Source organism: Flavisolibacter ginsengiterrae DSM 18136 (assembly GCF_059568575.1).
This window is the reverse complement of record NZ_JCANTR010000002.1, coordinates 230,686-288,356: the sequence shown is the minus strand read 5'-3', so window position 1 is coordinate 288,356 and position 57,671 is coordinate 230,686. Positions and strand designations below refer to the sequence as shown.

The 57,671-nt window shown below is 41.4% G+C and carries 59 protein-coding genes (2 of these 59 only partly in view); 24 read left to right on the top strand and 35 right to left on the bottom strand.

Annotated features, from left to right (window positions below):
- The 4 genes from BP74_RS03175 to BP74_RS03160 form a co-directional block, all read left to right on the top strand.
- A protein-coding gene (locus tag BP74_RS03175) for a PKD domain-containing protein (protein WP_496371000.1) crosses the window boundary here: on the top strand, positions 1–571 show its 3' portion. It extends 410 nt beyond the left edge of the window; only the last 571 of its 981 coding nucleotides appear in the window; the start codon falls outside the window, past its left edge; its stop codon occupies positions 569–571.
- Between the two features lie 157 nt (positions 572–728).
- Complete coding sequence (locus BP74_RS03170; RefSeq protein WP_496370998.1) at positions 729–1,103, top strand: response regulator; 375 nt, start codon at positions 729–731, stop codon at positions 1,101–1,103.
- 130 nt (positions 1,104–1,233) lie between these two features.
- Entirely contained in the window at positions 1,234–1,995 is a 762-nt protein-coding gene (locus BP74_RS03165) for a ZIP family metal transporter (RefSeq protein ID WP_496370996.1), read from the top strand.
- A 57-nt stretch (positions 1,996–2,052) separates the two neighbouring features.
- A complete protein-coding gene (locus tag BP74_RS03160) occupies positions 2,053–2,298 on the top strand; it encodes a hypothetical protein (RefSeq protein WP_496370994.1) in 246 nt (81 codons plus the stop codon).
- 30 nt (positions 2,299–2,328) lie between these two features.
- Here BP74_RS03160 and BP74_RS03155 read toward each other — a convergent pair whose 3' ends face one another.
- Positions 2,329–3,525, bottom strand: coding sequence for an NAD(P)-dependent malic enzyme (locus BP74_RS03155; RefSeq protein ID WP_496370992.1), 1,197 nt, complete (start codon positions 3,523–3,525; stop codon positions 2,329–2,331).
- Between the two features lie 145 nt (positions 3,526–3,670).
- Complete coding sequence (locus tag BP74_RS03150; protein WP_496370990.1) at positions 3,671–4,366, bottom strand: DUF4397 domain-containing protein; 696 nt, start codon at positions 4,364–4,366, stop codon at positions 3,671–3,673.
- 275 nt (positions 4,367–4,641) lie between these two features.
- On the opposite strand from BP74_RS03150, the gene BP74_RS03145 reads away from it, so the two are divergent.
- Positions 4,642–5,112 (top strand): TspO/MBR family protein, encoded by a 471-nt coding sequence (locus BP74_RS03145; RefSeq protein WP_496370988.1) that lies wholly within the window; start codon positions 4,642–4,644, stop codon positions 5,110–5,112.
- Positions 5,113–5,123: 11 nt separating this feature from the next.
- On the opposite strand, the gene BP74_RS03140 is transcribed toward BP74_RS03145, so the two are convergent.
- The 4 genes from BP74_RS03140 to BP74_RS03125 form a co-directional block, all read right to left on the bottom strand.
- Complete coding sequence (locus BP74_RS03140; RefSeq protein ID WP_496370986.1) at positions 5,124–5,834, bottom strand: DUF8737 domain-containing protein; 711 nt, start codon at positions 5,832–5,834, stop codon at positions 5,124–5,126.
- A gap of 102 nt (positions 5,835–5,936) precedes the next feature.
- The gene (locus BP74_RS03135; RefSeq protein ID WP_496370984.1) at positions 5,937–6,533 is read right to left on the bottom strand and encodes a Crp/Fnr family transcriptional regulator; all 597 of its coding nucleotides are present in this window, start codon (positions 6,531–6,533) and stop codon (positions 5,937–5,939) included.
- Positions 6,534–6,585: 52 nt separating this feature from the next.
- The gene (locus BP74_RS03130) at positions 6,586–7,830 is read right to left on the bottom strand and encodes an MFS transporter (protein ID WP_496370982.1); all 1,245 of its coding nucleotides are present in this window, start codon (positions 7,828–7,830) and stop codon (positions 6,586–6,588) included.
- 94 nt (positions 7,831–7,924) lie between these two features.
- Positions 7,925–9,733 carry a M61 family metallopeptidase gene (locus tag BP74_RS03125; protein WP_496370980.1) on the bottom strand — a complete coding sequence of 603 codons (1,809 nt, stop codon included), beginning with the start codon at positions 9,731–9,733 and terminating at the stop codon, positions 7,925–7,927.
- A 384-nt stretch (positions 9,734–10,117) separates the two neighbouring features.
- Here BP74_RS03125 and BP74_RS03120 point away from each other — a divergent pair, with 384 nt between their 5' ends.
- The gene (locus BP74_RS03120; protein ID WP_496370978.1) at positions 10,118–10,483 is read left to right on the top strand and encodes a hypothetical protein; all 366 of its coding nucleotides are present in this window, start codon (positions 10,118–10,120) and stop codon (positions 10,481–10,483) included.
- A gap of 84 nt (positions 10,484–10,567) precedes the next feature.
- On the opposite strand, the gene BP74_RS03115 is transcribed toward BP74_RS03120, so the two are convergent.
- From BP74_RS03115 to BP74_RS03105, 3 genes are all read right to left on the bottom strand, one after another.
- Positions 10,568–10,993, bottom strand: coding sequence for an SRPBCC family protein (locus BP74_RS03115; protein WP_496370976.1), 426 nt, complete (start codon positions 10,991–10,993; stop codon positions 10,568–10,570).
- A gap of 151 nt (positions 10,994–11,144) precedes the next feature.
- On the bottom strand, positions 11,145–11,777 hold the full coding sequence (locus tag BP74_RS03110) for a DsrE family protein (protein ID WP_496370974.1): 633 nt from the start codon (positions 11,775–11,777) through the stop codon (positions 11,145–11,147).
- A 79-nt stretch (positions 11,778–11,856) separates the two neighbouring features.
- Entirely contained in the window at positions 11,857–12,327 is a 471-nt protein-coding gene (locus tag BP74_RS03105; protein ID WP_496370972.1) for a GNAT family N-acetyltransferase, read from the bottom strand.
- A 301-nt stretch (positions 12,328–12,628) separates the two neighbouring features.
- On the opposite strand from BP74_RS03105, the gene BP74_RS03100 reads away from it, so the two are divergent.
- From BP74_RS03100 to BP74_RS03085, 4 genes are all read left to right on the top strand, one after another.
- A complete protein-coding gene (locus BP74_RS03100) occupies positions 12,629–13,981 on the top strand; it encodes a M16 family metallopeptidase (RefSeq protein WP_496370970.1) in 1,353 nt (450 codons plus the stop codon).
- Positions 13,982–14,005: 24 nt separating this feature from the next.
- Positions 14,006–15,583 (top strand): M16 family metallopeptidase, encoded by a 1,578-nt coding sequence (locus BP74_RS03095; protein WP_496370968.1) that lies wholly within the window; start codon positions 14,006–14,008, stop codon positions 15,581–15,583.
- 92 nt (positions 15,584–15,675) lie between these two features.
- Positions 15,676–16,914 (top strand): PQQ-dependent sugar dehydrogenase, encoded by a 1,239-nt coding sequence (locus tag BP74_RS03090; protein ID WP_496370966.1) that lies wholly within the window; start codon positions 15,676–15,678, stop codon positions 16,912–16,914.
- A gap of 117 nt (positions 16,915–17,031) precedes the next feature.
- Positions 17,032–18,060, top strand: coding sequence for a PAS domain-containing sensor histidine kinase (locus BP74_RS03085; protein WP_496370964.1), 1,029 nt, complete (start codon positions 17,032–17,034; stop codon positions 18,058–18,060).
- A 26-nt stretch (positions 18,061–18,086) separates the two neighbouring features.
- Here BP74_RS03085 and BP74_RS03080 read toward each other — a convergent pair whose 3' ends face one another.
- Entirely contained in the window at positions 18,087–18,803 is a 717-nt protein-coding gene (locus BP74_RS03080) for an SDR family oxidoreductase (protein WP_496370962.1), read from the bottom strand.
- 248 nt (positions 18,804–19,051) lie between these two features.
- Here BP74_RS03080 and BP74_RS03075 point away from each other — a divergent pair, with 248 nt between their 5' ends.
- Both BP74_RS03075 and BP74_RS03070 read left to right on the top strand, forming a co-directional pair.
- Positions 19,052–19,504 (top strand): DUF1572 family protein, encoded by a 453-nt coding sequence (locus tag BP74_RS03075; protein WP_496370960.1) that lies wholly within the window; start codon positions 19,052–19,054, stop codon positions 19,502–19,504.
- Positions 19,505–19,669: 165 nt separating this feature from the next.
- Entirely contained in the window at positions 19,670–20,143 is a 474-nt protein-coding gene (locus BP74_RS03070) for a hypothetical protein (protein WP_496370958.1), read from the top strand.
- Between the two features lie 94 nt (positions 20,144–20,237).
- On the opposite strand, the gene BP74_RS03065 is transcribed toward BP74_RS03070, so the two are convergent.
- The gene (locus BP74_RS03065; RefSeq protein ID WP_496370956.1) at positions 20,238–20,783 is read right to left on the bottom strand and encodes a nuclear transport factor 2 family protein; all 546 of its coding nucleotides are present in this window, start codon (positions 20,781–20,783) and stop codon (positions 20,238–20,240) included.
- A 271-nt stretch (positions 20,784–21,054) separates the two neighbouring features.
- On the opposite strand from BP74_RS03065, the gene BP74_RS03060 reads away from it, so the two are divergent.
- Positions 21,055–21,444, top strand: coding sequence for a GerW family sporulation protein (locus BP74_RS03060; RefSeq protein WP_496370954.1), 390 nt, complete (start codon positions 21,055–21,057; stop codon positions 21,442–21,444).
- 167 nt (positions 21,445–21,611) lie between these two features.
- Here BP74_RS03060 and BP74_RS03055 read toward each other — a convergent pair whose 3' ends face one another.
- A complete protein-coding gene (locus tag BP74_RS03055) occupies positions 21,612–21,950 on the bottom strand; it encodes a hypothetical protein (protein WP_496370952.1) in 339 nt (112 codons plus the stop codon).
- Between the two features lie 182 nt (positions 21,951–22,132).
- A complete protein-coding gene (locus BP74_RS03050) occupies positions 22,133–22,624 on the bottom strand; it encodes a DUF6799 domain-containing protein (protein ID WP_496370950.1) in 492 nt (163 codons plus the stop codon).
- Positions 22,625–22,815: 191 nt separating this feature from the next.
- On the opposite strand from BP74_RS03050, the gene BP74_RS03045 reads away from it, so the two are divergent.
- A complete protein-coding gene (locus BP74_RS03045) occupies positions 22,816–23,796 on the top strand; it encodes a glycoside hydrolase family 43 protein (protein WP_496370948.1) in 981 nt (326 codons plus the stop codon).
- A 20-nt stretch (positions 23,797–23,816) separates the two neighbouring features.
- Here the strand turns inward: BP74_RS03045 and BP74_RS03040 are convergent, their stop codons facing one another.
- Positions 23,817–24,107: a hypothetical protein gene (locus BP74_RS03040; RefSeq protein ID WP_496370946.1), complete on the bottom strand. Its 291-nt coding sequence runs from the start codon at positions 24,105–24,107 to the stop codon at positions 23,817–23,819.
- A 166-nt stretch (positions 24,108–24,273) separates the two neighbouring features.
- On the opposite strand from BP74_RS03040, the gene BP74_RS03035 reads away from it, so the two are divergent.
- Entirely contained in the window at positions 24,274–24,858 is a 585-nt protein-coding gene (locus tag BP74_RS03035) for a PhnA domain-containing protein (protein ID WP_496370944.1), read from the top strand.
- Between the two features lie 63 nt (positions 24,859–24,921).
- Here BP74_RS03035 and BP74_RS03030 read toward each other — a convergent pair whose 3' ends face one another.
- Positions 24,922–25,677 (bottom strand): ThuA domain-containing protein, encoded by a 756-nt coding sequence (locus tag BP74_RS03030; protein ID WP_496370942.1) that lies wholly within the window; start codon positions 25,675–25,677, stop codon positions 24,922–24,924.
- Positions 25,678–25,888: 211 nt separating this feature from the next.
- Between BP74_RS03030 and BP74_RS03025 the strand changes: the two genes are divergently transcribed.
- Complete coding sequence (locus BP74_RS03025) at positions 25,889–26,386, top strand: plastocyanin/azurin family copper-binding protein (protein WP_496370940.1); 498 nt, start codon at positions 25,889–25,891, stop codon at positions 26,384–26,386.
- 80 nt (positions 26,387–26,466) lie between these two features.
- Here BP74_RS03025 and BP74_RS03020 read toward each other — a convergent pair whose 3' ends face one another.
- From BP74_RS03020 to ahcY, 15 genes are all read right to left on the bottom strand, one after another.
- Positions 26,467–27,012 carry a DsrE family protein gene (locus tag BP74_RS03020; protein ID WP_496370938.1) on the bottom strand — a complete coding sequence of 182 codons (546 nt, stop codon included), beginning with the start codon at positions 27,010–27,012 and terminating at the stop codon, positions 26,467–26,469.
- 237 nt (positions 27,013–27,249) lie between these two features.
- Positions 27,250–29,589, bottom strand: a complete 2,340-nt coding sequence (locus tag BP74_RS03015; protein ID WP_496370936.1) for a S9 family peptidase — start codon at positions 29,587–29,589, stop codon at positions 27,250–27,252.
- Between the two features lie 252 nt (positions 29,590–29,841).
- Positions 29,842–31,128, bottom strand: a complete 1,287-nt coding sequence (locus BP74_RS03010; RefSeq protein WP_496370934.1) for a hypothetical protein — start codon at positions 31,126–31,128, stop codon at positions 29,842–29,844.
- Between the two features lie 316 nt (positions 31,129–31,444).
- On the bottom strand, positions 31,445–32,266 hold the full coding sequence (locus tag BP74_RS03005) for an aldo/keto reductase (RefSeq protein ID WP_496370932.1): 822 nt from the start codon (positions 32,264–32,266) through the stop codon (positions 31,445–31,447).
- Positions 32,267–32,384: 118 nt separating this feature from the next.
- Positions 32,385–32,921 carry an anthrone oxygenase family protein gene (locus tag BP74_RS03000; protein ID WP_496370930.1) on the bottom strand — a complete coding sequence of 179 codons (537 nt, stop codon included), beginning with the start codon at positions 32,919–32,921 and terminating at the stop codon, positions 32,385–32,387.
- 57 nt (positions 32,922–32,978) lie between these two features.
- Positions 32,979–33,773, bottom strand: a complete 795-nt coding sequence (locus tag BP74_RS02995; protein WP_496370928.1) for an AraC family transcriptional regulator — start codon at positions 33,771–33,773, stop codon at positions 32,979–32,981.
- A gap of 120 nt (positions 33,774–33,893) precedes the next feature.
- Positions 33,894–34,391, bottom strand: a complete 498-nt coding sequence (locus BP74_RS02990) for a deoxycytidylate deaminase (RefSeq protein WP_496370926.1) — start codon at positions 34,389–34,391, stop codon at positions 33,894–33,896.
- Positions 34,392–34,484: 93 nt separating this feature from the next.
- On the bottom strand, positions 34,485–35,144 hold the full coding sequence (locus BP74_RS02985) for a hypothetical protein (protein WP_496370924.1): 660 nt from the start codon (positions 35,142–35,144) through the stop codon (positions 34,485–34,487).
- 88 nt (positions 35,145–35,232) lie between these two features.
- Positions 35,233–35,523: a VOC family protein gene (locus tag BP74_RS02980; RefSeq protein ID WP_496370922.1), complete on the bottom strand. Its 291-nt coding sequence runs from the start codon at positions 35,521–35,523 to the stop codon at positions 35,233–35,235.
- Between the two features lie 160 nt (positions 35,524–35,683).
- Positions 35,684–36,037: a hypothetical protein gene (locus BP74_RS02975; protein WP_496370920.1), complete on the bottom strand. Its 354-nt coding sequence runs from the start codon at positions 36,035–36,037 to the stop codon at positions 35,684–35,686.
- 28 nt (positions 36,038–36,065) lie between these two features.
- Entirely contained in the window at positions 36,066–36,509 is a 444-nt protein-coding gene (locus BP74_RS02970; RefSeq protein WP_496370918.1) for a VOC family protein, read from the bottom strand.
- A gap of 266 nt (positions 36,510–36,775) precedes the next feature.
- Positions 36,776–37,273: a CinA family protein gene (locus BP74_RS02965; RefSeq protein ID WP_496370916.1), complete on the bottom strand. Its 498-nt coding sequence runs from the start codon at positions 37,271–37,273 to the stop codon at positions 36,776–36,778.
- A gap of 227 nt (positions 37,274–37,500) precedes the next feature.
- Entirely contained in the window at positions 37,501–38,811 is a 1,311-nt protein-coding gene (locus BP74_RS02960; protein WP_496370914.1) for a hypothetical protein, read from the bottom strand.
- 420 nt (positions 38,812–39,231) lie between these two features.
- A complete protein-coding gene (locus tag BP74_RS02955) occupies positions 39,232–41,109 on the bottom strand; it encodes a M48 family metallopeptidase (RefSeq protein WP_496370912.1) in 1,878 nt (625 codons plus the stop codon).
- Positions 41,110–41,672: 563 nt separating this feature from the next.
- Positions 41,673–43,001 carry an adenosylhomocysteinase gene (ahcY, locus tag BP74_RS02950; RefSeq protein WP_496370910.1) on the bottom strand — a complete coding sequence of 443 codons (1,329 nt, stop codon included), beginning with the start codon at positions 42,999–43,001 and terminating at the stop codon, positions 41,673–41,675.
- A gap of 115 nt (positions 43,002–43,116) precedes the next feature.
- On the opposite strand from ahcY, the gene BP74_RS02945 reads away from it, so the two are divergent.
- The 7 genes from BP74_RS02945 to BP74_RS02915 all read left to right on the top strand — a co-directional run bounded on the left by BP74_RS02945 (position 43,117) and on the right by BP74_RS02915 (position 49,242).
- Positions 43,117–43,605, top strand: coding sequence for an Lrp/AsnC family transcriptional regulator (locus BP74_RS02945; RefSeq protein WP_496370908.1), 489 nt, complete (start codon positions 43,117–43,119; stop codon positions 43,603–43,605).
- A gap of 90 nt (positions 43,606–43,695) precedes the next feature.
- The gene (locus BP74_RS02940) at positions 43,696–44,253 is read left to right on the top strand and encodes an SIMPL domain-containing protein (protein WP_496370906.1); all 558 of its coding nucleotides are present in this window, start codon (positions 43,696–43,698) and stop codon (positions 44,251–44,253) included.
- 29 nt (positions 44,254–44,282) lie between these two features.
- Positions 44,283–44,423: a hypothetical protein gene (locus BP74_RS02935; protein WP_496370904.1), complete on the top strand. Its 141-nt coding sequence runs from the start codon at positions 44,283–44,285 to the stop codon at positions 44,421–44,423.
- 5 nt (positions 44,424–44,428) lie between these two features.
- Entirely contained in the window at positions 44,429–44,728 is a 300-nt protein-coding gene (locus BP74_RS02930) for a hypothetical protein (RefSeq protein ID WP_496370902.1), read from the top strand.
- Positions 44,729–44,832: 104 nt separating this feature from the next.
- On the top strand, positions 44,833–47,607 hold the full coding sequence (locus BP74_RS02925) for a hypothetical protein (protein WP_496370900.1): 2,775 nt from the start codon (positions 44,833–44,835) through the stop codon (positions 47,605–47,607).
- A 189-nt stretch (positions 47,608–47,796) separates the two neighbouring features.
- Positions 47,797–48,264, top strand: a complete 468-nt coding sequence (locus BP74_RS02920) for a VOC family protein (RefSeq protein WP_496370898.1) — start codon at positions 47,797–47,799, stop codon at positions 48,262–48,264.
- Between the two features lie 261 nt (positions 48,265–48,525).
- Entirely contained in the window at positions 48,526–49,242 is a 717-nt protein-coding gene (locus BP74_RS02915; protein WP_496370896.1) for an SGNH/GDSL hydrolase family protein, read from the top strand.
- Between the two features lie 42 nt (positions 49,243–49,284).
- Here the strand turns inward: BP74_RS02915 and BP74_RS02910 are convergent, their stop codons facing one another.
- From BP74_RS02910 to BP74_RS02900, 3 genes are all read right to left on the bottom strand, one after another.
- Entirely contained in the window at positions 49,285–51,984 is a 2,700-nt protein-coding gene (locus BP74_RS02910; protein WP_496370894.1) for a valine--tRNA ligase, read from the bottom strand.
- A gap of 108 nt (positions 51,985–52,092) precedes the next feature.
- Positions 52,093–52,740 (bottom strand): response regulator, encoded by a 648-nt coding sequence (locus BP74_RS02905; protein WP_072833400.1) that lies wholly within the window; start codon positions 52,738–52,740, stop codon positions 52,093–52,095.
- 6 nt (positions 52,741–52,746) lie between these two features.
- Positions 52,747–55,896 carry a PAS domain S-box protein gene (locus BP74_RS02900; RefSeq protein WP_496370892.1) on the bottom strand — a complete coding sequence of 1,050 codons (3,150 nt, stop codon included), beginning with the start codon at positions 55,894–55,896 and terminating at the stop codon, positions 52,747–52,749.
- A 170-nt stretch (positions 55,897–56,066) separates the two neighbouring features.
- On the opposite strand from BP74_RS02900, the gene BP74_RS02895 reads away from it, so the two are divergent.
- Complete coding sequence (locus tag BP74_RS02895; protein ID WP_496370890.1) at positions 56,067–56,798, top strand: esterase family protein; 732 nt, start codon at positions 56,067–56,069, stop codon at positions 56,796–56,798.
- Positions 56,799–56,810: 12 nt separating this feature from the next.
- Here the strand turns inward: BP74_RS02895 and BP74_RS02890 are convergent, their stop codons facing one another.
- Both BP74_RS02890 and BP74_RS02885 read right to left on the bottom strand, forming a co-directional pair.
- Positions 56,811–57,104 carry an ATP-dependent Clp protease adaptor ClpS gene (locus BP74_RS02890; protein ID WP_496370888.1) on the bottom strand — a complete coding sequence of 98 codons (294 nt, stop codon included), beginning with the start codon at positions 57,102–57,104 and terminating at the stop codon, positions 56,811–56,813.
- A gap of 132 nt (positions 57,105–57,236) precedes the next feature.
- Positions 57,237–57,671 carry the 3' portion of a nucleoside deaminase gene (locus BP74_RS02885; RefSeq protein ID WP_496370886.1) on the bottom strand. It continues 45 nt past the right edge of the window, so 435 of the gene's 480 nt are visible here — the last part of the coding sequence; its start codon lies beyond the right edge, outside the window; it ends in the stop codon at positions 57,237–57,239.

Here is a 57,671-nt window from a genome sequence, read left to right as displayed (position 1 = left end):
TGCCGGAAGCGACCAGAGTTTTTTATTGCCCGCAGATACCGCCATACTTGATGGTAGTTCTTCCTTTGACACTGATGGAAGGATCGTTTCCTATGAATGGAAACAACTGGATGGACCGGCACCGGCCCATATAGTAGACATCAATAATGTGCATACCCTTGTTACGAACCTGAAAGAAGGTACTTATCATTTCGTATTAATAGTGACGGATAATAGTGGACTGTCTGCGGCTGACACAGTTCAATGCACCTTGCTTCCACCTGTTGCTCCCAGCGGGGGCTTTACATTCAACCTGTTTTGGACCTGCAAAGACCGTTGTGATGACAATGATGTATTTGTCACCATCCTGCCGGGATTTAATCTTTTTACAGATCCTAACATTCCAATGGAAGTTGTTGTGCAGGATAACAATGTATGGGTGCCTGTTTTGCCCTATAAAAATCCATTGCCTTCCGGCTCAAAGTATTACTACCAGGTTAGTCAAAGAACATTATTTGTTTACAGGGCGCCCCTTACAGGTGCCAGCAGTTTTATAGGAAAACCCGTTCTTGTTAAAGTAAGATTTATTTGAACCTCATCGCACCTGTAAAGTCAATTCCCCAAAAAAATATTTGGAACGGTTTTTTATTATATACTGATAAGGCTGCTTATTTAAGTTGGAAATAGCCATAGCTTGCCACCCAATACTGCCTGTAAAACAATATTAATAATTAATAAAAAGTTAGATCATGTCAAAGACTGCTATTGCCAAAAAGAAGGTGCTTATTATTGAAGATGAGGGCGACATGTGCTTATTGTTGAATATTTTACTCAATGGAAAGGACATGGAGCTGGACCACGTACAAAATCTTTCCCGGGCTGAAGCATACCTGAAAGAAGAAAAACCTTCTGTTGTTATCCTTGATAATAAACTACCCGATGGTTTTGGAATTGATTTTATCAGCACCATTAAAAAGAATTATCCTGATATCAAGATCATTATGATCTCGGGGTTTGATTCTTCAGCTAAAGATGTAGCGATTGAAAATGGAGCTGACATCTTCCTTGAAAAGCCTTTTACAAGGGATCAACTCTATAAGTCTATTATGGAATTAACTAATTAAAAGTATTTCCGCACCCTTAACCATTATTTCTAGAAACCGGGCATAAATCCCGGTTTCTGCATTTATACCATAGCTTGATCATTTTAGCTTTTAAATAAGGCATTAGTATTGTTGCACCAACGTAAAAATTATGCTCCTGATGTTACCATTATGGCTAAAGGCGAGTTTGTGGGGATTCCTTTCTGGTTCCGCACTGGTCATTGGCGCTGCAACAGGGTACATGGCAGATTTGCCTAAAAAGATCATTGCTTATGTAATGGCTTTTGGAAGTGGAGTATTGATATCTGCTCTTGCTTTTGATCTGATGGATGAAGCGTTTCAAAGAGGAGGTTTTGCTGCAACTGCTATTGGTTTTATTTCAGGAGCATTAATTTATTCTATTGCCAATTACCTGGTTAATAAAAAAGGTGCAATGCACCGCAAACGCTCAGGAACACAACAGCCTGCGGAATCTACACATCCTGGTAGTGGACTGGCAATAGCAATAGGGGCTCTGATTGATGGGATACCTGAGTCCATCGCTATTGGTGTAAGTATGATAGCAGGTGGGGCTGTTAGTACAGCTGCTGTTATCGCTATATTTCTTTCCAATCTGCCTGAAGGAATGTCAAGTTCCGCAGGTATGAAAAAAGCAGGTAGATCAGGTAAATACATTTTTACAGTATGGATAGCTATCGCTATCATTTCCGGAATTGCCTCCCTGGTGGGTTATTCCGTATTCCGCTTATTTTCCAAAGAAGTAATTTCTGCCACTGTCGCTGTAGCTGCGGGGGCTATTTTGACCATGCTTTCCAATACCATGATGCCGGAAGCTTTTGAAGAAGGACATAATTTCGTAGGCTTCATAACAGTGCTGGGTTTCCTCGCTGCATTCTTGTTAACTAAAATGTGATGACCTAACTAACCCTTTACATGGCCTTAACTTTGTATCCCATATATTAAAGCGGTTATGATAGAAAAACAAACCATCAGGGACAGGGACGTGTGGCTAAAGGTAGATCCTTATAAAGTGCAGCGTTCCAACCCGGAAATCATACCAACAGAATATTTTACAGTGAGCTTTTTTATTAATGAACCTGCAGGGGAAGCCGACAGGGGAGAGTTTATCAAAGATGAAGAAGGCAATATCAAATTATTTGAATCGCCCGTTGCGGCTTTAAGCTATGCACGCAAATCAATTGAGCAACAGACTTAGCCCTTATTATTACTCAAAAACTATTTATACTCATACAACAAGCATCGCTTCCTGGTATTCTTTCCATGCGTCGCTGACTGCAACTGCCACCTTATCTGCTACCGTCAGATCGAGAATGCAGGGAATGATCTTGTCTTTTGTTGGGTTTTCCACGCATGCAGCAATAGCATAGGCTGCTGCCATTTTCATTCCCGGGGTAATTGAGGTTGCTTTTGCATTCAGTGCACCCCTGAACAGGCCAGGGAAGGCCAACACATTATTTACCTGGTTGGGGAGGTCGCTTCTGCCTGTACCGAAAATAGCAGCACCACCCTTAAAAGCTTCCTCAGGTGTTATTTCAGGAGTAGGGTTAGCGCAGGCAAAGATGATCGGATCCGTGGCCATCGTATGCACTTCGCTTTCATGAAGCATACCAGGTCCGCTAACACCTATAAATACGTCCGCATTTTCCAAAGCATCTTTCAGGGTTCCGGAAATATCATCATTATTAGTATAATCAAGCAGGCCAATCTTTACCTTATTAAGGTCCTTTCTTCCACTATGAATGATACCTTTTGTATCACAAACAATAACATCTCTTACAGGTGTGCATTCAATAGTGTCATCATATCCAATTCCCTTAAGCATCTTTGTGATGGCAATTCCAGCTGCGCCTGCTCCATTGATCACTACTTTCAGTTCCGATAAATTCTTACCAACAACTTTACACGCATTGATAAGTCCAGCCAATACAACGATGGCTGTTCCATGCTGGTCATCATGAAAAACAGGTATGCCCAGGTCCTGAAGCCGCTCTTCTATTTCAAAACAGCGCGGAGAAGAAATATCTTCCAGGTTGATGCCTCCAAAAACAGGAGCTATTCTTCTTATGGTTTCAATGATCTCTTCTGTGTCCTGTGTATCCAGGCAAATAGGGAATGCATTGACGCCCCCGAATTTCTTGAACAACATGGCCTTGCCTTCCATTACGGGAATAGCAGCCAAGGCCCCAAGGTTTCCAATTCCCAGGATGGCTGAACCGTCAGAGACTATGGCTATCGTATTGCCTTTAAGCGTATAATCATATACAGTGGAAGGATCTTTGGAGATCTCTATACAGGGCTGCGCTACACCCGGGGAATATAAAAGTGAAAGATCTTCTTTGGTTTCTATATCAATTTTAATGGCTGTTTCAATTTTACCTTCCAGGCGCTTATGAAGGGCCAGTGATTGTTTATAGTATTCCATATAGGGTGTAAAGGTAGTATGGGCAATACCGGCAATCTATGACTTTGGTTATATGGATGGCAGATGACGGTCAGTATATAAATAAATCTCATATAGTACTATGCCCCGAACAAGGCAGGGCATAGTAGCTGGATAACAAGATTAATTAGTTATTTACTATGATCTGCGCACCCAATGCCTGCATACCAGTTCCACCTGCAAACCCTTTGGCAAAAACAGTGTAGATCTTCCCTGCAGTTAACATTACATTGGGAAGTGCTAATACAACCGTATTGGTTCCTGCCAGCCTAACCTCAAGGTTATAGGTACCTGCATCCAGTGGAGTGAAATTGGATAAGGAAGCGTTTGTAGCCTGGTCATTGAACTTCCTGTTTGAAAAAACTACCGGTCCTCCGGTTACAGCAATATCAACTGCGGGGGCATTCGGACTGAAATGAAAGAAACGAACATGTGCTTTTCCAGCTGCCGGTACTGTCAGATCATCCATAACAACCGCCGGCTTGATCTTCGCAACTGAATCAATAGCAAACACTGAATAGTTCATATTGCTTTTCAAGTCTACTGTGGCATCTATGACATAATTTGTGGACCCGGTTGGCGACACTTTGAAATTGGTACTGCCGGCATTAATACTTGTATAGGTGCTATTGGCAGGATAGGCCACATTGGATAAAGCCACAGTGTTATTTACCCTTACATCCACAGCGGGTGCATTGGGGGAAGCATGCACCACCATCACGCGCGCCGTAGCAGGTGCCACTACATCATCTTCTTTTGAACAGGAGGTTATAAAACCTATTAATAATAGTAATGACAGGGAGTGCAACAGTATTCTTTTCATATGATTAATTTGTCAGGATAACAACACGGGACTAATAATTGTTGAAGGATTAGCGTGTTTTTTTTAATCAAAACAGAAGATTTAATTCCGTTTATATAATCTTGTTTATCGATTGATTTTATATTCCACGAAATGTATAAACAATCTACTTATGAAACATTTTGGGAGTAATTATCACTTGTTGAATCACGTAGTTTTGGTTCAGGTCTGCTCCATTAGCAGGCAGGACAGTGAACTATGCTTCATTTCCATTGCAATAAATTTATCGTCACGATATGAATAATACAGCCAAACTCATTATATCCATAGCCATTCCCCTGGTGGTGGCAGCAATTGCAGGTTATTTTACAGCCACAGGAACAGGTACCTGGTACAGGTCTATTAAAACACCATCATGGAACCCCCCAAATTGGGTTTTCGGCCCCGTATGGACTATACTGTATGTCCTTATGGGTATTGCGGTATTCCTGGTATGGAAAAATGGTAAGCCTGCAGATGAGAAAAGAATAGCATTGGTCTTCTTTGGATTACAATTATTTTTTAATTTCTGTTGGTCCTTTATTTTCTTCAACCAACACCAGATAGGACTGGCATTTATTGATATCGTATTACTTTGGATTTGTTTGCTGGCGACTATAATCCTCTTTTCCCCAATCAATAATACTGCTGCCTGGTTGCTGGTGCCCTATATATCATGGGTGAGTTTTGCCGGAATATTAAATTATACTATCTGGAAATTAAATTGATCGAGCTTGCTTTATGCGGCTAATGTTACCCTTGTTTGCTTTTTTAATTGTAATGACTTTACCAGTTGTCTAATTGCAGAAAGATGTGATAGAATAACAAGAGGAACTACTATCCCCGGCAACCATACAAATGGAAAATACAGAATGGCGATCAGTGGCTGATCAAAAGCCCATTGCTGCAAAGGAGTAGGTGCAGATAAAATAGCATTGATAACCGTAAATAGCAATATGGCCAGGCAAAGCAGGTTCCAGCCAAGAATGGCGGCTGAACTTAGCTTTGCTTTTTTATATCCAAAATAATAAACAAGGGGAGCGGAAAGGCCAGAAATAATATCCATATTCCTGCCATCAAAAGTCATTAACCCGGGGACTGCTTTATAAAGAAATAAGCCATATAATACTATTTCAACACCGATCCTGATTGTATGTAAAATGGTGAGTGTTGCTATGTCCAAACTATCAATAAAAGAACGGCCTTTTGGGGAAATGAACAGGGCCATAATGAGTAGAAGCGGAGGCAGGACCAGCAAAGCCAGTCTTGGAGGCATGCCAGCAGTTTTTGTAAAAAAGCCTGTGAGGCCGAGACCTGCTTCTACCAGGAGGAAACTTAGCATTATAACAAGAGCAATTGTTTGTTTGCCTGAAGTAAAATAGAATACACCGATAGTGCAAAATGTTATCAGTATAAAAAGGAGTGGCAGCAGGAAAGGTAAGTGTTGCATACATGAATATTTATACAACAAAGGAATTAAAACTCAAATTCAATTCTCTTGCCAAATGGCAAGATTTAACTGCTCCAATAAAAGTTAAAATAGTTATATACCCTAATTGATTTTTTTCATTCTTTCTTTCCGTATTCTGCTCAAGGAAGTATCGGTAACACCAAGATAGGAAGCAATATATTTCAGTGGGGCGTATTGAAATATCCCGGGTTTAGCAGTTAGTAATCCTGCATATCTTTCTTCTGCTGTTTCACTGATCATAGAGAGCATCCTGACTTTTAATCCGGCAAAGCCTTTTACCAGTATTGACCTTCCAAATTCCCTGAACTCAGGTATAGCATGAAAAATGTAATTTAATTTTTCATAGCTGATGCTCCATCCTTTGCAGCCTGTTAAGGCCTGGATATTTTCCCTTGAAGGTGTGCGGTTAAAATAAGAGGCAACTTCGAAGACAGGTTCTATGGCTTCATAAAATGCAGTAGTTACTTCCATTCCTGTAACATCATAAGTGTATGCGCGCATACACCCTTCCTCCAGTATAAGGTATTCATTATTTACCTGTCCTTCTTTTAACAATAGCTGGTTCTTATCAATTATTCTTTGGTTAAAAAATTCACCTATTTCTATTGCTTTTAAAGCATTGATGAATCCACTTTGTTCAAAGAATAGGTGCAGTTGCTTTTTGCCTTCGTCGCTCATGGTAAGATGCTTTTGCTAAAGTTAGAAAAGATAATAGCATCTTATTCCAGGTTCAGCTGTCCCTGTGAAGTTGTTTTTCCATGGACATTCTTTTAACTCTTTTTAAAGCGGGGATAAATAATAAGGCGATGACAACGCCTGCCAATCCTTCCAGGAAAACTGTTGCCTGGGCACTTCCCGCATGGGCTGACCAGCCTACCAATAAGCTTCCTATTGGCTGCATCCCCTGGAAAGCCATAACGTAATAACTGATAACTCTTCCGCGCATATGTTCATCCACATTCGTTTGCACATAGGTGTTGGTAGCAGCTATCTGGGCCAGCATGCCGCTCTCACCCACCAGTATAAAAAGGAGGGCAGCAAGCAGGGAATGACTATAGGCAAAAAACATCAGGGATACGGATAAAAGCATGCTTGATAAAACGATGATGCGCAACAGGCTTTTTCCAGGCTTTATTGTGGTCATATAAATAGCTCCCAAAAGAGCTCCCAAACCAGATATGCTGTTGAGCCAACTAAAGGTGGTGACGTTACCTTTAAAAATGGTTTGTGCAAACACCGGGAACAAATTGGAATAAGGCATTACGATGAGACTTGTCAACGCCATTAAACCAATTGCAGAACTGATGGCCCTATGTTTTTTCATGTAAATAAAACCTTCCACCAATCCTTTCCATATGGGTTCTGTGGGCTTTTTGCGTTCGCTCACCTTTATCTTCATCAAAAGGAGCGATAGAATGACGGCAATAAAGCTCAGGAAATTAACGAGGAAACAAACCCCTTCACCAAAGCTGCTCAGCAGGATACCTGCAAGTGCAGGTCCAATAAGCCGCGCCAGGGTCACCATAGAAGAATTCAGTGCAATGGCATTGGGGAGGTCGGTCTTATTTTCTACAAGCACAATCATGAGCGATTGCCGGGCAGGTGTATCAAAAGCGTTGATCACACCCAACAGCACACTCAAAAAAATAATGGCAGGAATATTATAAAAACCTGTCAATACGATAAGGGCTAGCAGGCCGGCCTGCACCATGGAGGTTATCTGTGTTACTAATAACGTACGATAACGGCTATGCCGGTCAACAAAGGCTCCGGCATAGGGTGATAATACCAACATCGGTATCTGCCCGGCAAAAGCAACAAGGCCGAGCATAAAAGCAGAATGCGTCACGGTATACACCAGCCAGTTCACAGCTATTCGTTGCATCCAGGTGCCTATCAATGAAATAGCCTGTCCTGAAAAATAAAGCCGGAAATTATAATAATGCAATGCTTTTAAGCCACCTGGTAATTTCATCTGAGACCTTTTAAAGCCTTTCTTTAAGTAACATGTCCGGCAAGAGTACTTATTTACAACAGGCACATTTGCCTATGCTATTTTATTTCTGTTCTTACCTGGCCCTTGAAGATTGCCAGTCTGATTTTACTTTTTCCTGCCCTGAAGTATTGAGCCTGTTAAGTGGGACAATATTCATAGCAGTATTGCCTTTCAATTTGATATTGGTCTCAATGAACGTATTACGATGTTTATAAACCAGTTTGAGCTGTTCACCCGCTTTGTGCTTGGCCAGGATATTTTTATAATCCTGTTCATTATGAAGTGCCTCACCATCCAATTCTGTTAATTCATCCCCTGCATCCACACCTGCATCATACAGCGGGGTACCACGAATGGTATTATCTGCCACAACCAGTTTCCCATTTTCGGTTTCCAAACGGGTATTGCCTGTAATGTCAGCTCCTGCACCTTCACTGGTGACTTCAAGGCCCGCTTTTGATAAAAGTTTTCCATAATCAATGGTCGAATGCCCGTATACATATTTTGTAAAAAATGCTTTTGCAAAATCAGTATTTGAATATGCCGCTAATGCATCCTGTAAACCATTCATAGTATAAGGCTTTTCGGTTTTGCCAAAGCGCTTCCAAAGTTCACGCATAAATCCATCCAGCGATCTGCCGGGCATATCCCGCAGCTGCATATCCAGTGCCAGCGCCAATGCGCCGCCATGGGAATAATATGAAGTGAACATATTTGGGTAATTGGTCCTGTCAATGGAAACACCAGCATCAACAAATACGGCACGCTGGCTGTTTTCAAGAGGTGTATAATATTTACCTCCTGGCGTATTTACCTTTGCATTGACCAGGGAAGCCATTTGCAGGTTGAAAATAGAGTCAGGCGTTAATCCCGCTCTTTTCATTAAGAGCCATCCGTAATATTGAGTAAATCCCTCAGCCACCCACAGGCCTTCACTCATATTACTCTTTTCAAAATTGAAAGGCTCAAGCGATTTGGGGCGTATGCGTTCCACATTCCAGCAGTGAAAAAATTCATGGGCAAAAGTGCCCAGGAAACTATTAGCTCCGGTGAATAACCGGCCACTGGTGATCATGGTTGAATTGCGGTGTTCCATGCCATCTCCGTGCACATACGGGTTTAAGCTGGCAATAAATGTATAGCTTCCATTATCATAGGCAGGCACCTCTCCAAATACGGCCTGTGCTTCCTTTACAATAAGCTGTAGTTTTTGGGTGAAGGAATCAACCAGCGATTCAGAAGCCTCAGCTTCCAGTGCCAGCCTGAAGGTGTACGTCTTATGATCAGGATTGGTCACCTTCCATTCCCTGGTATGCAGCTTCCCGATCTTGACAGGAGAATCCATGAAATATTGTAAGCCCGGGGCTGTAAAAGTATTTGCCTCTCCGGAAGGTTTTAGCTGTGTAGCGATCTTCCAGTTTTTATCAACATCGGAAAAATGAATGGTGATAGGCGCATTTTCCAACCCCTTCACCCACATAAAGCTGGCAGGCATATTCAGGTGGTAACCCGTTGGGTCAATGCTTGCATATGTGCCATCGGCATAATTTCCATAAAGGGTATAATGCAGCACTATATGACCCTTATGGTTGGGTACCGTATATACATCACCGTCAGTTTTTGTTAACGTTAATGTTTTTCCATTTCCATCCTCTGCGGAAACATTATAAACATTTTTCCCAAATTCATGCGTTGCATACCGGCCGGGAGAGGATCGACTCATGCGGAAGATTGCAGGGCCTTGCCTGATGCCAGAAATGGTGAGTGTGATCTCTGCCTCGTGGTGTGCTGCATGCGGTGCAGCGAAATCATAACGCACCTGTTGCGCCCAGGATATGGAATAACTAAGAGTGACGAATAGCAATAGAAATAATTTCCTCATGAAAATCAATTATTTGGATAAAAATAAGACTTCCATCATAAGTGATTTTATTAAGGAACACCATCTTTAAGTTCATTATAAACCTTCTTCCTGGCTTCTTGCTATTTACGCCATGGCTGCTTCCTGTTTTCTCCATAGTATCCCCGTACTATCCCCGTACTATCCCCGTACTTTCCCCGTATGGGAACGCCTAAAGAACGGGTTTATAACGGGTAACTAACGGCCATGTTTCGGATATGCTATACTGTTACCAGGATGGAGCTTGCAGGTTAACTACGCGTAACCCTTAAATAATTATAAACATGTGGAAAAATAATTGCTAAAAAAATTAGTAAATAATTCATGAGATTATATCTTAGTGATACAAATTAAAATCTATATTTTATGGCTAAACAAGTTGGCCCTGTAAAGATCGAGGGCACTATTGGGGGCATCACTTTCCTGACACAAAACGGAAAGTATATTGCTAAGGAAAAATCATCTCTGAAAGGGAGTACAGTTAAAAAGTCCTGGCGTTTTAAAAGATCAAGGATCAATTCTGACAAATTCGGCATGGCTTCTAAATTGGGATCGCAGTATTATCATAAACTACCTGTATTGGGTAGAAACAATGCTATGTACCAACGAATGATGGGAGATGCTCAAAAGTTGCTATGTGCCGGTAGCTCTCTGGAAGAAGTTAAATTGATGCTTGAAAAAATGGTGGCAGATCTTACCGCTAAAATGTATCGTAAAAAAAGAAGGCGGTAAGAATTTGGGAATGGGAATTGGTTGAATGCAACCCGGTAATAGAATTGGTGGACAGACTGTTACCGGGGCAAACAACTGGAAAGTTTACCTTGATTCTGCATACTTTTTAAAGTTGTCCATGATGGCTTGCCATCCGCCTCTTTGCATTTCTAACGAATTAGTATTTTCTGCTTCAAATGTTTCAATGACTTTCGTTGAATTTCCCTGGCTTGAAAAATTCACCTGAACCTTCCGTCCATCAGCGATGGTGTACTCCAGGTACTTATTATCCTGTACATCGTCATAGGTGCCTTCAAAATCAAATCCAAAACTTCCATCCTTTGCTTCCATTCGTGCCCGGAACTTGCCGCCAGCACGAAGATCATTTTCTGCCCATGGCGTGTGCCAGTCATCTGATGCTGCATTCCATTTCGTGATATGTTCTGGTTTTGTCCAGTAGTCCCAAACATTTTGAAGGGGGGCATTGACTGTAGTCTCAACAGTAATTTTGGTTTTGTTGGCTGTTTCCATGATTGATGTTTTTAATGCTGGTACAAACTTATGCCTGTTTCATAAAACAGCAATAGTGTGTAACCGGCTACTTTAGGAAGTATAAACGCAAATATTTCATTACCAGTGGATAGTATCTGCTTTACTTACACGAACATGAATTAATTAGTATTTATTTATCTTCTGATATTGTATTCAGTACATATCCCTTCAGTTGGTAAGCAGATAATACTGTTTGCGCAGTCAATGCAATACGTACACGGGGATCTATTTCTTCTTTTTTTACATCAAGAAAATTCATAGCCTGCCCGCAGGCTATGAAGCGCACGCCATTTTTTATTAATTCATCCATCATGGCAATATTGGGATTATCAGTGCCGTATTTTTTATGATAATTCTGGTTGTTATAGAGAGAAAATATGGCCGGTCCATGAACCACCACAACGATGTCTAATTTGTTTTGGGGAATGCCGGAAGCTATATGTAGGTTAATGATGCGTCCTACCTCAGCAAGCCCGCCATTGACCTCTTTTGCAGAAACTGAATCCTTTGTGGGATATACATCCTCCAGCAATAACTTATACCTCATCTTCGGATCAGGTATTTCGGTTATACCTTCAACCGGCATTACCCCGGACCATTTGCTACCCTTGATCAGGGGATAATAGGCCCTGGCAAAGATGGCAGCCATCTTCATTGAATCTTTTTGTGCCCGGGCGATGCTATCCTGTGAATTTTGAGCTGATGGTTGGGCTTTTGCATGATAACAAAAAATACAAAAGACTATAAACGCGAAACATTTCATAAGCAGTTATTTTGGAATAAAAGTGTATCATTAAATATACGGGATTTTAGGTTGAGCCCCCATTAGCTGGTCTAAAACCTCACAGTAAATGCTTTAATTGCTTTTTCATGCATACACTTTCCTGTAAACCTTCATAGGGAGGATAGTTGGGAATGATAATGTACCCGCTGGTTTCATATAACCTGCGTGCCGTAGCAAAATGGATACTTGTTTCCAAAATGGCATATACATAGCCTTTTTCTACTGCCCATTGTTCCAGGCCATTGAGCATTATCTTCGAGAGGCCTTTTCCTCTCCATTCTTTTTCAACGAACATCCTCTTTATCTCCACAGTACCAGGTACAATTTCCTTAAAGCATCCACATGCCACTGCTTGTTTACTTTTATATGCTATAATCACAGTGTTAAGGTCAGGAACTTTATTGTATTGATCATAAGTAGCCTGGTCTTCATTCAATTCATTCCAAAGTTCATGATCCAGGTGCGTGATCAACATTTGAAAATCTATATCTGCAGCATTTGTTCTTTTTAACAGGAACTCTTTTGTCATTTTGCAAAAATAGCTTCCGGGTATAGGGAATACAAAATGACTGACCTGGTTTAAAACAGCATTTTATGCCATGGAAAAGGAGTGGAGGTTAATAAAATGGCAAAACAACCTTCTTTAGTGGAAGCAACAGGAATAGCTTTCATTTGCAAACCCTCTGTTCCATTAAGTTTTTTGCCACCTATAATTTGGTTTCTATTGTAAATTATGGTGCAAAGTTCTGATTGATCAATTATTTCAATATCTTATAGAATTCTTTGATCTCAACCCGGGGTCGTTATTAATTTAATTTTCAATCAAACAAATGAAAAGAACATTACTGCTTTCGATGGTATTGCTACTGGTATGGGGTAATGGCCATGGCCGCAAACTGCCAGGTGATAAGATACTTCCTTACCCGATACTTCAAAAAAAATTATCCAACGGTTTGAATGTGGTTACTGTACCCTATAACAGTCCTGGTCTCGCTGCTTTTTATATTGTTATCCGTGCAGGATCCAGGGATGAAATCGAGCCGGGCAAAACTGGCTTTGCACATTTCTTTGAACATATGATGTTTCGGGGTACGGATAAGTTTCCATCTGATAAATACAGCGCTATTTTAAAAAGTACTGGTGCTTCTGCCAATGCCAATACATCTCTTGACAGGACCATCTACCATATGACAGGTAATGCGGAAAAACTGGAAACCATGTTTGAGATAGAAGGTGACAGGTTTCAGAATCTAAAGTATTCTGTGCAGGATTTTAAAACCGAGGCAGGTGCCGTAAAAGGCGAGTACACCAAGAATTCGGCAAGCCCTTTTGTGCAGTTGAATGAAGAAATAGCTGAAACAGCTTTTCAGTCACACACTTATGGTCATACCACCATGGGGTATTTCAAAGACGTAGTGGATATGCCTAACCAGTATGATTATTCCCTGGAATTCTTCAAGCGGTTTTACCGGCCTGAATATGCTACTATTATTGTGGTTGGAGATGTGACACAGCAGAAAGTAAATATGTTGGCCGAAAAATATTTTGGCAGCTGGAAAAAGGGTGATTATGTTTCTAAGATTCCATATGAGCCCACACAATCAGAAACCAGGTATACGCATATTCAAATGTCTGGTTTTCCACCCCTGTTGGCACTGAATTATAAGAGTCCTTCTTTTAACGACCAGCAAATTGATATGCCTGCCCTGGATGTACTATCCACCCTGTTGTTCTCTGAAAAAAGCGAACTCTATAAAAAGCTGGTATTGAATGAACAGAAGTTGCGCTTTATACAAGGGGGGGCCACTGATTCGAGAGATCCCAATTTATTCAATATCTATGCTTCGGTGGTTAAAGCTGCAGACATGCAATACGTAAAGGATGAAATAGTCAAAGCCCTGGAAAATGCCAAAACCAACAAGGTGGATGCACAATTGCTGGCTGAAACCAAGTCAAACCTGAAGTACAGCTTTGCTATGCGTATAGACAATCCGACGAGCATTGCAGAATCCTTATCGCACTACGTGTACCTTACCGGCGACCCCGAATCATTGAACAGGCTGTATGCGCTATATGATAAGGTCAGCGCGCAGGACCTGATCAATGTGGCGCAAAAGTATTTCGTTAACACCGGTCTTACTGTAGCTACTATTTCACCGGCTGAGTCGATTGATGTAAAGTAATTATTTCAAACTAAAAATCATTATATGCAATTGCGCATAAAAATCCTATTCATCTTACTGGCTGCTATTAGTACACAAATCGGTGCGCAGCAGGTGGTGGAATTAAAAATGCCTAAATCCAATAAGGTTGTTATCAAGCTAATGTTCCGGAATGGATCCATTACCGATCCGCAGGGTAAAGAAGGCATTACTCAATTGTTGGCATCCCTGGTCACTGAAGGCGGAACAAGAGAGTTAACCAAAGAACAGATCACTGATAAAATCTATCCATGGGCGGCAAATTATGGCAGTAGTGTAGATAAGGAGGTGAGTGTTTTTACATTCGAGGTGCCTGCTGTTTTCCTGGTCAAATTCTATCCTATTATAAAAGGATTACTTCTTAATCCTTCTTTCTCATCAAAAGATTTTGACAGGGTAAAATCTAATCAGCAAAACTATGTTGATGAGGTGATCAGAACTTCTTCTGATGAAGAATATAGCAAGAAAGCCCTGGAAGACTTTTTATTCAGGGGAACCAATTACCAGCACCTTACTGCCGGGACCAGCAGCAGTTTAAAAGATATCACCCTTGATGATGTGAAGAAACAATATAAAAAATATTTCTGCCGCAATAACCTTACTATAGGCATTGCAGGTAATTATACCGCTGCATTTCTTGCTACTTTACAGAAAGATATGCAGTTACTGCCAGCTTTACAGGGTGCCTTACCTGTACCCGGCAAGGCTCAAATGCCAGATGGCATCAATATAGAGATCATTGCAAAAAAGAACGCTTTGGGCTCTGCCATTTTTGGAGGTTTCCCCATGAACCTTACCCGAGCCAATGATGATTTTGCAGCTATGATGGTTGCCAATTCCTGGCTGGGTGAACATCGCAAAGAATATTCCCGGTTGTACCAGAAATTGAGAGAACAGCGGTCAATGAATTATGGTGATTACACTTATATTGAATGGTATGAGAACGGAGGTGGAAATATGTTACCGTCTCCAGGTGTGCCCAGGTCATCCAATTATTTTAGTTTTTGGATACGACCGGTTCAAACGGCTAAGGGCTTGAAAGGACAATATCCCGAATTGAATACGATCAATATAGGTCATGCACACTATGCCTTGCGGATGGTACTGAAGGAAATGGATAATATGATACAGAACGGCATGTCGCAACAGGAATTTGAGCTTACCAGGGATTTCCTGCGCAGCTATATCAAATTATATATACAAAGTCCTGAAAGGCAATTAGGCTTTTTAATGGATTCACGTTTCTATGGGCGCAAAGATTATATCTCAGAGATGGACAAACTGCTGGCGAAGCTTACTGTAGCTGATGTAAATATGGCTATTAAAAAATACTGGCAAACGAAGAACATGGACATAGCCATTGTTACAGACCAAACGGAAGCTGAGCCACTGGCTAAAAGCCTGCAGGAAAATGCCCCTTCCCCCATGTCTTATTCCAATAACCTGAAGTCAGCATTGCCTGCTTCTATCCTGGAAGAAGATAAGCTGGTAGAACAATATCCAATGAAGGTGAACAAAGTGACGATCATATCTTCTGACCTGCCTTTCACTGGTAAGGAACGATTGCCAAAGAAGACCATGTAATAACAAACCGCTTCAGTAATGAAGCGGTTTTTTTATTTAGTGGTAAAGTTATTGCTGCTGCTTTGTAATTAATTTTCATCCAAATCATTTATATGTTCAAGTTTAGAATGATAATGGCCATAACCTCTATATTATTTGCCGCCTGTAGCAGCTATTCCAATAATACAACTGCCGTTTCATTACCCGGAGATACAACTACAATGCCTCCCGTTGAAACCAGGAAACCCAATTCTGATTATAAACCTGCATTTCCAGGGCAAACAAGGGTAGGCGGTGTAAAGACCAATACGCCTTATTCAGTTTCCATACTGACTAATTCCCTTAAAAGACCATGGGGAATAGCTATGCTTCCTGATGGTCGTTTGCTGATAACTGAAAAAGGTGGGGTCATGCGTATTGTAACCACAAAAGGAGAGGTTGGCGAACCCATTACCGGCTTGCCGGAAGTGAATGCATCAGGACAGGGAGGATTGCTGGATGTTGCTGTGGATCCGCAGTTCAATCAAAACAGGATGATCTACTGGACTTTTTCAGAAAGGACCCCGGAGGGCAACCTAACGGCATTGGCTAAGGGCAGTTTGTCTTCAGATGAAAAGCAGGTGCAAAATGCAAAAGTTATATACCGTGCCACTCCAGCTTATAATGGAAACCTGCATTATGGCGGCCGCCTGCTTATTGATCCATCAGGAAACCTGGTGATCAGTACAGGCGAACGCTCAGACCTGGCCACGAGGCCACAGGCCCAGCAATTGAACTCCGCATTGGGCAAGATCATACGGGTAACAAAGGAGGGGCAGCCCGCTCCCGGCAATCCATTTATTGGAAAGGAAGGTGTGCGACCCGAACTTTATTCCTATGGACACAGGAATGTACAGGGCCTGGCCTTCCACCCCCAGACGGGAGATCTTTGGGAATCGGAGATGGGGCCAAGAGGAGGTGATGAGGTGAACAGGATAGAGCCTGGTCATAATTATGGATGGCCGGTCATAGGATATGGCCTCGAATACAGTGGACAGAAAGTGGGGGAGGGCATTACCCAGAAGGATGGCATGGAGCAACCTGTTTATTATTGGGATCCGGTGTTATCACCTAGTGGTATTACCTTTTACAGTGGAGATAAAATACCGGAATGGAAAAATAATTTATTTATTGCTGGTCTTAACAGCAATCATATTGCCCGCCTGGTGATCCAAAACAATAAAGTAACCGGTGAGGAGCGCTTGCTGGCCAATGAAGGACAGCGTTTTCGTGATGTAGCGGAGGGTAAAGATGGTGCTTTATATACTGTGACAGATGAAGGAAGACTGTACAGGATAGCTAAGAAAGAATGAGGCCATAAGACAGGTTCCCGGTAAGGGTTTATCAACCATATAGTTAAAATAGGTGTGTGCAGATATTTGAATCAAAGGAATACCTGTATTTATGTATTTTCATCATTCATGGACCCAATGAAACAAACTGATTATGAGGTATTCTCCTTTCTTGAACGTACGCCGGACCTTGTGTGCATAGCTGACAGGGAAGGGTTCTTTCAAAAAATAAACCAGTCAGTGATTGATACGCTGGAGTATTCCCGGGAGGAATTAATGGCAAGTCCGATTTCCAGCTTTATCCACCCGGAAGATAAAAAACTCACCAGCCGCAAACGGAATAAATTACTCGAAGGCGAGGCACTGGTGAATTTTGAGAACCGCTATGTGGCTAAATCCGGTAAAGTAATATGGCTGCACTGGACCTCAGTTTACTTGCCAGACAAGGAAGTGGTGCTGGCTATCGCTAAGAACATAACTGTTAAAAAGCAGGCAGAACTGGAGATAGAGGAAAAGTATAAAAAGTTTAAAGGTCTTGCCAGTCATTTTAAAGCCAGCCTGGAAAAGGACAGGAAATACCTGGCTATTGAACTGCACGAGGAACTGGCACAATTGGCTTCTGTTGTTAAAATAGATCTTGACTGGATCAGGGATCACACACCTGATCTTCCCTGGGCTACACAAAGCAGGATAGATCATGCCCTGGGAGTTTCTGAACTCCTGATCAATACTATGCGACGAATTTCTTTTTCCATTAGTCCCAATATGTTGGAAGACCTGGGCCTGCATGATACACTGGAATGGCTGTGTAAGGAATTTTCCATTCTGAATGGCATTCCCTGTGTCTATGAGAGCAGGTATAACGAAGAACTATTAACTTATGATACCCAATTGGACTTTTTCAGGATCTGCCAGGAAGCATTAAGTAATACCATGAACCATGCAGGAGCGTCGTCAGTTAAGATCTCTCTTGAAAAACTAAATCATGAAATATGCCTTACCATTCATGATGATGGACAAGGATTTGAATGGGGCCAGCAAAAGATTACTCCCGGCCTCACCAATATCAGGGAAAGAGTAGCCTCTATCAATGGCCGGCTAAAAGTGAAAACAGGAAAAGGAATGGGCACTTGTGTTTGTGTTACCATTGGCAGTGAGCTCCATTAATAATATTTCTACAGACAGTGCAGGAATTATCCCTTTCCCGGCATTGAGGGCCTAACCTCCACCTTGCTGGGTAATGTTCTTACCGGCATGTGCAAAAGGTCAGAAACGATCTGCCCAATATCCTCAGGTTGGATCTTCCAGGCATCAGCATCTGAAGGGGTATGGTCATTGAAATGTGTAGCCACGGATCCCGGCATAATAGTGGTCACCTTGATACCATATTTACGCAGGTCAAGCATGATGGCCTGGGTAAAGCCTACCAACCCAAATTTACTGGCATTATAAGCGGAGGCCGTTTCAAAGAAATTGGTACCTGCCAGGCTGGCGATGGTAATAATGTAGCCTTTGGTTTTTTTCAGTGCATCAATGCTTGCCTTTACACTATTAAATACCCCGGTAAGGTTGGTATCCATGGTTTCTTTCCATTCTGCTTCTGATATGGTATCTATAGGCGCAAAATGTCCAACCCCTGCATTCGCTACCAATACATCCAGTTTTCCAAAATGTTCCATAACAGATTGAATGGCTTTCACTTCCGAAGCCATGGAACTTACCTCTGATTCAATGGCCAAAATGCGTGTAGGGTCTTTGCTAAGTGATTCTGCAGCATTTCTAGCTGCAGATATATTGCGGCTTGTTATTGCCACCCGCATGCCTTCATTCAATAGTGTTTTGGCTATACCAAATCCTATTCCTTTACTGCCACCAGTGATATAGGCTACTTTATCTTTGAGGTCACTCATAAAATGGTTTTTGGGTTATATTTTAACGTTAATGCAAATACAAAGAAAAGCAATAACTGTTCATTCATCCGAAATTGAAAGTAAGCGCGCGTTTTATCCTGGTAAGTTGTAAAAAGCTTTCGGCAGAATGGTAATTTTTTGGAACTTCATCAACATGTAGTTTGGGAGGATCTTAAAGAACAGAGAAGAGTTTTTCCAGATGTTAAAGCACATTTTCTAATACAATTAATTATTTATTCCCTCTAAGTATGTTATTGGAAACACTGAAAACTTTGTTTAACAGGGACCTTAACAGGTTGAAAGCAGAAATAGAAAATTATACCAGAGAAGAAAAGATCTGGATTATAGACAAGTGTATTGCTAATTCTTCAGGAAATCTATGCCTGCACATTGCAGGCAATCTTAATACCTACATCGGGAAAGAATTGGGAGGAACAAATTACACCAGAAACAGGGACCTGGAATTCTCCCTTAAAAACGTTCCCAGGTCAGAACTGCTTAGTCAAATAACAGGCACAATGGCAATGGTTGAGCAAGTGCTCAGTCAACTTGATGAGGTGGAGCTAAAAAAGGAATATCCTATTCTTGTCCTGGATAGAAAAACATCTACAGAGTATTTGCTTATTCACCTGGCAACGCACCTGGCTTATCATTTAGGACAGGTTAATTATCACCGTAGGTTATTAGATGTTGAATTGTAACGTAAATAGAAGAGATGAAAATGTATTTTGTAAATTAATAACCGCGGCTATATTTTTACGCCGTAAAAAATATTAGCAACCAAAACAAATGCGGCTATCTTCTGATGGCCACTAAAATACAACTACTCCTTTCCGCTTAGCAATAAGCGCTTTTGACAATTCCCTATGACCCTAATTTTTTCTTTTAAAAAGACCTATTTGGTACAGGATTCTATTGAAAATGTACATGCTGAGATCAAATCTATTTTGAGGCTGCCCTGGTATGATTATTCCGAAAATATTACCGGAAAGCTTTACGATGATGGAAGTTTCCGGTTTTGGCCAAAATGGACATTTGCCAGTTTGAATGTTATTGGTTTCCCTAAAAACCTGGCTTACCTGACCTGCACATTAAAAGAAGTGGATAGCAAAACATTCATTCAAACCATTGCCAGGCCTAATTATGGCATGGTGAGTGCTTTTTATCTTATGATAATTTTGTTATTGGCAAAACTAACAGGGATCAATACATTTTTTGATGTCTCCTTTGAGAAAATGGCTGTTGTATTTCTTATCATGGGGATTGTCTTAGCCGCATTAATGGTTATGGGTGCAGTAAGTTTAAGAAACCGTTTCGAACGTCTCATGCAATTAAGGTAAGGCTGGAGTATAGGCAAATATCCTTCCTTTATGCTTTTAAGTCATCTTATTTTCTTACTTTCTCTTGCTGCACCCGTTTAATATGTAATGCAGTTTATTTCTTTGGTCTTTTGTATTGAGAATACCAGGAGATCTTCCCATCCTTTACCTCGTTGATATCATGATAACTGGCTGAATCCACCTTGCCGTTTTTGTAGGTATCTGTTTCGTCATACCAGGTAACGATATAACTGTCTTTCTTGTCTGTGGAGTGCATTTTGTTCCATGCATGCATGGTGATCTTAACAGAACTCAGGCTGTCCCTGTAGGTTGACCACATCTTTCCCAGGTCGGCATTTGTTTTTTTGGAATGCTCACCTGAAGACATATCCAGGACTACTGAATCCGCCATAGCTTTCAAAAGACCACTCATATTATTGTTTTCCCAGTCTTTATATGTAGTTAATACCATTTTAAGATCAGCATCTGATACATCATTATCCCATTGACTGGAATATAAAGCCTGGTAAGGGAGATCTGTGGCAGGTTTTGTTGTGCTACTGTCATTGGCAACTGAGGCCATTCCCTTGGTTTTAGTTTCATTGTCTTTGCAGGAGAATAAAAAAGAAGCCAGACAGAAACAAAAGAGCAATTGTTTCATATTGTTGTTTTGGTTTAAAAATCTAAATGCCGGAGAAAGGGAGTTATACTTAGGGGAAAGATTGCCATGATCTTGGAGATCAGTAAAGCCTATTGAAAGATAGCAATTGATTCTGTTACCAGGTAACATTTTCTTCTGAATTATTATAACCAGGTAAACAAAGCTGTTGATGAGTTCTTATTTAAGTGAAAAGGCGAGCTTTGTAAATGTCTTATCAGCCATTCCATGTTTGTATCATTCAACTTCTTCCAATTCTTTTAAATCAACCTATATGCCTGATCAAAATTTCATAGAAAAACTGGCATCCGGATTTCACGAATCTGCCTCGGTAAAAAATATTTTTGGAGAGCCTGTCAAAACAGGTGATAAAACCATTATTCCTGTTGCAAGGATAGCTTATGGATTAGGAGGCGGTTTCGGACAGGGAAAGAAAAATAAGAAGGATGGGGATAATAATGCAGTTACGCAGGATGATCAACCAATAGGAGAGGGAGAAGGAGCAGGCGGCGGTGGCGGTATGTATGCAAGGGCCAAAGGTGTTTACGAAATAACACCCACCTCCACAAGATTTATACCTGTTGACAATACCAGGGAAATAATTGCAGGTTTCTGCTTCGGCTTCCTTTTCCATGCATTATTTGTTTGCAGAAAAAGACATTAATTACAAGGTAGCGCTAACAATTTATTTATGTGGATGCTAAAAGCAATTGATAGTAATGCTGATTTCTTTTGATGAGATAATAGCTGTAGCTACAAAATAAAGATCATCATCCATTGCTCTAAAAACCAAAGCAAAAAGATGATGATCAATTAAAATGTTGAAACTGATTAGTCTTTATTCCTGGCTTTTAATGCTGCCTCACTTACATATATATGCTTGCCCTTGCCATTAACCCAGTAATAACGGTTATCATCTGAAACATAAATGGTTTGTCCTTCAGGGCCGATCCATGTATCCGATTTTTTGTCGCTAACACGGGCTTTCCCTTTGGATGCCACTTCCGCTGTTTTATTACCTACCGCCTTTGCACCTTTTTTAGTGCCATGCCAGGCCTTGGTTGCGCCTTTTTTAACAGCTTTTCCAGCTTTGTCTACTTTGTTTTGAGCAAATGCCGGGGCAGTTAAACCCAGGATGGCTACCAGTGCGATACCTATTATCTTTTTCATAGTTGTACTTTTTAGTGTAACTCTTATAAGCATACTAAAATGATGCCATTGCCTTTGTAATAGGAATCCCAGGGAAGTGTAAAAATCTTAATCATCTATAACCCAGTTCCTTATTCGTAAGTGCTTAGAAAAATAGGCCTGTTAAAACAACCGGCATGGGTGATAATAAAATGCGTACATTGTTATTTATCGTCCTTCTTATCATCTTTATCAAATACATCCTTAGCTTTTTCACCTACTTTGTTTGCCCCTTTTTCAATGGCTTTACCAGTTTTCTTAGCGCCTTCCTTGGTAGCATCCCATGCATTTTCTATAGCATTACCTGCCTTGTCGAAAAAATTTCCTGATTTGTTCACCACTTCTCCGTCATCCAGTACTACCACATTATGATCCTTTTCCACCTTACCATTTTTATGCACTACAACGCCATTTTCAAGCGTAACATCTTTATCTGTTTCCACCCAATCGTTGTTTTTCCAGACTACCACCTTCCCATTCCTGTAAGAAACGTCTCCATCTGAAGGAGTATAGGTAGTTGTAGTGGTTGTAGTATTAGTGGTTGCAGTTGTATTATTTAAAGTATCCTGCTCTACTGTTGTAGTGGTTTCTTTTGTTTCATTATTACAGGCACAAATTGTTGCTGCAAGGGCTGCTACCAAAAAAAATGTCTTCATACTGATAATTTTATTAATTAAATAAAAAACCGGGCTGATGTATTTAATTCTTTGATCAGCCGGAATTGTACTCCCTGCCAGTTAAAATTCCGTGCCATAAAAACTAATCATTCATTTATTGGATCGTATACAGGTCATTGTGAAAATTAATGTGATATGATCTACATTTATTGCCTAATCACATGATTCAAATGTTGAAACCAATTTCAGTAATTCTGTTTTTATTGTTTGTTTCCTTAGATATTCAAGCCCAGGGAAGGATATTTCATTCAGCTTCTAATCCTGTTATCCCGGGTTGGTATGCCGATCCTGAAGGTGCCATATTGCAACAACAATTATGGATCTATCCTACCTATTCAGCACCCTATGAACAACAGGTTTTCCTGAATGCTTTTTCTACAAAAGATGGACAAAACTGGGTCACGCACAGTCACATAGTTGATACTTCAGCAATAAAATGGGCCAAAAAAGCAATCTGGGCGCCCGCTATTGTTTCAAAAGAAGGAAGGTATTTTTTATTCTTCAGTGCCAATGATGTTCACCCGGGTGAAATAGGAGGCATTGGCGTTGCAGTATCCAAAGATCCCGAAGGACCATATACTGATTACCTTGGAAAGCCATTGATCGGTGAAGTACAAAATGGTGCCCAACCGATAGACCAGTTTGTGTTCCGTGATAAAGATGGTCAATATTACATGATCTACGGTGGATGGGGTCATTGTAATGTAGTAAGGTTGAAAGATGATTTTACAGGTTTGCAGCCTTTTGCAGATGGACAATTATATAAAGAAATTACGCCCAGGGATTATGTTGAAGGACCAGTATTGTTCACACGTAAAGGAAAATACTATTTTATGTGGTCTGAAGGTGGGTGGGGTGGTCCCAATTACAAGGTAGCCTATGCAATAGCTGATTCTCCATTCGGACCGTTTGAACGCATTGGAACAGTTTTAAAACAGGACCCTAAAGTGGCAACAGGGGCAGGACATCATTCAGTGGTGCAGGTACCCGGTAAAGATGAATGGTATATCATATATCACCGAAGGCCTTTGGGCGAGACAAGTGCCAACCACAGGGAGGTGTGTATAGATAGAATGAATTTCGATGAAAAAGGTTTTATTAAGCCTGTAAAAATTACCAAACAGGGTGTAGGCAAGATCAAATTGAAATAACAATATTTCAATGACCCATATTATAAAAAGTCTTTGACGATATTTTCCCATTCCTGCTGCAGCGGTATATCCGGCAGTGATTTACCTGCCCTTCTGTACCAGTAATCTGCATTGGCAATATCACCCTCCTTTCTGTGCAGGTACGCATGTATCCAGGATCCTTCTGCTGTTTCTATATCCTGTACCAGTTGGTGCGCTTGCTCCCAGTTTCCTTTAGCATCATACCACAAAGCCTGCAGGTAAACCGATATAGGTGAGGGAGGGTGATCGTTATCCAGGCTTTTAATATAGATATCCATAATCATGATCATCTAAATTGTAATTGTAAATTAAAAAGAATAAGAATTTCATGTCACAGTTATTTCTAAATAGGAACATTTATTAGAAATGGAATGGATCAGCTGATTACCTGGATCAGCAATTGGTTCACTTGACAATGCTGTGTAACAATTACCTTCGGCCCCTAATAAATAAAATATGAAGCTTGAAGAAGTGCTGCTTCAAAGAAGTGGTAACAAATGTGAGCTGTGCGGGTCAACTACAGCCTTGAAGTTGTATGAAGTGAAGCCACAGGACAGCAGGAGTGAAGAAAACTGTATCATGATATGCTCCAAATGTGAGGCCCAGGTGGAAAAGAAAGAAGAACTTGATGGTAATCACTGGAAGATTCTTTCTGAAACCATGTGGAGTGAAGTACCTGGTGTACAGGTGGTAGCCTGGAGAATGCTGAACCGCTTGCGGAATGAAAGTTGGGCTTCAGATAATCTTGACCTGTTATATCTTGATGAGGAGAAGTTAAACTGGGCTAAGGCTTCAGGTGATCACATAAATGATGGTAGCGTTGACCTGCATAAAGATGCCTATGGCGTTGTTTTGCATTCCGGCGATACTGTTGTTCTGACAAAATCACTGGATGTAAGAGGTTCATCACTGAATGCTAAATTGGGAACCGTAGTAAAAAATATCAGGCTGGTTGAAAATAATACCGAACAGATAGAAGGACGAATAGAAGGCCAGGTGATCGTAATCCTTACAAAATATGTAAGAAAACAAAATAGTTGACTGATTCACAGTTCGGCTTATTATTCATAGCAGATTTTATTTCCTTAGTAAAGCTTTCCATAATTATTTCTTTCCGGTTGCAGCCCACCGGATGCCTGCATATATATGGTCCAGGAAAACCGGATCAGAATAGACAGCAGGTAAATGTCCCAATGCCGTATAGAAGGAACGGCCACCATCGTAGTTGTGATACCAGGCTATAGGATGCAAGGGACCCATGCCTTCTCCTTTTTTATCACCCCATTGCACTTTGGCATTATAGCTGAATTCGTCTACTCCTAAAACATAGTTTAGACCCGGGATCTTTTCAGGACCAAACTCATACCATTCATCAGTCCAGAGTTTCCCATTGGCATAACCATTTAATCCGGGAAAAGCGCCATCCAATACCTTCAACCTGGCAGTTTGAATGACAGGATGTATGTGAAACATACGTCCAACTAATTTAGTATACCAGTCCCAGTCATATTCTGTATCCGAAGCGCTATGTATGCCAACGAATCCTTTCCCGGCCCGGATAAAGCGCTCCATTACTTTTTGTTGTGCAGAATCAAAAATGTCCCCGGTTGTATTCAGGAACATCACTACCTGGTATTGTTCCAGGTTCTTATCTGTGAAGCTGGCTGGATCTTCAAACAGTGTCAATCCAAAATTATGCTTGATGGCCAGCTGCTCCATAGCCACTACTCCATAGTGAACAGATCCATGATGCCAGCCCCTTGTTGTAGTGACGAGCAATACATTGAATTGTTTTTGTGCTGATAAGCCCGGCCCAAATGAGATCATTAACAGGATAAACAGACCCCAGGTTAGTTTCATAGTAACAGTTTAAGGGGAAGATAACGAATTTGCCAGACCTGGAGGGCTGAACAATCCCATCGGCTTATTGTTTATGATAATACACCCGTTGAACCAATAAGATCCCATACCATCTGGAAACATGATAAAAATCATGTTTCATTTTTCCGCATTTCAAAAGCCTGTTTTTTTAACCATGGTAACTTTGCGGCTTCAATACAAATTAAACGAAATGAAAAAACTACTCGTATTATCAGCCTTTGCTTTGCCCTTTTTCTTTGCTTCCTGTGGTAACAATGAACAGAAGAAAACTGAAGAGAGCACAACGACGTCGGCAAAGCCATCTGAAGCACCGGCTGCTACTATTTCCAACGTGATCGAAATTACTGCCAATGACCAATTGAAATTCAGTACCATTGAGCTTAATGTAAAAGCAGGAGAAAAAGTAACGCTGACCTTAAAGAACATTGGGACTATGCCTAAAGAGTCTATGGGTCATAACTTCATTTTATTGAAAGATGGCACTGACCTGGCTGCATTTGCCAAAGAGGCCATCTCTGCTCCTGATCATATTCCGGCTAATGATGCCAATATCCTGGCGCACACTAAATTATTAGGACCTGGTGAGTCTGATACAATTGAATTTACCGTGCCTGCAGGTACTTATACATTTATCTGTAGTTTCCCTGGTCACTACCAAAGCATGACCGGTGTTTTGACAGCGCAATAAATATTTTTAAGGTTAACTATGAATCTGGCCGGAGCGATCCGGCCTTTTTTATGGATTGGTTTTAGGATTTACTCAGGGTATCAAAAGCTCAGTAATGCATATCCATTATTTTGAAAAGTCATCAGGACAATAAGGGCATCGGAGGCAATATCAACATCCGGAGAAATAGAGGAAGGGTCAATCTTTTCGGATAACAGGTTCTGCCCGCAAACCAATAACTGTACCCCCGCAGCTTTTAATTCAGAAAGCACTTTTAAATTGGGGTTAGCAACTCCGTATTTATTTTTATAGTTATTATCTTTTAAAATGCCATTTAATGCTGCACCATGAAAAACTATAGCAAACTTTGCCCTGCTTAATGGCACCCCGGAAACTCCAAATGCGTTTAACTCGGAGCCAGCCATATTTAGTGCTGGTAGAATTTGGTTTGGATTTGATGATGCACGCGTAGCATCATAAATAGCCTTGTATGTTTTTGTCTTGCTAAGTGGAAATTTAGCTCCCTGGATAGATATAAAACCATCCACTTCGGGTATAATAGGTGTGCCTTGTTGTGCTACCTGGGCAATTACACTATTTCCGAATAGTATCAATGTTAGAAAAAAAAGAAAAGCATGCTTATTCATTTATAACCTTCTTTTATAATGATAGATTCATTAAGTTAATAAAAGTTTGAGTCATAATAAATGACCAGTTTGATCTTATAATTTAGTTCTGTTTTTTATTTATTCAGATCATTTAAAATAAAAACGGCAGTCATTACTAACTACCGTTTTTGAGTTTATTGGTTTGCTATTTACTTTTCATGTCAAAAAACAATAAGGCGTTTTTTGTTTTTGACTTTATTATTCTTTTTTTCTCACTTACTTCATCCTCGGATCAGTCTTTGGTTCCAGTTTATATTCTTTAGGCGGCTCAACTCCCAAAAGATTTTTTACAAAATAATCCCAGCGTCGGCGCATCATGTAATAGCTGTACTGCCCATAGCCATGCGCACTGTTGGGAAATATAACCAGGTCATAATCCTTATTGGCTTTTTCCAGCGCTTCCACCACCAGTAGTGTATTATAGGGTGGCACATTATCGTCCATCATGCCATGTGCCAGCATGAGTTTGCCCTTTAGGTTCTTCGCATACAACTGGTTGGCCTGGGCCGTGTAATTGTCTGTACCATCAGGGTTTTTTGTTAATAACCCAATATAACGTTCGCCCCAGTCATCTTCATAATTCCTGTTCTCATGATTACCCGATTCGGAGATACCTACCTTGAAAAAATCAGGGTAGCGGAACATGGCTGCCGCTGTAGCAAAACCTCCGCCCGAATGTCCCCAAATGCCTATGCGGCTGGTATCCATATAGGCAAAGCGTTGTGCCAGTTGCCTGATACCACTCACCTGGTCGGGTAATGTATTTTCAGACATATTAGGGTAATACATATCGTGGAAGCTTTTGGAACGTAAAGGATTGCTGCTGCCTTCCAGTACTACAACCACAAATCCCAGTTCCGCTAATGACTGGTTGTCTCCCCTTGATGCATTGAATGACCAGTTTCCGCCCATGCTTCCCCCTTGCGGGCCCGGGTAGATATAATCAATAATCGGATATTTCTTGGAAGGATCAAGTTGAGTAGGCGTATACAACAAACCATAGAGATCCGTTTTTCCATCATGCGCCTTAACAGATATAGGCATGGGAGGCTTCCATCCTTCAGCTTTTAACCTGGAGACATCCGTTTTTTCCAGTTCTATGATCTGTTTGCCTGTGATATTGCGTACTACACTTATAAATGGAACATCTGGTTTGGAGTAGGAATCAACCAGGTAATTGCCGGAAGGCGATAAACTGGCCATATGGTAACCTTCACCCGGTGTCAATAGGGTAAGTCCTTTTCCATCAAATCCAACCTTATATAAAGACTGGAAATAAGGATTCTCCTTCTGCAAGCCAAATGCATAAAAAAAGATCTCTCTTTTTTTATCATCCACTTTAAGTATCTCACTTACCAGCCAGTCGCCTTTGGTGATTTGATTTTTTACTTTCCCCGTGCCGGCATCATACAGGTACAGGTGGCCCCAGTTGTCTCTTTCTGAATACCATATGATCTCGTTGGTCCGGGGTAAATATTTCCAGTTAATAGTTCCCTGGCCTGATTCATATTGGGTGGGTACGGTCTCTTCAAATACTTCACGAACTTCACCGGTTGTTGTATTGGCTATGCGAAACTTCTCCTGTTTATGATCGCGGGAAGTGGAAACAAAAGCTAATTGTGTGCCGTCAGCACTCCAGTCCACGTCATCAAATGTGCCACTGCTGGATATGTCATCACTTAATGTGGCCCTGTGCGGATCGGCTGGAATCCGGAGCCCAATAACCTTTGGTTCATCCACATTAATGATCACCCGATGTATCATGGCAATGACGGAATCCCCGGGAAGCGGATATTTCCAGGCTTTCAAAGTTGGATGGCCTACATTGGTGGAAACAAGGTACATATCACCTACATTCCGCTGGTCCTGCCTGAATGTTGCTATTTTTTTTGAATCGGGCGACCATTTGAGTATAGCGGCATCACTGCTTTTCCAACCGGCATTATCTGTAGCATAGCCAAAATCTTTGAGGCCATCTGTTGTCAATTGCTTTTCCTGGCCGGTTTTAGTATTGCGAACCCACAGGTTGTAATCTTTTATAAAAGCAGCTTTGCTTCCATCAGGTGATAGCACTTCACTATTCCTGGCACGTGACCTGCGGGGCTGGTCTGTGTTGCTTTTGGCTATGGAAGAATCTCTTACCAGCGAGTAATCATTCAGATTGGCCTTCCATTGTTTACCATTGGTTTTAAAAACGATGGATTTCCCATCTTCAGAGAAACTAAAAGAAGAAAACGGTAGCATTGAAGCCGTATAAGATATACCCGTAGCATCTGTAATGGCCTTTGCCAGCTTTTCCTGGTCAAAAGCTGCAGAGCGTTTTCCTGTAGCAGGGTCTACTAATATGTACTCCGTACCCCTGGCTGTCAGTGTACGGTACCAGAAGCGGTCACCCGTCAACCAATTCGGTTGGGCAGGGGCGTGGTCTACCAGGGATTGGGTATTATAGCCCAGGAATTTCTCTGCCTGCGCATAATCCTTTTCTGTCAACGCCTGTTGCGCCCTGGCGTTTATGAACAGGGTGAAAGAGCATGCAATAATTAAAAATCGGTTCATAATGGGGGATAATGATTGATTAATGAAACAAGTCAACAAGTTAAGAAGTTGAATGACCAATGTAAAATCAAAATGTAAAATGCTGATGCCGGGGTTGAAAAGTTATCTTGATATCAGGCTATAGAAGTGCGAAATATATAATGGATTCCTGGAAACCATGCCTGTTTTTTTACATAGGCAGGTTTCCAGGATATTAAAATAAGATTCAGATATATTGAATGCAAAAGGTTTGCAAAAACGAATGGTAAGCAATTACTTCTCCGTGATCTTCGCAGTGATCTTGGTAGTAAATGAGGGGCCGCCCAGGGATCCTGAAAAAGGTACATCACATATTACAGCTGTTACTTTGTTATTGGTCACAGTAACATATACATTGCCTTGTGATGATTGCCATAATACACTACCTGCTACAGCATACACTGCCACATCATCAACAGCACTTGCCCCGCCCACCTGCTTCACATGATATACACCCGCTTTGGGTTGGGCAGTGCCGGCAAACTGAAGGCTCAGGTCACCGCCCATGCCGTTGGCCGTAATAGTGTATCCACCTGCATTCGGATCATGCGCTACTGAATAAAAGTTGATAGTTCCTACACTGGAGAAGTCCGCGGTATTTTCTGCCGGGTTACAGGTTGCTGCACCTCCACCAATAACAGGAACGAAAAAATTGCAGTCCGCCGTACCAGTGGAAAAAGGGTATTCAAAACTGCCGGTTTGCGTTGGCGTCCCTGTACCTGAAAGAATAATGGTTTGAGCTCCTGTAGCTGAGAAGGTACCACTACCACTAAATTTTATTCCATTTATCGTTTCGGTTGATATATTCCATGTTCCGACCCTGGTAACATTAACCTGGATGGTAGCTTTATTCCCTGAGCTTAATGCCACTCCTGTATTGTAATTTCCTTCCAGGCTTACATCGGCACAGCCAGTGCCTGAACTTACCAGGGCATATTCTGCTGTGGAACCTGAATTTCCGCCTGTGTTTCCACCTGTGCTTCCACCAGTATTTTGCGAACAGCCATTTTCTTTACCTATTAATGCATTGACTGACCCACCCGATATAACATAAGCCGCATGAGTTACAGGGTCGGTAAGTGAGGCTGTAAAGTTTCCGCTGATGGAAGTATCGGTTATAGCAGTTATAGTAAAATTGAAACTGGAGGCCGTAGCACCTGAAATATAAGTATTCCCGGTGCTATCACTGACCATGATCCCCGATCCCTGTGCACCTGTATATGTAGTCTTGGTAAGGTTGCCCGAAGGGGAATACAAAAAAATCATAAATGCATTACCAGGTGCATCCGAGCCTTCTATGGAAAGTACTTTAATACCACTTGATTGATCGTAATAGGCTGTGTCAACGCAACCTGTATAAGTTTTGCCATTGTTCTTAAATGTCCATGCCGGGGTAAATGAATTATTTCCACCGGTAGAACCTATTTGGTTTTGTTCAAAGCTTTGTTCTTTCTGACAAGAATATAATGAGAGGATACTAATAAACAAGACAGTTATACAAGGGGTAAAAAGATTTTTCATGGCGTTAAAATAAATAAATATTTTTTTTAAAGGAATGACCAAGGCGTGTAAAAACCAGCAAAATCCAAATAAATGGGCAATATATAATGACAGTTATATAATACTATCCAACAGCTATTTAAAGGGTTACCATTTTACTCTAACGTATAATTTCATAAGGTTTACTTACAATTAATGATCTCTAACAGATTTCAATTACTTATTGACACTTGAATGATACCATGACCCAAGGAACCAGTACCAATAAGAGTTACCAGCTATGTAATTTTATGCAGGGAAGTATAGATACAGCCAGGTTTTTGTATTGTTTAGGAGGTTAAATGGCCTGTTCCACATAGGCGACCATTTTCTTCAATGTACCCACATCGGGAAGGGAACCCCTGGCAGCCTGTAGATTTTCAATGGCATGTTGCTTGTCGCTGGTTGCAGGTATCACACAGGTGACCGCCTGATGGGCAAGGATAAACTTCAGAAAAAAGCTGCCCCAATTGTTAATACCCCAATCAGCAGCCCAGGGAGGCAGGGGCAAGTGTGTCACCTTGCGCAAATGACTCCCTTCACCAAATGGCCGGTTGATCAGCGTGGCTACGCCTTCATCGGCACATAATGGCAGCAGGGACTTTTCAGCATGGCGTGAAAGAATGGAATAATTGAACTGCACGAAATCAATGGGTTCATTCTGTATCAGCCTGGCCAGTTCATCATGACTACTGTCCTGGTAATGGGTGATCCCCACATACCTCAATTTGCCTTCCTCTTTTAATTGTCGCAGGTAGGGGAGGTGGATATGCCAGTCGAGCAGGTTATGGATCTGCACCAGGTCCATAACATTTCTCTTCATCAACCTGTAAGAGTCGGCTAACTGGGCCTTACCTGCAGCAGCACCCTGTGTCCATACCTTGGTTGCATAGAAGAAATCATTTTGTTGGGGCATGGAGCTTGTTATATCGCCAACTACTTCTTCAGAGCGCCCATACATGGGTGAAGAATCGATCAGCCTTCCACCCGCAGCATACAATGTTTCCAGCACTTCCTGCAAAACAGGGTAACGTGGTGGCTTAACATCAAAGGTCTGCCAGGTGCCAAGTCCAATGACTGGCATTGATTCTCCTGAGGAGGGTATGATGCGGGTGAGCATACTGTAAAGTTAGGCATAGATATTTTCCATAGGTATCCAGTTAAAAAGCCTGGAGTTGTACAGGTACGCCGGGAATTATGCTTCTAAACTACAAGCCAATAATATTCATTGGTAACTCTTACCAACCTTGTAATTCCATTGTTTCTTCCTTTCCGGCGGCTGTACTCTTTTTTTGACTGTGAAAATTTAGAGTGGTATAACTACAATGTAAAGCCATTGAAGAACATACAAAGCCTGCGGCAATAATGACCGTGCGAACCCAATTCATATGGCGCCATTCCTCCCAGGTGCTTTGCAACAGATCGGTTCCTGTTATCGCTGGGTTGAATAATATGGCGTTACGGGGATAGAAGAACCGGAAGGTCATGGCTTCGCCGACTGCATATAAAATGAAAGCCGCAGCCAGGAGTAATCGTATTTTTTTGCCCTGTTTCCAAAAGGCAAGTAGGCACAATAGACCAAGGCCCTGGTTCAGCGGTGAAAAGATCCGGAAAAAATTCCCTGGATTGCTAACCTTATAATATTGCCTGGCGGTATCAAGAGAGGCCGGTATATTATTACCCCAGGCAGGAACATCAACCAATGAAGTGTAAAGGTTGGCTAATACTATTCCTGCTGCAATGCCCATAGAGGCGTAGATGATAGATCGTTTCATAATTTTTTTCTGCAAAAATCGATTACATCTGCGCGCCTGAATTGTATGTATCGGACATTATTGAAAAAGGTGGCCAGGTAAATGAGTTTTCTGCAAACGGTATTCGCCAGGAGTAAGACCTGTAAATTCACTGAATTCCCGGATGAAATGCGCCTGGTCATAGTAGTGGCAATGATAAGCTATCCGGGTAAGTGATTCCCTGCTTTGATGCATGAAATGAAGTGAAGCCAGGTAACGTTTATAGCGGATGAGGCATTCCGTTGACATTCCAAAAAACTCCTGTGCTTTCCTGTGTAACTGCCTTGTTGAATAACAAAGCTCCGCTGCCAGGTTCGCTACTGAACCAGGCTCTATGTTGTTGGATAAATAAGAGGCTATCGCTTTATCCTGTGGGTGAATGCTTTCCAATCGTTGTATCATCCATTGTTCCATGATAAGCACCCTTTCATGGAAAGAATTCTTTTCTGCAAGTTGGTGCCATAGGCTGCCGAATGCATCATCCAGTATCTCCAGGTCGGTGATCGCATTCAGAAATTTGCCACAAGGAACAAATAAAAGTTTTTTTACTGCGGCCGGGTTTAAAACTATCCCAAAAAATGACTGCTGTGCCGGTGCAACCAGGTGAACCGGTTTATTGTTCATACCGTTCAAAAAACACCTGGGTGTAGACATTTGTTCATTGCCATCCATACGGCTGAACGGCACCGGGTCATTGAAGCTGAATATAAGTTCTACGGCTCCTTTGGGAAGAATAATCTCGGATTGGTATGCCGGGGCACCATTTATTTGCCAAAAAGCATTTATATAGTTGCCGGCTCTTCCATCCTGGCAGGTTGCAATAGAAGTATCCATTAGTTGATGCCATCAATTTGTAAATCAATATCGACATAAATTAATGACCGAATCAGAAAGGCAGTATGAATTGATAGAAAGCTGACATGAATTGAGGGTTTGTGTTGGAATAGTAAAAGCTCACACATCCTTTTCGTCAAAAGACAACTCAATACGTCCCCGCTTTACTTCCACTTTCCGGTAAGAGACCTTTGCAGTATCCAGCATGCGTTTACTGGCTATGGAAACATTGGTGCCATCATATTTGTCACTCAGGTAGATCACCTCTTTTATCCCTGCCTGTATAATGGCCTTACTGCATTCATTGCAGGGAAAAAGCGCTGTGTAGATGCGGCAACCGGATAGATCCATTCCAATGTTATTTAAAATGGCATTGAGTTCGGCATGGCATACATAAGGGTACTTGGTCTGTAGGAAATCCCCGGTTTTTTCCCAGGGAAAATCTTCATCACTGCAACCCATAGGCAGACCGTTATATCCTGCCCCTACGATCTTGTTCTGGCTATTCACAATGCAGGCCCCAACCTGAGTAGAAGGATCCTTGCTGCGTAATCCACTCAATAAGGCAACTCCCATGAAATATTCGTCCCAACTTATATAATCTTTTCTTCCGGCCATAGTTGAAATATCATTAAAGGCTGAAGATATTATAAAAGTCGGGAGTCCGGAGTCGGTAGCGGGTAGCAAGTGGAAACATCCCAATCTTACAATCTAATTCTGTAGCCTTCCGGGGGAATTAGATTCAACTCTTGCCTTGATACCCCGAAGCATACGTGCTTCCATGAAAAAGTGTCCCGCCAATGCAATGGGCATCAATAAAAATGATGGCATTTTAGCCAAAATGCTATACACGCGTTCGATAAATATCTGTTTCTTTTTTGAAGTACCAACTGTTGATGGTGCAAGCCAGTCTTTGGAAATCCTTCCCCGTGAGATCAGCATGGTGCGACCATTATCAATGGACTCAAGAACAAGTGCCCAACTAACGCGAAGGGGACCTTTCATTCTTTGATTCGCATCTTGATCTTCTTTAGCCCGTTTCAGGGGAACTACCAATACCAGTGCTTTATTCATTTGAATTTGCCTTACGATAAATGCATCTTTTGATTGAGGAACTGCAGGAATGATGTCACCAATTTCAATATGCTGCAGTTTCTGGATTACGGTTTGTGTACTTGGCATTCCACCGTTATCTATCCTGTCGTATGAATACCATCCAGCCCTGCCCGAACCAATTTGAATTAGCCATGGCCAGATTATTTCAGGTGGCGCATCTATAATGATGGCATGTGTAACCATTTTTACAGGAAATGGAATGAGTTCATCACCCGTAAGTAAACGGTGATTGAGTTCATGATTAATAGCATGCATTGCTTACTGTTAAGCTTAAATATTTGCCGTGATAACTGACTTTTTTCCCGGGATTTAATAGGGCAGGCGTACGACTCATGAATGACTATTACTTCTTTCTTTGTTGCAAACGGAAAATATTTCCTTCAGGATCTTCCCCGTCACAAAACAGGAAGTTGAAATTTTCAAATGTTGTTACTTCCTTGAGAATCACATTTTGATTCACTAATCTTTCCCTGGTCTTATAAATGTCTTCGTCTGTTTCGAACACGATTTTGGTGTTGTTGTCAAACTTAAATTCACCTTTGTTTTTGTCCAGGTATTGATCACCTATCTTATGCAGCCCGATCCTGCAAGGTCCTGCCTGGAGGAGCAGCCATTCCGATTTTATCTCTTCCACTATGGAAAGCTGTAAAGTTTCAACGTAAAATTTTTTTTAGCTTCTCTACATTTTGCACAAAAATGATTATCGTCTGTAGCTTTAGTTGCATTGTAATTCCAGGTTGTAATTAATTTGTCATGATGCCCTGTTTTTACAAAACAAAGGGATCTGGATGTATTTATAATTTTTGTTGGCTTACTATTTCTTCGATCAGCGGAATGAGTTTAAAGGGATTCTGGTCGAAGTGAATGCCTACGGAGAGGTGACCTTTTGAAATCGGCTTAACAAACTCAAAAAAATTGCCGTACCGGATGATAACATAGTCTGCACCACCGCAATCAATATTGCCCCGTTGTGTTACCAGCTTCAGGAGGGTAGGGTTTACGATCAGTTCTTCATATTTGTCAGACTCAGAACTGCTTTCGTTAGGCAAACCTTCATTTGAAGCGGAGAATAATTTACCGTCCGCATAAATGGCTGCATAGCGGATGCCTTTGGACAGGGAAAGGATGGATCTTATAACAGGCTCCATACATCCTATAATTAATACTGCCAGGTAATTATTGCTGTGGCTGTTTTTCGTCAAAGCTGACCATCCAGTTGATTCCAAATTTGTCTGTAAACATTCCAAAATATGAACCCCAGAATGTTTTACTCATAGGCATGGTAGCCTTGCCACCGGCAGAAAGCTCATTAAACAACCTGTCTGCTTCTTCTTTACTGTCTGTAGTGATAGATATGGCAAAATTATTTCCCTGCGAAAAACCTTTGGCCCATTCCCCTCCGGTATCACTACCCATTAACATGGTTTCTTTGCTTATAGGTAAAGAGACATGCATGATTTTTTCACCATCCTGTTCACTCATTGGTTTACTGCCTTCCTGTGGAGGCATATCCTTGAATTTTCCTATATAAGGAAACTCCCCACCGAAAACTGATTTGTAAAAATTGAATGCTTCGAGGCAATTTCCATTAAATGTCAGGTAAGTGTTAACAGTGGTCATGAGTTTTAATTTTTAGAGATATAAAGAATGCTTTCTTAAAGTTGCTCTATTTGCTGATAAGTATTTAACTAACAAGTCATCAATAATTCGGCTATACCTAAAGTTAGGTAAAGCATATTAAGTATTGTTTAAGTTTAAACCTGTAAGAATAGGATTGGGTATTTAAAGGAATCAATACGCCACGTTATGTAAGACTATTTTTGATCCTTTACTAAAGGAATGATTGCCTGCAATAGTGTGATCCAAAATTATTTACTTGTAACGGGTTACCTTTTTTGGGAGTTTGTTTTGAGGAAAGTTAAAAATTCTCTTAATACATAATCAGTATAAAACTGTTGTGCCGGAAATCCTTCTTCCACAGCTGTAGTTATCTTTCCTTCCTTAATGATCTTTCCTTCATAAGCAATGGCAAAATAGGCGAAAAGAGAATTGATATTTTTTTCAGGCATGGTGGCTGCATACCCAACTATGCCAATACCATAGTTGCTGGTGAAAAGCCGGGATACGTTAGTGGCTAGATCCTGGGCAACTTTTTCAGAAACAGAATCGTTGGCTATGGCGTGTAGTGGTTCTACAAGGAGATGACGGCATTTCTGACCGACATTGTAGGCAGTGATGCCACCCTGGAAAAACCCGGAAGCGTCAGGTATATTGCTGAAAGCGCATTGTAACAGGCCACTGGTGACGCTTTCAGCAACCGCTACCGAAAGACCCTTGTCTTTTAATTCTTGTCCAATAGTAAGCAGGAGATCTTTGTTAAACATATGGTTTAATGTGCATGCAATGTTGGTGCCAACCAACAGCAATGTGTCATTCCTGCGGTCTATTTTGGTGTTTTAAAAATGAATAAAATTAATTCCCCGGAAATTGAATGTAGAAAAGAACTATCCCGGGAAATAGCCCCGGGATAGTCTTCGTATAATCAGGGCGATCGTCGTAATAGTAGAAATAACACTTTAATTATTTAGCAGTATATATTTTTCTTTTTCAATTATTCATTCCGGATATAGGAAAACCTGGCATTCACAGCTGTCGTCTGCTGTTCGGTGATGTTGCCCACTGTCTTCTGGTAATGAAGGGTGCCCGAAATTGTGCCCGCTACCAATTCACCAATGCTTCCCCATGTATCTATAGTGACATTGCCGGTTCCAAACTTTGGCATCACTGAGCCTTCTTCAAAATATTCTGTGTGCCATTCATAGGGTGCAGCAGTGGTAGTACAGGCCACCAGGTTTTTTTCACCAAAAGCGTAGCTGCCTTTTCCTGTAAACCCTTCACCCATGGTCAATACCAGGCTGGGTATTTTCTCGCCAGTGATTTTTTTGGACATCATGAATATATATAGGGTGCCTGCTGATGTTGAAGCGGCAACTGTACCTTCCAGGTCTTTATAGCTTTGGCCATTACAGCTAAATTCAAACGATAACTCTTTTTGAACATTCATATGCGATACTACAGTAACGTTGCCCTTGCCTGTATTGAGGCTGGCACTTACGGCCACCGGGTTACCGGCAGGTACATCTGCCGGTGCATGGTATTGCTTTTCATTATCAGCGGATCCGCTCAACCATCCGTTACTACTTCCCTGTGCACTGGCCTGGCCATTTACTGCCCAATTGCTTACCTTATCCGCTGCCATTACCTGGGGTTGGCCAAGCGTATGCAGGAGTTCCTGCATATTATTCGGATCTGGATCTTCAGTGTAGGGCAGCTTCATGACCTGCAATAAGGCTGTTTTATTTACAAGCAATGATTTTTGTTCTGGCAACATTTTGAAGGTGGCATAAAAAGACCACCGGCTAAAATGCTTTATGAAAGCATCAACTGTTTGTGCGCTTTTATTGACTTGAAGATTTCCAGTTCCCTGCCATGCATTTTGATTGTTTTGAAATGCAAACTCCAGCAATTCAGGAGCAGTGCCGGCTAATTCTTCATTATTGTAATGTAGTGTAACGGTGACTGGTTTTGCAAACTGTTGTCCGTTGGGAAGGAAATCGTAGGATAAGCCAATGCCTAGCGGGGTAGTATTTTCAATTGGCTGGATGGTTATAGGTGTATTGCTGCTTAATGCACCTGCCGGTAGGGTTATAGTGATCCTTCCATCAGGAGAGGTAATAGAACCACCTGTTGTTCCTATTTCTTTTGTAACTGCTGTACCAATTGGTTTACCTATTGCGGTCGGAAATGGTATGGATGGTTCTGATGTAGGTTGTTGGACCGGGTTTTCTTTTTTGCAGGCGTTCAGTAAGAGTAGCGATAAAAGGAAGGCAATTGAATAAACGGGATTTAATTTTCGTAACATGTTTGTAATCTTTTGTGGTTAGGATTTATTTCATTAAAAATTTTTGCAGCCGGTACGTATCATTTATAGAAAAGCTCAACCTTACGGGGTTGAGCTTTCTAAATGTGAAAACTGCTATTGTTCGTTTTGGTTAATACAACGAAACTAAAACTGGCTCATTCTCCTTACCAGTACAGCATGAATGAATTGATATTTTAAAAACATGAATTGTTGTTGCAGCCAAGTCTGTATCCATATACCACGGTCATAGATTAGGTGTACAATTACAATTATAATTCTTTAATCAGAGGTGTTGTATAAATTTATAATAACTATATTATTCAATATACCCTTTGAAATATGGGATATTAATAAGCTGGTCATCTTTGAGGAAATAAAATATCTTGTAGGACACAAGCTAAGGCTGAAAAAGAATGTAGTTCAATAATTTTCTGGATTTAAATTCACAAGCACTTTTGTACTTGTTTGTTCCAGCAAGGCAGCTTGTGTTTCTGTGATAGTTTTAAACAGTGAAAAAACATGATTGGTGATACAGTTCCAACTACATTGGACAATTTCGTTTAAATCAACCAATTCATTGTCAATAAAACTGGTGCCTGAAAAATATTGGTAATTTGTTATTGCAAATTTTTCCACCTTGCTCTTGACTTCAGTATCAGTGTCAAATGCACCGGTGGCGTTCCAGAATTGTAAATCCTGTTTCAATGATAGTTCATGTTCTTCCTTAAGACTTAAGACCAATGGGTTGATAACGTCTAAAGAAAGTGTCTCTCCCCGGTATACAGGTGCCAGGTGAGTTAACATATTGTTTGCCTTGTCTGCAAAGGCATCGGCGTTACGTCGGATTTCAAAATAATGAGTGTAGGCATTTTTAAGTGCTTCAGCTTCAGCCAATGGTGCTATGCCATAAAAATATCGGAATATAGTTTGATCCAGTTTATCCAGTGCATTTTGCATAGTTTCTTTTTCTGCTTCAAGCTGTGATACTATACTTACTGCTTCGTTACTGGAATATTTCCGCCCATCAAAATCAAAACTTTTGGTGTCTATTTCCTTATTTATAATAGCTTGTAGAGCAAGTTTATCCTGTTCCAGGTAATTAATTTGTTTTGGCAGATTAAATGCCTCTGCCGTAAATACTGATTCAAAAGGTTGCTTTACAAAAGGTAGCTTAATAATTATCCTTGGGTCAAATTCTGAAATCTTCCGGTTATTATAAAATTCCCTGAATATCGAGGGATAGGAAAATTTTTTTAATTGATGTGTGAATATGGCTTCAAATTCTTGAAGTTCTATTTGTTCTTTTATTTCCTCTGAAGGAATTGTTTTGTAAAACTGTTTGGTTAACAATTTCTTCCATTTTTCCGCATCATTAAAAAGTATCCATGCTGAGGTTGTATCAACTTCAGCTACCAGGCTAAAAGTATGCAAGTGAAACTTTCGTTCCTTTAAAGTTGGATGCGAGGCCCATTGATTCTTAAAGTTTACCCTGTTGCCTTCTTCGCTTTCATTTTGTTCTTTAATAATAGGCAAACCATTCAATAATTGCATGCCGTTAAGATGAGCAAGATTCTTTACTATTGTTCTGTGGGCTGAGTAAAAATCATTGATTACTTTCTTTTCTTTCCAGACCTGGTTACATATATCCAGGGTTTGGGTAAAGCACAATTCGGCAAATTCGCTGCGTTGCAAAGCATTAATGATATTATTGCTGCCACAAGTCGAAGCTGCTATAAGGTCTGCATGAAACTCCATTTGCCGCGAAAGCCCCATGTAGGTTTTGTTTACGATTCCATACATTTTGAGTAATACCCATTGAATACCCTGTACCACTTTTACTGTAACTTGTACAAAAAAAGCAGCAATATTACTCATAGCTGCCAGGCTGTCAAGGTTTTTAGCATAACCATGATTGTTATAAAGCATATCATGAATGATTTTATTCACAGCATATACCCAGCTGCCTAACTTCATGCTGCGTTGAGAAAAATGCCCGAATTCATGTGCTATAACCGCTTTCAATTCGCTTAAGTTTAATGTATTTACGAGCCCCAAACCGATCTTTAGGTTTTTACGTATGGGTAGGAACATACTCAAAAAAGACGAGTTGTAAAAAACTGCAGCATTAACATCAGAACTTATAAATATCTTTTTAGGTTTGGCTGTATTAGTTACTTCAGCCAGTTTGTAAATGGTTTGGAACAAAAAAGGTTCTTCATTCTCCAGTATCTCAATGCTGTCACTGTTGTCTTCCTTAGATGTAGCAAACAGAAACTTTATCAGAAAAACAAAAACCATAATACCGCATCCTATTGTACTCAGACCGATGATTAAAGTATAAAAAGTAGATTTTAGCAGAATTAATGAAAACCCAGCCCAAATACAAAAAGCTACAAGCAGCAAAGAAAGAGCAAGCAATAGAAGGTACACTACAATAAAAATTATGATAGCAGCAATTGACTTGATAACTTCTATTTTAAAATGACCAGAGAGTTTTACCAATTTATTATCCCGAGAGAGGACTAGGGATTCCGGAGAAGAACTCATGCAGTTATTGTTAATAGGCTGACAATATATTATTTATTGTTGATAAAATAGAAAATTTGAATATGAAAGAGTCTTCTTTCAAAGCAAGTTAAATCGGAGTATAGCCAATTGAACTTAAATTCAAATTGCTGCTAAAATTTTTTCTTCTAACTGGATGTAATTAAATATTTTTTTATGCCTTCATGCAGTAAGAATTTTGGACGAAACAATGGTCTCATTGTAGACCTTATTCATGCATGAACATTTAATTATCTGCTATTACATATAAAACCCCCGCAATTGCGAGGGTTTTGAATTTTTACTTTTGACTTCTGCTAGTACCTGTAATGCTCTGGTTTGAAAGGACCATTCTGAGGTATGCCTAAGTATTCAGCCTGGGCAGGTGTCAGCTCATCCAGTTCCACGCCAATCTTGGCGAGGTGTAAGCGTGCAACCTTTTCATCCAGGTGCTTTGGCAACACATATACCTTATTCTCATAGGCAGCACCGTTAGTCCATAATTCGATCTGGGCCAGGGTCTGGTTAGAGAAAGAGTTACTCATTACAAAGCTTGGGTGACCTGTAGCACAACCCAGGTTTACCAGGCGGCCTTCAGCAAGCAGGATGATATCTTTACCGTCAATATTGTAAATATCTACCTGTGGTTTGATGGTATCTTTTGTGTGACCATAGTTCTCATTCAGCCAGGCAACGTCTATTTCAATATCAAAGTGACCGATGTTACATACGATCGCCTTGTCTTTCATTAATTTAAAATGCTCGCCGGTGATCAGGTCGCGGCAACCGGAAGCGGTAACAATGATGTCTGCTTCTTTAACAGCGTTGATCATCTTCTTAACTTCAAATCCGTCCATTGCAGCCTGCAGGGCGCAGATAGGATCTATCTCGGTAACGATAACACGGCAGCCTGCACCTTTCAGAGAAGCAGCGGAACCTTTACCTACATCACCATAAGAACCCACAACTGCTACTTTACCAGCCATCATTACGTCAGTAGCGCGGCGGATGGCATCCACCAGTGATTCCTTACAGCCGTATTTGTTGTCGAACTTGGATTTGGTAACAGAATCGTTCACATTGATAGCAGGGACAGGCAACGTGCCTTTAGCCATTCTTTCATATAAGCGATGAACGCCAGTGGTTGTTTCTTCAGAGATACCTTTAACATGCTGCACCAGTTCAGGGTATTTGTCCAGTACCATATTGGTAAGGTCACCACCATCATCAAGGATCATGTTCAATGGGCGGTCGGCTGCTCCAAAGAACAAGGTCTGCTCGATACACCAGTCAGCTTCTTCGATGGATTGTCCCTTCCAGGCAAAAACACCAATACCTGCAGCAGCGATGGCGGCAGCGGCATGGTCCTGCGTGGAGAATATATTACAAGAGCTCCATTTTACTTCAGCGCCCAGGGCAACCAATGTTTCAATTAACACGGCGGTCTGGATGGTCATGTGCAGGCATCCGGCAATGCGGGCGCCTTTCAATGGTTGTGAAGGACCATATTCTTCACGGATAGCCATCAGGCCGGGCATTTCAGCTTCCGCCAGGCGAATCTCCTTACGGCCCCAGTCTGCCAGGCTCATATCCTTCACCTTATTGGGAAGGGAAAAATTAATGTTGGATCTAACTATTGTTGACATATGCATTATTTAGTTGCCAAAGGTAAACAGATAGTATATTATTCTTTTCATTTAAATAAAATTGGGAGATAAGAAGGTTAATTAGCAGTTTTACAGGATAAATTACTATTTCCCTATGCCAAAAGGAGTTCCAAAAGAAGAATCAACTATACTGGATAAGACCGATATGGACATATTAAAGCTTTTACAGCAAAATGCCCGGATCACCATTAAAGAAATAGCGGACAAAGTGCATCTGAGTACTACACCGGTTCATGAGCGCATCAGGCGGCTGGAGGAGCGGGGTGTGATCAGGCAATATGTGACCTTGCTGGATGGAGCAAAAGTAAAGAAGGGCCTGATGGTGATCTGTTATATATCATTACGGCAGCATAGCAAGATGGCGGGAAATCATTTTATCCGATCGATACAGGAAATGAACGAAGTGATCGAATGCCTGACGATATCGGGGGAGTTTGATTTTATGCTAAAGGTAGTGGCAGAAAATATGGATGCCTATTATGATTTTCATGTAAACAGGTTAAGCCAGATAGAAAATATCGGTAATGTTCAAAGCGTCTTTGTGATGGGCGTGATCAAGCAAACGCACCAGCTGGTGTGGTAGTTTCTTTTACAAGAGAAAGGTTAAAGAGGTTGTTCCAAAAGAATGGCTATTTAAATCTTCGTAAATTGTCATAACTCATCACTAACGACTATGCGATATATTGGTTTTTTGATCATTGCTGCCGCGGTCATTATATGTACCATTCTTGCAGTAACTACCCTGAAGTATCGATTCCGCGCCGGGGAAACGATATCTGTGACCGGGTTGGCGGAGAAGAATTTTATTTCTGACCAGATTGTGTGGAAGGGAACTTTTACCAGGTCGGGATCAGATCTCAAAAGCGCCTATGCGCAATTAAAAACAGATGAAAGCGAGATCAAATCTTATTTAAACAGTGCAGGCATTCCGGATAGTTCCATCTTATTCAGCTCTGTGGATATGCAAAGGAATTATGAAACCATTTTTGATAACAATGGCCGCAGCATCGGTTCCCGTTTCAGCGGGTATAATCTTACCGGAACTGTAATTGTGGATTCAAGAAATATACCTGTAGTGGAGAAATTGTCCAGGGAGATCACAGGCCTGTTGCAGAAAGGGATAGAATTGAACTCCACACCTCCTAGTTATTATTATTCCGGCCTTAATGAGCTGAAGATAGACCTGCTGGCAAGAGCCCTGCTGATGCCAGGCAAAGGGCTGAAAGCATAGCGAAGAATTCTGAAGCAGGTTTAGGTGAAATGAAAAAAGCCAATATGGGCGTTTTTCAGATCACAGGCAAAAATTCAAATGAGGATTATAGTTATGGGGGCGTGTTCAATACCTCATCGAAGGAAAAGACAGCTTCCATAACATTAAAAGTAGATTACCAGGTAAATTAAATATTATGTATCAATACGATTCTGTGGCACATGCCCTAGAGGAACTGAGAAAGAAAGGATATACTACTGATTTTAATTTAGAGGAGAACTGCCTGGTGTGCAATACGCAAAAATTCACTGCTGAAGATTTTGATATTAAAGAAGTAATCCGTTTTGAAGGTAACAGCGATCCGGGGGATGAAGCCATTGTTTATGGAATAGAGTCAAAGACTGGCTTGAAAGGGGTGCTTGTGAATGGATATGGGTATTCATCCGACTCAATGGGTGAAGAGATCGCAAAGAAGTTAAGTATGCATGCGCATTAATAAATTTGCCTGCTACAATGAAATTCACACTGTTCCCAGCTATCATAACATCCAATTGTTTATGAAATACAAATGAATTGAACTAACAGTTGTATCTTTTTTCCATGAAAAAGACAGGTGCTGTATTGGCTTTATGCCTGGGGCTTTGTTCGATAGCTATAGCGCAGAATTTTGGAGGCTTTCCTCCCTCCACCCATTGGAAACAGATCAACACGGATACGGCGCGCATTATTTATACAAAAGGTGCGGAAGCGGAAGCGGAACGCATTGCTACCCTGATACACCGGCAGGCGGCTGATCAATCCTTTCCTTTAGGACATCAATTACGCAAAATCAACATAGTGCTGCAAAGCCGGACCACACTGGCGAATGGTTATGTGGCCCTGGCTCCTTTCAGGAGTGAATATTATTTGGTTCCTTCTTCCAACAACCTGGAGTTTGGCAACCTGCCCTGGCACGAGAACCTGGCGGTACATGAATACCGGCACGTGCAACAGTACAACAATTTTAATCGAGGACTGAGCAAGGGTTTTTATTATTTATTTGGAGAGCAGGGCCTGGCATTGGCCAACGCTCTCAGTATTCCTGACTGGTTCTTCGAAGGTGATGCCGTGCATGCGGAAACAGCCTATACAGAACAGGGCAGGGGCAGGCTGCCATTATTTTTAAGTGGATATATCAGCCTCTGGCTGGAAGGGAAGAACTACAGCTGGATGAAGTTGCGCAATGGTTCGATGAAAGATTATGTGCCGGATCATTACCAGTTGGGTTACCTGCTGGCCAACTATGGTTATTTAAAATATGGCCCTACATTCTGGCAAAAGGTGACCAGCGATGCCAGTGCTTTTAAGGGATTGTTTTATCCCTTTCAGAAAGCTATCAGGAAATATGCAGGGGTTGACTATAAAACATTCAGGAAAGAGGCTTTTCAATATTACCAGGAAAAGCTGGGCGTTGCGAAAGGGGTAGCTGCAAGTCCTCATGACCATGTTGCCAGTTATTATTTTCCCCAATACATCTCTAAAGACTCCTTGCTCTACCTGAAAACGGCCTACAACAGGATACCTGCATTCTATATAAAGGATAAAATGGGTGAGCACAGGTTGAAGCAACGTAATATCAGCCAGGAAGATTGGTTTAGCTATCGTAAGGGAAAGCTTGTCTATACCAGCTATAGTACCAATGCACGGTGGACGCTCATCGATCACAGTGACATTATATTGATGAATGTGAACACAGGGGCGGAAAAGCGCATTACACGCAAGGCAAAATACTATACGCCCGATCTTTCGCCTTCAGGAGATAAGATCATCGCGGTGCGCATCAATGACTCATTGCAAACAGAATTACAGGTACTGAAAGCTCCTGATGGTAATGTGCTTCAAAAGTTTCCATCGGTAAATGAATATTATTATAGTAACCCCAGGTTCGTTGATGAAAACACGGTAGTGGTTACAACACGCACCCCCGGATCAAAGATCGCTTTACAGTTGCTGAACCTGGCTGACAATAGTTGGGAAGAGATCGTTCCTTATTCGAATCATACGATAGGACAAACTTTTGTAGCTAATGACCGGGTGTATTTTATTTCCAATGCCGGTGCTAATGATGATATCTATTCGGTGGGCTTAAAGGATAAAAAAATCTACCAGGTAACCAAAGACAGAACAGGGAATTATTATCCATCAGTGATGGGAGATTCACTGGTATGGTCTCATTTTACAGCTGAAGGTATAAGGTTGCGCAATGAAGCGGTTGGTGGCAGAGCAGGTAGTGAAATCAATCCACTTGCCTGGCAGGAAGAGGCGTTGCTTTATCCTGTGGCGGATCCAAAAGATATTCTTAGTGGTACGAATAGAAGATTTAGCGAAAAACGCTACAGCCAGTCAACAGGACTTTTTCGTTTTCATAGCTGGGCCCCTGATTATGTAGATCCTGAATTTACGTTTAGCCTGTACAGTGATAATATACTGAATAATTTTTCCAATGAGCTGTTCTACCGTTACAACCAGGATGAGGATTCGCATGGCCTGGGCTGGAATGTATTTTATGGAGGTTTGTTCCCCGTGTTGAGTGCAGGAGCTGAATATACCTATAACCGGCACATCGATCTTTCGCCGGGAACATTGACACTTGACCAGGCAGAAGTAAGAGCAGGATTCTCTATTCCGCTGAATTTCACACAGGGTAAAACCTATAAGAGCCTGAACTTTGGATCTGATTATGTATTCAACCGGCTGATGCCAACGGGGATATTCAAAGATTCTTTCATGGCGAGGAGCAATAGTTACCTGCGCCATTTTATTTCCTGGTCACATTATTTGCCAAAGGCTGTGCAGCAGATCTATCCAAAACTGGGATGGAGCACAGGGTTACAATACCGGGACCTGGTATCTGGTAAAGGTTACCAGTTGTATGGCAATAGCTTTGTGTTTTTGCCTTCCATAGGTAATCATAGCATCGTAGTAAATGGTGCCTTCCAGGAAACTGATACCAATAATGTAGTTTTCAGCAACCGGTTTCCTGGCGCCAGGGGATATGATGACTATTATTTTTCCAGGATGTGGAAGCTGGCTGGCAATTATCATTTCCCGATTGTTTACCCTGACCTGGGACTGGCAAATATTGTTTTCATACAGCGATTGCGGGGAAATGTATTCTATGATATGTCCAGGGTTTATTCGAATGCAAAGACAAGAAGTGCAGACCTGAGAAGTGTGGGAGGTGAACTGTATTTTGATACGAAATGGTGGAACCAGCTGCCCGTGTCATTTGGCTTTCGCGTTAGTCACTTGCTGGATGATGGTTTCAGTTCAAGGGACAGGAAGGGAAATAACTGGTTTGAATTCATATTACCCGTGAACCTGATTCAGAATTAAAGGAAGAGAACTAAGATTTATGGGATTATAAGGATTATTGAGGAGAATGGGAATGTCGAACAATAGAACAAGGAATGTAGAGTGAAGAAATGGTTAGGCGGGAGGCAATATTGTTGCGGACTGTTTTTAGGCCAGAGAAATAAAAAGTATTTAAAGAGATCTTTACTTTTTAATTAAATCAATAAGGCTATGGCAAATAACAAGTTAATACGCATGGACAATGTCGGCATAGTGGTAGAGTCCATTGATGCGGCCATTGCATTTTTTGCCGAACTAGGGCTGCATCTGGAAGGGCGGGCTATTATAGAAGGGGAATGGGCAGGGCGTGTTACCGGGCTTGGAGACCAGCAGGTAGAGATTGCAATGATGGTGACTCCCGATGGCCATAGCCGGCTTGAGATATCACGGTTTTTAACTCCTTCCATTATAGCAGATCACAGAAATGCCCCGGTAAATGCTCTTGGATATTTGCGTGTTATGTTCGCGGTAGCAGATATAGATGACACATTAGCCAGGCTGCAAAAAATTGGAGCGGAACTCGTCGGAGAAGTGGTGAAATACCAGGATTTGTATCGCTTGTGTTATATCCGGGGTCCTGAAGGTATTTTGATTGGATTGGCTGAACAGCTCAGTAAAGATAGAGACCCTTTAAAATAACCTTTACCAGATAATTGTATCAATGTTACTCTACATTTTCAGCAAGATGTATAACCAGATGTTGGAGTATTGTCATGATATAAAGGAACTAAGGTTACTCAAATGCGGTCGGTTTATATGTAATTTATAATTCCACAGGTACAAAGGCACATCAATTTTGATATATAAATTATGCGCTGCAGGAAATTGAGTTAAAATCATTTCAGAAATGATCATTAAAAGGTAAGACCAAAGGTCGGGATAAAAAAACCAGGTATTGTTATGAAAGCAAGCATTCATTATTTATTCATTTTATTGCTATTTGTTTCGGGTACTGTTGCTTCACAAAGCAGCATTGAATTATCCGATCTTAAAAAATCTTTTAATTATGGAAAGTCTGTAGCTGTCTTTGGCGGCTCGGTTTCTGTTATACCGGCAAGCGATAGTGCCAAAATACTTTGGAAAGAATATTTAGGAATGCGCATTACTAATTTTGGAGTAGGAGGTGCAGGCTTTTCTTCTTTGCAAGGAAAATCTTTGCAGCAACAGGTTGATGAAGCGGGTGTATTTGACATCTATATCCTTTGGGCTTCAACAAACGATTATACCAATCATAGAATGGTTGGAAATTATACGGATTACACAGAATTTGATGGTTATGATAAAAAGAAATTAACTACACAGGCGGGGGGAATTAATTACTGTATCAAAAGAATTTACGAGATCAATCCCCGGGCAGTAATCTACTTTTTTACATCCAATAAGGCCTTTAATGATAGGGGAGGGTATGATCCATTTTATGCAAAGGGAATGAACCGGTATGTCCAAATGCAAAAACAAATCTGTGCACTGCATGGAATACCGGTGCTTGATCAATTCTCTTTAGGTGGGTATAATATATACAATAAGGATATTTACTATAAGGATCCCATACATATGAATGGATTGGGATACCAAAAATTAGGGGAACTACAAGTGTCGTTTCTTGCGTTCCCCTAATACATATATATTCTTAAAGAATCTTTATTCAAACAGAGTGAATCAGGATCCGCCTAATGAAGCCAGGCTTTCCTCGATGGCTTTGATCTTATCTTCAGCGTCAGCTTTCTTCTTTCTCTCCACTTCTACTACCTCTGGTTTTGCATTCTGCACAAAGCGCTCATTGCCTAACTTTTTTTCTACTGAAACCAGGAACCCCCTGAGGTAATCCAGGTCTTTCAATAACTGTTCTTTTTGAGCTGCAGGATCTATTTCAGTTTCTGTTTCCAGGTAAAATTTATCGGTTCCTACCACTGCGGTAATGGCATTGGCAACATTTTCGCTGGTAAAAATGATTGCTCCTGCGTTCACCTGTCTTGAAAGTATATGCTGCACCCATTGATAGCTGGCATTGTCTGCTGTTTGAATATGCAGGTTCACTGTCTCTTTCGGTTTGATATTATTCCTGGCCCTTGTATCCCTGATAGCTGTAATGGTTTCCTTGAGCAAATTTCCGAGTTGAAGCAGCTGTTTATCCTGCAACGTGGTGCTCCTGGCATGAGCCGTTCCCACTTCACCTATTTGTTTGTTGGTAAGATCATCACCCTCCGTGCGCCCGCGTAACTGGTGGTAAATTTCTTCTGTAACAAAAGGCATAAAGGGGTGCAGCAGCTGAACCAGTTGTTCAAAAAAGTCAATGGTTGATTCGAGCAGGTAATGATCTATCTTTTCTCCGTAAGGTGGTTTCACCCACTCGAGGTACCAGCTGCAGAAATCATCCCATATAAGCGAATAGATAGTTTTTAAGGCTTCGCTTAAGCGGAATTCTTTATAAAGGACTTTCAATTGTTCGCGCACTTCCGCCAGCCTTGTTGAAAACCAATGGGCAGCAAGCGTAGTTTTTTCAAAGGCTTCACCGGTAGTCTCAGTTTTAGTGGCGCCATTGGATTCCCACATCTTAACCAGCTTGAGGGCGTTCCAGATTTTGTTGTTGAAATTGCGTCCTTGTTCGCAGCTGCTGTCATCAAAAAGCAGGTCATTGCCGGCAGGGGAAGAGATCAATATGCCAAAGCGGACAGCATCAGCACCAAAGCGGGTGATGAGATCGAGCAGGTCGGGCGAATTACCCAGGCTTTTGCTCATTTTTCTTCCCTGCTTATCTCTTACCATGCCTGTGAAGTACACATCATCAAATGGTTTTTGATCCATGTATTCCTCGCCTGCCATGATCATGCGGGCTACCCAGAAAAAGATGATATCCTGACCGGTTACTAATACTGATGTAGGATAGTAATAATTAATATCTGGATTGTTCGGTTGTGTGATACCGTTAAATACTTCAATGGGCCATAGCCAGGAAGAAAACCAGGTATCGAGTACATCTTCATCCTGCACGAGTTCACCTTTTTCCAGGGAAATATGATGTGTTGAAGCAAAAAGCTGGCGTGCTGCCTCTTCTGTTTCGGCAACTATGAAGCGTCCCTCTTTATCATACCAGGCCGGTATGCGCTGTCCCCACCAAAGTTGACGGCTGATGCACCAGTCCTTTACATTTTCCAGCCAATATTTATAGGTGGCCAGGAAACGCTCTTCTGGGTGGATCTTCACTTCACCACTGGCCACAGCCTGCAAGGCTTTATCTGCAAGACCGCGCATTTTTACAAACCACTGGGTAGAGATACGGGGTTCCACCACAACATTGGTGCGTTGCGAAAAACCAAGGCGTGTCTGGTATTCTTCTTCTTTCAGTAACAAGCCCTCATCCTTCAATTGTTTTATAGAAGCTTTTCTTGCTTCGAAGCGGTCCATGCCTACGAATACTTCGGCGGCAGCGCTAAGTGTTCCGTTAGGATTTAAAGTATCAATGGCAGGAAGGTTATGCTTCAATCCCAGGTTATAGTCATTGATATCATGTGCCGGTGTTACTTTTAAAGCACCAGTTCCAAAAGCAGGATCTACATATTCGTCAAATATGAGGGGCACTTCGCGGTTCACCAGGGGAACAATGATCTTCTTTCCTTTCAGATGCCGGTAGCGCTCATCATTAGGATTTACACAAACAGCGGTATCGCCCATTATGGTCTCGGGTCTCTGTGTTGCTATGACAATATATTCTTCTTCCTGGCTTTCGTTTTCGGATTTCACCCTGTACTTTACGTAATACAACTTACCCTGTATATCCTTGTATTCCACTTCTTCATCACTAAGGGCTGTTTCGGCTGCAGGGTCCCAGTTGATCATGCGGGCTCCCCGGTAGATCATCCCTTTATTATAGAGGTCTATGAAAACCTTGATTACAGCTTTGTAATAATGCGGGTCCATGGTAAATGTGACACGATCCCAATCTACACTGCAACCCAGTTTCTTTATCTGGTGATAAATGATGCCCCCGTATTTTTCTTTCCATTCAAAAGCATGATCCAGGAAGGTTTCCCTGGTGAGTTCATGTTTGGAAATGCCTTTTTCTTTTTCAAGCATTTGTACCACCTTAGCTTCTGTAGCTATGGACGCATGGTCACTGCCAGGTACCCAGCAGGCATTGAACCCATTCATCCTGGCATTGCGCACCAGCACATCCTGCACGGTTTCATTCAAGGTATGTCCCATGTGTAACACACCAGTAACATTGGGAGGAGGAATAACTACCGTAAAAGATGGTCTTTCATCCGGTGTGCTTTTAAAGTATCCCTTGTTCATCCAATGCTGGTACCAGTTCTCCTCAACGGGTCCGGGCTCAAAATTCTTAGATAAGGTCGTGCTCATGCTTATAAATAAAATTGGTGTGCAAATTTAGCATCTGCACACCAATTAAGACAATGTGAAATATAAGGTTGAAACTGGCCTGGTGAATTGCCGAAAACTGTTTATCCTTTAATTTTCGAATTCGAGCTGGCTGTTGTTGATAAAGTTTACCAATGCAGCTGCATTCTTCAGGTTCAGTTTTTTCAGTATGTTGTACCGGTGTACTTCCACGGTCTTTACAGAAATGTTTAATGAGTCGGCAATTTCTTTGGAAGAGTGCCCTTTTTTGATAAAGGCTATGATCTCTATTTCCCTTTGAGACAGTGAGTTTAAACCATTCTGGTTGTCTTCTCCGCTGATGACCTGCTCAGACAGGATGTTTTTGATCTCATCGCAGATATACTTACGGCCATTCTGAATTTCCATGATGGCTTTAAACATTTCTTCGCGGGAAGAATTTTTGGTCACATAACCCATGGCGCCCTTCTGGATCATTTTGCGGGCGTAGGTAGGTTGGGTATGTAGAGATACACCTAATATTTTCGAAACAGGTGAGTATTTACGGATCAACTGGGTTGCTTCAATACCGTTCATGCCAGGCAGGTTGATATCCATAATGACAACCTGTGGTCTCAGTTGTTTGGCCAGTTCCACGGCATCCTCGCCACTTCCGCTTTCAGCAATTACTTTAAAGCGTGGGTCGGTGTTTAAAATAAAGCTCCAGGTCTCTCTCACGAGTGTGTGGTCATCTGCAATGAGAATAGTGATCTTTTCCATAGTTAGTTAGGATATGCTATTTTGTTTAAAAGGGAAATTGATAATTATTTTTGATCCCTTAGACGGAGCACTCTCAATATTGTGTGTTCCATTAATAAGGTAAATACGGTTTTGAATATTTTTAAGTCCGGCCCCTTTCTTAACTTTCTGAATATTAAATCCTATCCCGTTGTCTTCAATAATTACTTCTACAAGGGAAGCATTATATAATATCTTAATACTCACCTTACTTGCTTTTGCGTGCTTTATGGCATTATTAAGAGCTTCCTGTATAATCCTGAAGATGGTAAGCTTTTGATTTTTATCTAATAGATCCTCAATTTCTGGCTTCGCCTGCAAACTTACATGAAGTTTACGGGTGAGGTTGATATTTTCGATGAGATCGTTGATAGAGTCTATCAAGCCCAGATCGCCAATGCTGGGGTTCATTAAGGACCGGGAAAGCTGCCTGATCTCATTAATTACATTTATAATATTTTTATTGGCTTTCAATACCATGTCATCCTTTAATTCCGGGTTGCTGATAGCAAGGTCAAGGTATAATTTGGTAGTAGTCAGCACCTGGTTCACATTATCATGTAGTTCCTTACCTATCTCGCTTCTTTCCTGTTCCTGGGTTTCAATGGTAGCCTGGTTGATGGCTTTCTGGTATTCCAGTTCATTATTCAGCAGTTCCCGTTCCAGCCTTTTCCTTTCAGATACATCCTGGGCAGCCCCGATCATCCGTATCGGCTTGCCTTCCGCATTTCGGATGATAATACCCCTGTCATACACATGGGTATAGGATCCATCATCTCGCCTGAACCGGTACTCGACATCAAAATTATTTTCATGAACCGCATTAAGGATCCGTGAAATGACTGATTTTACCTTTTGGGTGTCACCCGGATGGAGGCGTTTCATCCAATTGGATATTTTTTCAATACCCATGTTATCCTTAGTGCCAAAGACTTTTTTCAAACCTACAGGATCCCGGTACACCAGGTTTGTTTCCAGGTTCCAATCCCATATAAGATCATGGGTAGCCTTCATCATGATATCAAAACGTTCGTTGGCCAGCCTGATCTCTTGTAATGACCAGCGGTTCTCCATTACGATCCTTAAAATATTCCGCAGGCGTTCCACTGTGGCCAGCTCGTTATTGTCGGGTGTCTGCACCGTTTTATGATAAATGGCAAAACTTCCCAGTACTTTTCCTGAACTGTGAATAATAGGAAGTGACCAGCAGGCTTTTAAGCCAAAGCTGGCAGCTATATGTTTATATTTTGTCCAAAGCGGATCTTTATCTATATCAGAAGTAATGACTGGTTTTTTAAGGTACATGGCCGTGCCGCAACTACCTTCAGCGGGCCCGATATGCTGGCCATTGATAGCTGACCCATATTCTTGCGGAAGACCTGGAGCAGCCAGGTGTTCCATAACATGGTCATTCTTTAACAAGATGACTGAAGCAAGGGATTCCGAATGGATTTCTTCGATACCTTTTAAAAGGGTGTTTACCACTTCCTTTAGTTCAATATCCGGGTTGGCTGAAAGTTCAAGTATCGATCTTTCAAGGGATAATAATTGTTCATGGAACTTTCTTTCAGAAATATCCTGAAGGGAACCGATCATCCGAAGGGCTTTGCCTTCCCTGTTCCTTACTATAAATCCTCTTTCCAATACATAGCTGTACTTACCGTCTGCACGCTTTAAACGGTATTCCTGGTTCCAAATCTTTTTCCGGGGATGAGCCAGTGTATCTTCCAGGCTTTGAATTGTTTTTTGACTTTCGGAAGGATGTAATAATTGTTTCCAGACCTCAATAGTAACTTCTGCAGGTTGGTAACCAAAAAGTGACTGAAGGCTGTCACTCCAGTATAATTCACCCGCCAGCAGGTCCCATTCATATATCGCATCAGAAGCAGCACGGCTGGCCAGTTGAAAGCGTACATTGCTTTTCTTCAATTCTCCTTCTATGCGTTTTTTTTCGGTGATATCCTGCAGTGCACCCGTTACCTTAATGGCATTACCCTTTTCATCCCTGACAATAACTGCTTTATCGTTTACATACGCATAACTTCCATCTGATTTCAGGTACCGGTATTCATATTCCCATCGTTCTGTCCTGGGATCATCAATGGCTTGCTGGTAAGACTTTATTGTCTCCTCCTGGTCATCCGGGTGGATATAATCGTACCATTCATCAAACTTCCTGAATTCGTCTGCCTTCCAGCCCATCATGTCTGTATAAGTGGAGCTGATATAGGCTTCCTTGGTGATTACATCCCATTCCCAAAGTGCTTCCGATGAAGCTTTGGCTGCCAGCCGAAATCGTTCATTGCTTTTACGCAATTCAATTTCAGTAACTACTTTAGGCGTCACATCATGGGCCACTACCAGGTTGGCTTCCTTTCCCTGGTAGCTAATGGAATTAATGCGCAGGTCAACGAAGATGGTACGTCCATCTTTTAATTTGTGTTGCCAGTTATTTAAGGAATAGGTTTTTTGTGTTCTGTTATTATTGATCCTGCTATTTAGTTTATCTATATTTTCTTCTGCCTGGATATCAAAAATGGTTAATTGCATGAATTCTTCCCTGGTATAACCATAGTGTTTAATAGCGGCTTCATTCACTTCCAGGAATCTTTGCGTTTCAAAATCATAGATCCAGCAGGGAAGGGGATTGCTTTCAAATAAAGTCCTGTATTGTTGTTCTGAAAACCTGAGGCTTTCCTTGATTTTTAATTGCTCCAGATCAGCCAGTTTTTTTCCTGTTATATTCCTTGTACTTACCAATACACCAATGATCTCTTTTTTTTCATTTTTTGCCGGTTTAAAATAGCTTTCAAAGTAATTGATAGAGCCATTTACAGGAACCTCAATTTCAGTCCATCGCTCTTTTCCATTTAATACGTCCCTATAGACTCCCTCAACAAAGCTTCGTCGTTTCAATGGCACCAGTTCCAGTATAGACATGCCGGGACGAACACTGTATCCCAGGTATTGCTTTACCATACCCTTTGTTGCCTCACTGCAAAGAACTATTTTCAATTCTTTATCAATGAGAAAAAATATATCATCCAGGTTATTAATAATTAACTGTAAGGCAATTTCCTCCGGGAGAGGACTACCTGTTGTAAGTGAGGAAGCATCTTTGTGGGGCTGATCTTGCATGCTGTTGCTATATCGCTAAGTGAAAATACTGATTAGGTTTTTAAAGCTCCCAACTTATTGTTTAATATTTAAAATATGCAAAAAAACAGGGTTTTGGTCTTCTGCATTGTTATTATTGTATCTTAATTCTTTGATCCATATCATTTACTCATTTTGTACATAACTTCTTCATGGAAAGACAGATTACATCCTGGTATAGCCCGAGACTTTATAAAGACATGCCCGTAGCCGTTTACGGGCACTATGGATTTGCTTTATTGCTGGTTCCAACTGCTGCGGCAGATTACCTTGAGTATGAAAGGTTTCAATTGATAGATGCCCTTTCCCCCTTTATAAATGAAGGCAAGGTCAAGGTTTTTTCCATCAACAGCATTAACAATGAAAGCTGGATGAATAACCATATGGACCCGCGCCATAAGATCATTCGTCATCAGCAATTCAACGAATATGTGTACCAGGAAGTATTGCCATTTGTCAGAACACATACAAGTCCTGAAACGCCGGTTATTATTTGCGGGGCTTCATTTGGAGCCTTGCACAGTATGAATCTTTTCCTGAAAAGGCCTGATCTGCTCAATGGCGTGATAGCCCTGAGTGGCGTTTACGATCTTACGGAGTATACAAAAGGGTACTATGACGAAGATGTGTACTTTAATAGTCCTCAGCACTATATTCCTAACCTGACTGATCATTCTATCCTGGAACAGGTTCGGAAAAGTCAGCACATTCATATTTTCAGTGGTAGCGGGGCTTATGAAGATCCCAATGCCAGCCGGAGCTTTGCCTCTCTACTTTATAATAAGGGCATCAATTATGAACTGGATATATGGGGATCGGAATGGCCGCATGACTGGAATACCTGGCGTACCGTATTACCCCATTACTTAGGCACCCGTTTCTGATTTTATAGATAACTATGCAGGAACTATCTCAAGGGTGGCACCGATTCCCCTGTCTGTAATCGCATCACACATGGGTTTGAGATTCTCGTAAGAACCATGCTTAACAGCATATTTGCCTTTATAATGGATGATATAGGCACATTGTTCTGCCTGTTCATAGCTATGGTCACAGACCTCCATTAAGGATTCGATCACCCATTCAAAAGTGTTTACTTCATCATTCCACACGATCAAATGAAATGGGTCCGTCGTATCCACCAGAACATCATCCATTTCAAAAGGTGATATCTTTTCAGAACCTTTCATGGTACAAAGTTAATTAACCGGGAAGAATGCTAAAACCAGTACTTCATTTATTCCTGTAATCAGGAAGCAATTTTCACAAACTGTACGTAAGAGGTAGGATCTAAACAATTACCTCGGAAATCGCTTCATTTTTCAATATTCAGTTTTCTGCTCCGTTTCGGACCATTTTTTGAAAGCTTCCAATGCTTCATTCCTTAAAAGCTGGCGGGTGAAAAGTGTCCGTTTTTCCAACGGCTTTTCCAATTCCTCATAGATAAATTTGTCATCAAAATTAATGGCAGCCGCATCGTTTTTGGTATTGGCATAATAAAGCTTGTCAAGCCTGGCCCAGTAAATAGCACCGAGGCACATAGGGCAGGGTTCACAACTGGCGTAGATCTCGCATCCGGTCAACTGGAAAGTTTGCAGGTTTTCACAAGCCTGGCGTATGGCTACCACCTCGGCATGAGCGGTGGGATCATTGGTAGAGGTAACACTATTGGCGCCCCTGGCTATAATCTGCCCGTCTTTTACAATGACGGCCCCGAATGGCCCTCCATTGCAACTCTTTATGTTGGATAGGGATAA

Bases quoted from the DNA above. Each gene is read 5' to 3' on its own strand.
- BP74_RS03170 (WP_496370998.1), top strand. From the start codon at position 729: ATGTCAAAGACTGCTATTGCCAAAAAGAAGGTGCTTATTATTGAAGAT.
- BP74_RS03165 (WP_496370996.1), top strand. From the start codon at position 1,234: ATGCTCCTGATGTTACCATTATGGCTAAAGGCGAGTTTGTGGGGATTC.
- BP74_RS03160 (WP_496370994.1), top strand. From the start codon at position 2,053: ATGATAGAAAAACAAACCATCAGGGACAGGGACGTGTGGCTAAAGGTA.
- BP74_RS03155 (WP_496370992.1), bottom strand. From the start codon at position 3,525: ATGGAATACTATAAACAATCACTGGCCCTTCATAAGCGCCTGGAAGGT.
- BP74_RS03150 (WP_496370990.1), bottom strand. From the start codon at position 4,366: ATGAAAAGAATACTGTTGCACTCCCTGTCATTACTATTATTAATAGGT.
- BP74_RS03145 (WP_496370988.1), top strand. From the start codon at position 4,642: ATGAATAATACAGCCAAACTCATTATATCCATAGCCATTCCCCTGGTG.
- BP74_RS03140 (WP_496370986.1), bottom strand. From the start codon at position 5,834: ATGCAACACTTACCTTTCCTGCTGCCACTCCTTTTTATACTGATAACA.
- BP74_RS03135 (WP_496370984.1), bottom strand. From the start codon at position 6,533: ATGAGCGACGAAGGCAAAAAGCAACTGCACCTATTCTTTGAACAAAGT.
- BP74_RS03130 (WP_496370982.1), bottom strand. From the start codon at position 7,830: ATGAAATTACCAGGTGGCTTAAAAGCATTGCATTATTATAATTTCCGG.
- BP74_RS03125 (WP_496370980.1), bottom strand. From the start codon at position 9,733: ATGAGGAAATTATTTCTATTGCTATTCGTCACTCTTAGTTATTCCATA.
- BP74_RS03120 (WP_496370978.1), top strand. From the start codon at position 10,118: ATGGCTAAACAAGTTGGCCCTGTAAAGATCGAGGGCACTATTGGGGGC.
- BP74_RS03115 (WP_496370976.1), bottom strand. From the start codon at position 10,993: ATGGAAACAGCCAACAAAACCAAAATTACTGTTGAGACTACAGTCAAT.
- BP74_RS03110 (WP_496370974.1), bottom strand. From the start codon at position 11,777: ATGAAATGTTTCGCGTTTATAGTCTTTTGTATTTTTTGTTATCATGCA.
- BP74_RS03105 (WP_496370972.1), bottom strand. From the start codon at position 12,327: ATGACAAAAGAGTTCCTGTTAAAAAGAACAAATGCTGCAGATATAGAT.
- BP74_RS03100 (WP_496370970.1), top strand. From the start codon at position 12,629: ATGAAAAGAACATTACTGCTTTCGATGGTATTGCTACTGGTATGGGGT.
- BP74_RS03095 (WP_496370968.1), top strand. From the start codon at position 14,006: ATGCAATTGCGCATAAAAATCCTATTCATCTTACTGGCTGCTATTAGT.
- BP74_RS03090 (WP_496370966.1), top strand. From the start codon at position 15,676: ATGTTCAAGTTTAGAATGATAATGGCCATAACCTCTATATTATTTGCC.
- BP74_RS03085 (WP_496370964.1), top strand. From the start codon at position 17,032: ATGAAACAAACTGATTATGAGGTATTCTCCTTTCTTGAACGTACGCCG.
- BP74_RS03080 (WP_496370962.1), bottom strand. From the start codon at position 18,803: ATGAGTGACCTCAAAGATAAAGTAGCCTATATCACTGGTGGCAGTAAA.
- BP74_RS03075 (WP_496370960.1), top strand. From the start codon at position 19,052: ATGTTATTGGAAACACTGAAAACTTTGTTTAACAGGGACCTTAACAGG.
- BP74_RS03070 (WP_496370958.1), top strand. From the start codon at position 19,670: ATGACCCTAATTTTTTCTTTTAAAAAGACCTATTTGGTACAGGATTCT.
- BP74_RS03065 (WP_496370956.1), bottom strand. From the start codon at position 20,783: ATGAAACAATTGCTCTTTTGTTTCTGTCTGGCTTCTTTTTTATTCTCC.
- BP74_RS03060 (WP_496370954.1), top strand. From the start codon at position 21,055: ATGCCTGATCAAAATTTCATAGAAAAACTGGCATCCGGATTTCACGAA.
- BP74_RS03055 (WP_496370952.1), bottom strand. From the start codon at position 21,950: ATGAAAAAGATAATAGGTATCGCACTGGTAGCCATCCTGGGTTTAACT.
- BP74_RS03050 (WP_496370950.1), bottom strand. From the start codon at position 22,624: ATGAAGACATTTTTTTTGGTAGCAGCCCTTGCAGCAACAATTTGTGCC.
- BP74_RS03045 (WP_496370948.1), top strand. From the start codon at position 22,816: ATGTTGAAACCAATTTCAGTAATTCTGTTTTTATTGTTTGTTTCCTTA.
- BP74_RS03040 (WP_496370946.1), bottom strand. From the start codon at position 24,107: ATGATCATGATTATGGATATCTATATTAAAAGCCTGGATAACGATCAC.
- BP74_RS03035 (WP_496370944.1), top strand. From the start codon at position 24,274: ATGAAGCTTGAAGAAGTGCTGCTTCAAAGAAGTGGTAACAAATGTGAG.
- BP74_RS03030 (WP_496370942.1), bottom strand. From the start codon at position 25,677: ATGAAACTAACCTGGGGTCTGTTTATCCTGTTAATGATCTCATTTGGG.
- BP74_RS03025 (WP_496370940.1), top strand. From the start codon at position 25,889: ATGAAAAAACTACTCGTATTATCAGCCTTTGCTTTGCCCTTTTTCTTT.
- BP74_RS03020 (WP_496370938.1), bottom strand. From the start codon at position 27,012: ATGAATAAGCATGCTTTTCTTTTTTTTCTAACATTGATACTATTCGGA.
- BP74_RS03015 (WP_496370936.1), bottom strand. From the start codon at position 29,589: ATGAACCGATTTTTAATTATTGCATGCTCTTTCACCCTGTTCATAAAC.
- BP74_RS03010 (WP_496370934.1), bottom strand. From the start codon at position 31,128: ATGAAAAATCTTTTTACCCCTTGTATAACTGTCTTGTTTATTAGTATC.
- BP74_RS03005 (WP_496370932.1), bottom strand. From the start codon at position 32,266: ATGCTCACCCGCATCATACCCTCCTCAGGAGAATCAATGCCAGTCATT.
- BP74_RS03000 (WP_496370930.1), bottom strand. From the start codon at position 32,921: ATGAAACGATCTATCATCTACGCCTCTATGGGCATTGCAGCAGGAATA.
- BP74_RS02995 (WP_496370928.1), bottom strand. From the start codon at position 33,773: ATGGATACTTCTATTGCAACCTGCCAGGATGGAAGAGCCGGCAACTAT.
- BP74_RS02990 (WP_496370926.1), bottom strand. From the start codon at position 34,391: ATGGCCGGAAGAAAAGATTATATAAGTTGGGACGAATATTTCATGGGA.
- BP74_RS02985 (WP_496370924.1), bottom strand. From the start codon at position 35,144: ATGCATGCTATTAATCATGAACTCAATCACCGTTTACTTACGGGTGAT.
- BP74_RS02975 (WP_496370920.1), bottom strand. From the start codon at position 36,037: ATGGAGCCTGTTATAAGATCCATCCTTTCCCTGTCCAAAGGCATCCGC.
- BP74_RS02970 (WP_496370918.1), bottom strand. From the start codon at position 36,509: ATGACCACTGTTAACACTTACCTGACATTTAATGGAAATTGCCTCGAA.
- BP74_RS02965 (WP_496370916.1), bottom strand. From the start codon at position 37,273: ATGTTTAACAAAGATCTCCTGCTTACTATTGGACAAGAATTAAAAGAC.
- BP74_RS02960 (WP_496370914.1), bottom strand. From the start codon at position 38,811: ATGTTACGAAAATTAAATCCCGTTTATTCAATTGCCTTCCTTTTATCG.
- BP74_RS02955 (WP_496370912.1), bottom strand. From the start codon at position 41,109: ATGGTTTTTGTTTTTCTGATAAAGTTTCTGTTTGCTACATCTAAGGAA.
- ahcY (WP_496370910.1), bottom strand. From the start codon at position 43,001: ATGTCAACAATAGTTAGATCCAACATTAATTTTTCCCTTCCCAATAAG.
- BP74_RS02945 (WP_496370908.1), top strand. From the start codon at position 43,117: ATGCCAAAAGGAGTTCCAAAAGAAGAATCAACTATACTGGATAAGACC.
- BP74_RS02940 (WP_496370906.1), top strand. From the start codon at position 43,696: ATGCGATATATTGGTTTTTTGATCATTGCTGCCGCGGTCATTATATGT.
- BP74_RS02935 (WP_496370904.1), top strand. From the start codon at position 44,283: ATGAAAAAAGCCAATATGGGCGTTTTTCAGATCACAGGCAAAAATTCA.
- BP74_RS02930 (WP_496370902.1), top strand. From the start codon at position 44,429: ATGTATCAATACGATTCTGTGGCACATGCCCTAGAGGAACTGAGAAAG.
- BP74_RS02925 (WP_496370900.1), top strand. From the start codon at position 44,833: ATGAAAAAGACAGGTGCTGTATTGGCTTTATGCCTGGGGCTTTGTTCG.
- BP74_RS02920 (WP_496370898.1), top strand. From the start codon at position 47,797: ATGGCAAATAACAAGTTAATACGCATGGACAATGTCGGCATAGTGGTA.
- BP74_RS02915 (WP_496370896.1), top strand. From the start codon at position 48,526: ATGAAAGCAAGCATTCATTATTTATTCATTTTATTGCTATTTGTTTCG.
- BP74_RS02910 (WP_496370894.1), bottom strand. From the start codon at position 51,984: ATGAGCACGACCTTATCTAAGAATTTTGAGCCCGGACCCGTTGAGGAG.
- BP74_RS02905 (WP_072833400.1), bottom strand. From the start codon at position 52,740: ATGGAAAAGATCACTATTCTCATTGCAGATGACCACACACTCGTGAGA.
- BP74_RS02900 (WP_496370892.1), bottom strand. From the start codon at position 55,896: ATGCAAGATCAGCCCCACAAAGATGCTTCCTCACTTACAACAGGTAGT.
- BP74_RS02895 (WP_496370890.1), top strand. From the start codon at position 56,067: ATGGAAAGACAGATTACATCCTGGTATAGCCCGAGACTTTATAAAGAC.
- BP74_RS02890 (WP_496370888.1), bottom strand. From the start codon at position 57,104: ATGAAAGGTTCTGAAAAGATATCACCTTTTGAAATGGATGATGTTCTG.